The sequence below is a fragment of the Aeromonas sp. JL9 genome, assembly GCF_024436075.1.
In the GTDB taxonomy this organism is placed as follows: Bacteria; Pseudomonadota; Gammaproteobacteria; order Enterobacterales; family Aeromonadaceae; genus Aeromonas; species Aeromonas veronii.
The window spans coordinates 1-49,600 of the sequence record NZ_JANFNV010000031.1 but is presented as its reverse complement, the minus strand read 5'-3'; the positions used below and the strand labels follow the sequence as shown (position 1 = coordinate 49,600).

At 49.7% G+C, this 49,600-nt stretch carries 45 protein-coding genes; 35 read left to right on the top strand and 10 right to left on the bottom strand.

The features are described from left to right. Positions 1–7: 7 nt before the first annotated feature. The gene (locus NOM06_RS17615) at positions 8–259 is read right to left on the bottom strand and encodes a hypothetical protein (protein WP_255912572.1); all 252 of its coding nucleotides are present in this window, start codon (positions 257–259) and stop codon (positions 8–10) included. Between the two features lie 383 nt (positions 260–642). Continuing rightward, positions 643–1,158: a transposase gene (locus tag NOM06_RS17610; protein ID WP_255912570.1), complete on the bottom strand. Its 516-nt coding sequence runs from the start codon at positions 1,156–1,158 to the stop codon at positions 643–645. A gap of 589 nt (positions 1,159–1,747) precedes the next feature. On the opposite strand from NOM06_RS17610, the gene NOM06_RS17605 reads away from it, so the two are divergent. Continuing rightward, positions 1,748–2,125, top strand: coding sequence for a hypothetical protein (locus NOM06_RS17605; protein WP_255912568.1), 378 nt, complete (start codon positions 1,748–1,750; stop codon positions 2,123–2,125). 225 nt (positions 2,126–2,350) lie between these two features. Beyond that, a complete protein-coding gene (locus tag NOM06_RS17600) occupies positions 2,351–2,932 on the top strand; it encodes a DUF1349 domain-containing protein (RefSeq protein WP_204481328.1) in 582 nt (193 codons plus the stop codon). 80 nt (positions 2,933–3,012) lie between these two features. Here the strand turns inward: NOM06_RS17600 and rimO are convergent, their stop codons facing one another. Then, on the bottom strand, positions 3,013–4,440 hold the full coding sequence (rimO, locus tag NOM06_RS17595) for a 30S ribosomal protein S12 methylthiotransferase RimO (protein WP_255912566.1): 1,428 nt from the start codon (positions 4,438–4,440) through the stop codon (positions 3,013–3,015). 603 nt (positions 4,441–5,043) lie between these two features. Here rimO and kduI point away from each other — a divergent pair. Genes kduI through NOM06_RS17580 form a run of 3 tightly spaced genes read left to right on the top strand, consistent with a single transcriptional unit; the run spans position 5,044 to position 7,317 of the window. After that, complete coding sequence (kduI, locus tag NOM06_RS17590; protein WP_042020308.1) at positions 5,044–5,880, top strand: 5-dehydro-4-deoxy-D-glucuronate isomerase; 837 nt, start codon at positions 5,044–5,046, stop codon at positions 5,878–5,880. 27 nt (positions 5,881–5,907) lie between these two features. Next, the gene (gene kduD, locus NOM06_RS17585; RefSeq protein WP_255912564.1) at positions 5,908–6,726 is read left to right on the top strand and encodes a 2-dehydro-3-deoxy-D-gluconate 5-dehydrogenase KduD; all 819 of its coding nucleotides are present in this window, start codon (positions 5,908–5,910) and stop codon (positions 6,724–6,726) included. Between the two features lie 9 nt (positions 6,727–6,735). After that, positions 6,736–7,317 carry a YgjV family protein gene (locus NOM06_RS17580; protein ID WP_255912562.1) on the top strand — a complete coding sequence of 194 codons (582 nt, stop codon included), beginning with the start codon at positions 6,736–6,738 and terminating at the stop codon, positions 7,315–7,317. A 70-nt stretch (positions 7,318–7,387) separates the two neighbouring features. Here NOM06_RS17580 and kdgR read toward each other — a convergent pair whose 3' ends face one another. Then, on the bottom strand, positions 7,388–8,182 hold the full coding sequence (gene kdgR, locus NOM06_RS17575) for a DNA-binding transcriptional regulator KdgR (RefSeq protein ID WP_255912560.1): 795 nt from the start codon (positions 8,180–8,182) through the stop codon (positions 7,388–7,390). 249 nt (positions 8,183–8,431) lie between these two features. On the opposite strand from kdgR, the gene NOM06_RS17570 reads away from it, so the two are divergent. The 5 genes from NOM06_RS17570 (at position 8,432) to NOM06_RS17550 (ending at position 13,337) form a co-directional block, all read left to right on the top strand. After that, a complete protein-coding gene (locus NOM06_RS17570) occupies positions 8,432–9,391 on the top strand; it encodes a sugar kinase (protein ID WP_042657844.1) in 960 nt (319 codons plus the stop codon). Continuing rightward, entirely contained in the window at positions 9,375–9,995 is a 621-nt protein-coding gene (locus NOM06_RS17565) for a bifunctional 4-hydroxy-2-oxoglutarate aldolase/2-dehydro-3-deoxy-phosphogluconate aldolase (RefSeq protein ID WP_042056848.1), read from the top strand. The genes NOM06_RS17570 and NOM06_RS17565 overlap by 17 nt, the downstream gene beginning before the upstream one ends. Positions 9,996–10,130: 135 nt before the next feature. Further along, a complete protein-coding gene (locus NOM06_RS17560; protein WP_255912558.1) occupies positions 10,131–10,604 on the top strand; it encodes a YhcH/YjgK/YiaL family protein in 474 nt (157 codons plus the stop codon). A gap of 63 nt (positions 10,605–10,667) precedes the next feature. Further along, complete coding sequence (gene kdgT, locus NOM06_RS17555) at positions 10,668–11,663, top strand: 2-keto-3-deoxygluconate transporter (protein WP_255912557.1); 996 nt, start codon at positions 10,668–10,670, stop codon at positions 11,661–11,663. Between the two features lie 549 nt (positions 11,664–12,212). Next, a complete protein-coding gene (locus NOM06_RS17550; protein WP_216979177.1) occupies positions 12,213–13,337 on the top strand; it encodes an HD-GYP domain-containing protein in 1,125 nt (374 codons plus the stop codon). Between the two features lie 166 nt (positions 13,338–13,503). Here the strand turns inward: NOM06_RS17550 and NOM06_RS17545 are convergent, their stop codons facing one another. The 6 genes from NOM06_RS17545 to NOM06_RS17520 form a co-directional block, all read right to left on the bottom strand. Continuing rightward, on the bottom strand, positions 13,504–13,689 hold the full coding sequence (locus NOM06_RS17545; protein ID WP_128836170.1) for a hypothetical protein: 186 nt from the start codon (positions 13,687–13,689) through the stop codon (positions 13,504–13,506). Between the two features lie 42 nt (positions 13,690–13,731). Then, a complete protein-coding gene (locus NOM06_RS17540; protein WP_255912556.1) occupies positions 13,732–14,313 on the bottom strand; it encodes a NifB/NifX family molybdenum-iron cluster-binding protein in 582 nt (193 codons plus the stop codon). After that, positions 14,310–14,624 (bottom strand): DUF134 domain-containing protein, encoded by a 315-nt coding sequence (locus tag NOM06_RS17535; RefSeq protein ID WP_255912555.1) that lies wholly within the window; start codon positions 14,622–14,624, stop codon positions 14,310–14,312. The genes NOM06_RS17540 and NOM06_RS17535 overlap by 4 nt, the downstream gene beginning before the upstream one ends. A gap of 223 nt (positions 14,625–14,847) precedes the next feature. Then, positions 14,848–16,029, bottom strand: a complete 1,182-nt coding sequence (locus NOM06_RS17530; RefSeq protein ID WP_255912554.1) for a dicarboxylate/amino acid:cation symporter — start codon at positions 16,027–16,029, stop codon at positions 14,848–14,850. A gap of 286 nt (positions 16,030–16,315) precedes the next feature. Continuing rightward, a complete protein-coding gene (locus NOM06_RS17525) occupies positions 16,316–16,837 on the bottom strand; it encodes a hypothetical protein (protein ID WP_255912553.1) in 522 nt (173 codons plus the stop codon). A gap of 100 nt (positions 16,838–16,937) precedes the next feature. Further along, the gene (locus NOM06_RS17520) at positions 16,938–17,576 is read right to left on the bottom strand and encodes a TetR family transcriptional regulator (RefSeq protein WP_255912552.1); all 639 of its coding nucleotides are present in this window, start codon (positions 17,574–17,576) and stop codon (positions 16,938–16,940) included. A 140-nt stretch (positions 17,577–17,716) separates the two neighbouring features. Here NOM06_RS17520 and NOM06_RS17515 point away from each other — a divergent pair, with 140 nt between their 5' ends. The 25 genes from NOM06_RS17515 to NOM06_RS17395 all read left to right on the top strand — a co-directional run bounded on the left by NOM06_RS17515 (position 17,717) and on the right by NOM06_RS17395 (position 49,258). After that, positions 17,717–18,907 carry an efflux RND transporter periplasmic adaptor subunit gene (locus NOM06_RS17515; protein WP_255912551.1) on the top strand — a complete coding sequence of 397 codons (1,191 nt, stop codon included), beginning with the start codon at positions 17,717–17,719 and terminating at the stop codon, positions 18,905–18,907. 17 nt (positions 18,908–18,924) lie between these two features. After that, positions 18,925–22,074 (top strand): efflux RND transporter permease subunit, encoded by a 3,150-nt coding sequence (locus NOM06_RS17510; RefSeq protein WP_255912549.1) that lies wholly within the window; start codon positions 18,925–18,927, stop codon positions 22,072–22,074. Positions 22,075–22,655: 581 nt separating this feature from the next. Continuing rightward, entirely contained in the window at positions 22,656–23,741 is a 1,086-nt protein-coding gene (gene rfbB, locus NOM06_RS17505; RefSeq protein ID WP_255912547.1) for a dTDP-glucose 4,6-dehydratase, read from the top strand. Next, entirely contained in the window at positions 23,741–24,628 is an 888-nt protein-coding gene (gene rfbD, locus NOM06_RS17500; RefSeq protein WP_255912545.1) for a dTDP-4-dehydrorhamnose reductase, read from the top strand. Before rfbB ends, rfbD begins: the two co-directional genes overlap by 1 nt. A gap of 112 nt (positions 24,629–24,740) precedes the next feature. Continuing rightward, the gene (rfbA, locus tag NOM06_RS17495) at positions 24,741–25,619 is read left to right on the top strand and encodes a glucose-1-phosphate thymidylyltransferase RfbA (protein WP_139733907.1); all 879 of its coding nucleotides are present in this window, start codon (positions 24,741–24,743) and stop codon (positions 25,617–25,619) included. Positions 25,620–25,682: 63 nt separating this feature from the next. Next, positions 25,683–26,231 carry a dTDP-4-dehydrorhamnose 3,5-epimerase gene (rfbC, locus tag NOM06_RS17490; RefSeq protein ID WP_255912544.1) on the top strand — a complete coding sequence of 183 codons (549 nt, stop codon included), beginning with the start codon at positions 25,683–25,685 and terminating at the stop codon, positions 26,229–26,231. 43 nt (positions 26,232–26,274) lie between these two features. Then, positions 26,275–27,792, top strand: a complete 1,518-nt coding sequence (locus NOM06_RS17485; RefSeq protein WP_255912543.1) for a hypothetical protein — start codon at positions 26,275–26,277, stop codon at positions 27,790–27,792. Between the two features lie 2 nt (positions 27,793–27,794). Then, on the top strand, positions 27,795–28,802 hold the full coding sequence (locus NOM06_RS17480) for a glycosyltransferase family A protein (protein WP_255912542.1): 1,008 nt from the start codon (positions 27,795–27,797) through the stop codon (positions 28,800–28,802). Between the two features lie 43 nt (positions 28,803–28,845). Beyond that, positions 28,846–29,871, top strand: coding sequence for a nitroreductase family protein (locus NOM06_RS17475; RefSeq protein WP_255912541.1), 1,026 nt, complete (start codon positions 28,846–28,848; stop codon positions 29,869–29,871). A gap of 27 nt (positions 29,872–29,898) precedes the next feature. Continuing rightward, positions 29,899–31,044, top strand: a complete 1,146-nt coding sequence (locus NOM06_RS17470) for a polysaccharide pyruvyl transferase family protein (RefSeq protein WP_255912540.1) — start codon at positions 29,899–29,901, stop codon at positions 31,042–31,044. A gap of 5 nt (positions 31,045–31,049) precedes the next feature. Further along, positions 31,050–31,895, top strand: coding sequence for a glycosyltransferase family 2 protein (locus tag NOM06_RS17465; RefSeq protein ID WP_255912539.1), 846 nt, complete (start codon positions 31,050–31,052; stop codon positions 31,893–31,895). Further along, a complete protein-coding gene (locus tag NOM06_RS17460) occupies positions 31,888–33,051 on the top strand; it encodes an O-antigen polymerase (protein WP_255912537.1) in 1,164 nt (387 codons plus the stop codon). Before NOM06_RS17465 ends, NOM06_RS17460 begins: the two co-directional genes overlap by 8 nt. Continuing rightward, on the top strand, positions 33,048–33,989 hold the full coding sequence (locus NOM06_RS17455; protein WP_255912535.1) for a glycosyltransferase family 2 protein: 942 nt from the start codon (positions 33,048–33,050) through the stop codon (positions 33,987–33,989). The genes NOM06_RS17460 and NOM06_RS17455 overlap by 4 nt, the downstream gene beginning before the upstream one ends. Positions 33,990–34,108: 119 nt before the next feature. Beyond that, positions 34,109–35,002, top strand: coding sequence for a glycosyltransferase (locus tag NOM06_RS17450; protein ID WP_255912533.1), 894 nt, complete (start codon positions 34,109–34,111; stop codon positions 35,000–35,002). A gap of 16 nt (positions 35,003–35,018) precedes the next feature. After that, positions 35,019–35,990 carry an NAD-dependent epimerase/dehydratase family protein gene (locus tag NOM06_RS17445; protein WP_255912531.1) on the top strand — a complete coding sequence of 324 codons (972 nt, stop codon included), beginning with the start codon at positions 35,019–35,021 and terminating at the stop codon, positions 35,988–35,990. Next, positions 35,984–36,541: a sugar transferase gene (locus NOM06_RS17440; RefSeq protein WP_255912529.1), complete on the top strand. Its 558-nt coding sequence runs from the start codon at positions 35,984–35,986 to the stop codon at positions 36,539–36,541. The genes NOM06_RS17445 and NOM06_RS17440 overlap by 7 nt, the downstream gene beginning before the upstream one ends. A 59-nt stretch (positions 36,542–36,600) precedes the next feature. Then, a complete protein-coding gene (locus NOM06_RS17435; RefSeq protein WP_305120812.1) occupies positions 36,601–38,562 on the top strand; it encodes a nucleoside-diphosphate sugar epimerase/dehydratase in 1,962 nt (653 codons plus the stop codon). Between the two features lie 185 nt (positions 38,563–38,747). Next, positions 38,748–41,429 (top strand): SLBB domain-containing protein, encoded by a 2,682-nt coding sequence (locus NOM06_RS17430; protein WP_255912527.1) that lies wholly within the window; start codon positions 38,748–38,750, stop codon positions 41,427–41,429. 73 nt (positions 41,430–41,502) lie between these two features. Then, positions 41,503–42,465 carry a Wzz/FepE/Etk N-terminal domain-containing protein gene (locus tag NOM06_RS17425; protein ID WP_255912525.1) on the top strand — a complete coding sequence of 321 codons (963 nt, stop codon included), beginning with the start codon at positions 41,503–41,505 and terminating at the stop codon, positions 42,463–42,465. A 99-nt stretch (positions 42,466–42,564) separates the two neighbouring features. Continuing rightward, positions 42,565–42,798: an exopolysaccharide production protein YjbE gene (gene yjbE / locus NOM06_RS17420; RefSeq protein WP_236563270.1), complete on the top strand. Its 234-nt coding sequence runs from the start codon at positions 42,565–42,567 to the stop codon at positions 42,796–42,798. Between the two features lie 90 nt (positions 42,799–42,888). Continuing rightward, a complete protein-coding gene (locus NOM06_RS17415) occupies positions 42,889–43,560 on the top strand; it encodes a YjbF family lipoprotein (RefSeq protein WP_255912523.1) in 672 nt (223 codons plus the stop codon). Then, the gene (locus tag NOM06_RS17410) at positions 43,557–44,303 is read left to right on the top strand and encodes a capsule biosynthesis GfcC family protein (RefSeq protein WP_255912521.1); all 747 of its coding nucleotides are present in this window, start codon (positions 43,557–43,559) and stop codon (positions 44,301–44,303) included. The genes NOM06_RS17415 and NOM06_RS17410 overlap by 4 nt, the downstream gene beginning before the upstream one ends. Continuing rightward, positions 44,300–46,378, top strand: coding sequence for a YjbH domain-containing protein (locus NOM06_RS17405; protein ID WP_255912520.1), 2,079 nt, complete (start codon positions 44,300–44,302; stop codon positions 46,376–46,378). Before NOM06_RS17410 ends, NOM06_RS17405 begins: the two co-directional genes overlap by 4 nt. A gap of 123 nt (positions 46,379–46,501) precedes the next feature. Then, complete coding sequence (locus NOM06_RS17400) at positions 46,502–48,241, top strand: PglL family O-oligosaccharyltransferase (RefSeq protein WP_255912574.1); 1,740 nt, start codon at positions 46,502–46,504, stop codon at positions 48,239–48,241. 606 nt (positions 48,242–48,847) lie between these two features. After that, entirely contained in the window at positions 48,848–49,258 is a 411-nt protein-coding gene (locus NOM06_RS17395; protein ID WP_005344269.1) for an H-NS family nucleoid-associated regulatory protein, read from the top strand. Positions 49,259–49,600: the final 342 nt, after the last annotated feature.

The window sequence follows — 49,600 nt, the reverse complement described above, 5'->3', positions numbered from 1 at the left end:
CGTTTTGTTATCCGGTTTGAAGCCGTATGACCACTCCCTTTTGTGGGCAACTGTCAGGTGAATACCATCTCCATACAGATAGTAGGCAATTTTCAGCCTCTAAAAACCACGACAACGCTGTAACTAATTTGTCTTTCTCATCATCAATTATTTGTTTTTTCTTTTGGTTTTTAAAGGCAAATGAAGCGCCAATATAAGTTGAAAAAACAGGTACGAGAATCATCTTAGATAAATTTAATATACTTTCATAAAAGTCCATCTCAATGCCTCTTTTGAAAGTGAATAGTGATTAGAGGGAAGGTGGTACTAACACGTTATCACGTATGTTGGGCTAACCCTCGTAGGTTGGTGCTAAACGAACTGAAGCCCAACGTTTACCGTGAAAGCTAAAATTTATTTGGTTGTTGATTTTGGTATGATCAAAATTTATCTTGTTTTGGAAATAATATCTCTCATTTGTTGGGCTTCGCTACGCTCAGCACCAACCTACACGAACTGAAGCTCAACGTTTACCGAGAAAGATAAATTTGATTTTGGTTATCGATTTAATATGGTCAAAAATTGTCTTTTTTGGGAAATCATATCTCCCGTTTGTTGGGCTTCGCTGCGCTCAGCGCCAACCTACAATACATCCCTAGCCGATTATTCCCGACCCGAGTCACTATCAATTGCCCAATCCGGCCCTATCCATCCTGCGGCGATATGGCGATGGATGGAGGAGTAAGGCCAATCGACCGGTTTGTCACAATAACCATGTTTGACCGGATTGAAATGGATGTAATCGACATGGGCTTGCAGATCCTTGTCATCCCGGATCAGATGCTCCCAATAACGGCGTTGCCAGATACCGCGTTCCCGTTTTCTGAGTCGGCTCTCCCGTATCCGCTCTGTTTTGGCAATGCCCCGTGAAAAGCCTGCCTTGATCAGAGACCAGCGCATGGGATAGTCACTGTCACCCGGTGGTAGTTGCCAGATGGCATGGAGATGATCCGGCATCACCACCATGGCAATAATCTCGAAGGGGTGTTGCTGTTTGACGTGGCGGAGCACTTCGCGCAGCAGGTCGATATGATGTACCAGCAGATCTTGCTTTCGGTCAGCTAGGTTGACGGTGAAGAACCAACATGCCTCACTGGTTGTTGCTCGGCGATAGCGCATGGTTCTCCTTTCCGGAAATATCCAGTCTGTTCGATTGCACCGAATGGCCACCAACTGACCGAGGGCATACGTGTTGGGCTTCGCTGCGCTCAGCGCCAACCTACGCAATGCATCAATCACTGTGCAAAGCCCCACGCTACCGCCCGTGGATTACAGCTTCCAAATTGCTTCATTAACCAACGGGGGCCGCAGCCCATCGCAACAATAGGCACCGGATGGCTATCATAAGCCTCGCCGATCTGGATGTGCCAGTCAGAAGATGACGTAACCATCCGAAATATCTACGTTTTATGAGCTGGCTCAAGAAATTGTTGAAGCGGGCACTGGATTCCCATGGCCCTTGATTTTATTGGGGTTGGCGGGAAGGAATAAGGCTGGCTTGCCGCTGAGAAGGGGCTGGCGGGGGTTAATCCCGCGCGGCCAATCGGCGTTATAGTGCGGGCGATGGTTGCCCTCTGCTCCCTCTCCCAAGCTGGCGAGGAGGGGGATCTGCGGCAACAATCAGCTGTTGCAATCACAGCCATTTGCAACACATCGTCATGCAAATATGACTATGCAAACACATCACCAGATAGAGAGGAGATCTCCCATGAAGCGTACCATCCTGTTCGGCCTGCTCTGCGGCAGCGTGCTGCTGGCCAATCCGGTCTTTGCCAACGACGCAGCCCAGTTGCAGTGCGAGGCGCAGGCCGCGGCCAAAAAACTTAACGGCGCCGCCAAGACCAGCTTTGTCGGCAAGTGCGTGAAAGATGCCGCCGGTGCCAAGACGGGCGAATGCGAGAAGGCGGCCGCCGACAAGAAACTGGCTGGAGCGGCCAAGAACAGCTTTATCCAGAAGTGCGTGAAGACGGGCGCGGCGATCGATCCGGCGGCCAAGTGCGAGAAGGCGGCGGCCGACAAGAAGCTGGCCGGCGCGGCCAAGAACAGCTTTGTCCAGAAGTGCGTGAAGGATAGCGCCGCCAAGTAAGGCATTTTCTCATCCGGTGTGTTTGCGGGGGGCCATCAGGCCCCCCGCGCTTTTTGGGGCGCAGTGATGGCGCAACGCACAAGCCTTGTATCGGGGCGGCAATAGCGACACTATTGACTCCTTTTATGGATTCCGCAGAGGCGCAGCCATAACCTGCCGTTACCGGACGAGGCGTTGGCGAGCCCCATTTGTGCGGGATTACGCACGATAAGGGAGCAAAGCAGGATGATGGAAGGGATGGAATGGCGCTGGCTAAATGAGCCTGCCGAGTGGCATCAGACAGACGACGGTTTGCAGGTGGTGACAGACCAGCAGACCGATTTTTGGCGTAGCACCTGGTATGGCTTCGAGCGCCACAGCGGCCATGTTTATGGCTGCGAGGTGGCGGGTGAGTTTACCTTTCAGGTCTGCGTCGAGGGGGAGTTCACCACCCTCTACGATCAGGCGGGGCTGATGCTGCTGCAAGACGACGCGCACTGGCTCAAGGCGGGGATCGAGTACAACGACGATCAGCCGATGATCGGCAGCGTGCTGACCAATCCGCGCTCTGACTGGGCCACCGGCATCTTCACCGGCAATCCACGCCGTTTCTGGCTGCGGCTGACCCGGCTGGCCGATTGTCTGCGCCTGCAATACTCCACCGATGGCAAGGTGTGGCCGCTGCTGCGTCTCGCCCCGTTTCCGCCAAGCGAAAGTTGCTTTATCGGGGTGATGTGCTGCACACCGGAGCGGCAGGGGTTGGCGGTGCGTTTCTCTGACTGGCGCCTCACACCGCCTCTTGGCAAGGCGCTCCATGATTTGAGCTAGGCCAGCGGTTTTGCCTGCGACATTGAGCCAATAAAAAAGCGCCCGCAGGCGCTTTTTTCATTTGGCTGGTAAGGCCTCAATTAGCTGATCAGGCTGGCCCACAGGTCATATTCGTCGGATTCGTCGATCCGCACCTTGACCATGTCCCCCGGCTTGAGGCCGGTTTCGCCGTTGAGGTAGACCAGACCGTCGATCTCCGGCGCATCGGCGAAGGAGCGGCCAGTGGCACCCTCTTCGTCCACTTCGTCGATGATAACGGTCATCTCCTGACCCACTTTGCGGGCCAGCTTGCGGATGGAGACCTGCTGTTGCAGCTCCATAAAGCGCTGGAAGCGCTCTTCCTGAATCTCTTCCGGTACCGGATCCGGCAGCTCGTTGGCCAGCGCTCCTTCGACCGGGCTGTATTTGAAGCAGCCGACGCGATCCAGCTCCGCCTTGTCGATAAAGTCCAGCAGCATCTGGAAATCTTCCTCGGTCTCGCCCGGGAAGCCGACGATAAAGGTGGAGCGCAGGGTGATCTGCGGGCAGATCTCGCGCCACTTCTGGATCCGCTCCAGAGTACGCTCGACCGAACCCGGGCGCTTCATCAGTTTCAGGATGCGCGGGCTGGCGTGCTGCAGCGGGATGTCGAGGTAGGGCAGGATCTTGCCATCGCGCATCAGCGGGATGACGTCATCTACGTGCGGGTAGGGGTAGACGTAGTGCAGGCGCACCCAGATGTCGAGCTTGGCCAGCTCTTCGCACAGGGCGACCATGCTGGTCTTGACCGGCATGCCGTCGTAGAAACCGGTGCGGTGCTTCACATCGACGCCGTAGGCGGAGGTGTCCTGGGAGATCACCAGCAGCTCCTTCACGCCGGCCTCTTTCAGGCGCTTGGCTTCTGCCAGCACGTCGCCGATGGGGCGGCTCACCAGATCCCCGCGCATGGAGGGGATGATGCAGAAGGTGCAGCGGTGGTTGCAACCCTCGGAAATCTTCAGATAGGCGTAGTGGCGCGGGGTCAGCTTGACGCCGTGGGCCGGTACCAGACTGGTGAAGGGGTTGTGCTGCGGCTTCTCCACATATTTGTGGACGTGACCCAGCACCTCTTCATAGGCGTGGGGGCCGGTGATCTCGAGCACCTTGGGATGGATCTCGCGGATCTGGTTCTCTTTGGCACCCAAGCAGCCGGTGACGATCACCTTGCCGTTCTCGGCCAGCGCTTCGCCGATCGCTTCCAGCGACTCTTGCACCGCGCTGTCGATAAAGCCGCAGGTGTTGACGACGACCAGCTCGGCATCGTCATAGCTGGGCACCACATCGTACCCTTCGGTACGCAGCTGGGTCAGGATGCGCTCGGAATCGACCAGGTTTTTGGGGCATCCCAAGCTCACAAAACCAATCCTTGGGTGATGAGACCTAATAATGCTGGAAGTCGCTTGTTGGACAGGTTGGTTGTCCAATGGCTGAGCCTGCGTGGTTGCAGGCGTCAGGCTGTCTGAGCTGGGGTCAAAACGGTTGACAGTCATAGGGGGTCGCTGGTCACTGATGCAAAAAAAGATGGCGGATTATACCTGATGAGCAGGAAAGAGGAAGAATATGGCTGGGTGTTTTTTAATCTACTTTTCCAGAGACTCATGGGTATTTCTAATATTTTTACGGGGGCGTTGGGGAGAGGTAGGCGAGTGCCTGATGAGCCAGACTGAAAACTCACCACAATGTTGCCTTGTTCTGGCCTGCATTATATGCGTCAACCATAAACAAATGAGTCTATCCTCCAACTGCAAAGTGGGGTTTGTACAAAACTCACTCGCTATCATCTTGGTACCCAAGAATCACCCGGATGGCACGAAGAAGGGTTCACTTTACAAAGAGAACTCAGCTCAGGGATGACTCCTGTGCTCTCAGCAGCTATTTCCATCCCCATATCGCTACTACTTACCGACTTGCCTTTGTGGCCTGACAAACACCCGAAGTGTCAGTTTCCCGGAATTAGCTCAAAATCACAAAATCAAAACAACGTTTCACTTTTAAATTGATGGCGTTTCCATTTATTGGTATCGTGCGTTCCACAAAGTAAAGCGTAAGTACGCAGTCATTGATGCCGTAAAGGCCCTGAATTGAGGTTCATTATGCAAATTCGTCAAAGCATCCATAGCGACCATGCCAAGCAACTTGATACTCAGGGCCTGCGCCGTGAGTTTCTGGTTGAGGAGATCTTCACCCCGAACAAGCTGACCATGACCTACAGCCACATCGATCGCATCGTGTTCGGTGGCATGATGCCGGTCAACGGCCCGCTTGGCTTCTCAGACGAGCTAGGTAAAACCTTTGGTGTCAGCTATTTCCTCGAACGTCGCGAGCTTGGGCTTATCAACATCGGTGGCCCCGGTGTGGTTACTGTGGATGGAACCACCTTTGAAGTCGGTAATGCCGAAGCGCTTTACGTGGGACAGGGCGCCAGGGAGCTAAGTTTTGCCAGCGTCGATGCCTCGCAACCGGCCAAGTTTTACTACAACAGTGCTCCGGCCCACATGCATTTCCCGACCCGCAAAGTCACCAAGGAGCAGGCTTCCCCCAGCACCATCGGTGACGCGTCTACCAGCAACCGTCGCACCATCTACAAATACCTGGTGCCGGATGTACTGCCGACCTGTCAATTGGTAATGGGCATGACCCAGCTGGAGGAAGGTAGTTTGTGGAACACCATGCCTTGCCACACTCATGAGCGTCGTATGGAGGTCTACTTCTACTTCAACATGAAAGAGGATGCGGCTGTATTCCACATGATGGGCAAGCCTGACGAGACTCGCCATTTGCTGATCCACAACGAGCAGGCAGTGATCTCGCCAAGTTGGTCCATTCACTCCGGAGTAGGTACCCAGGCTTATACCTTTATCTGGGGCATGGTCGGCGAGAATCAGGTGTTCGGTGACATGGATCATGTTGCCATCGAGGATCTGCGTTAATTCCCTTTATGTCCGGGCCCGCTTCAGATGGCCCGCATCACCACCATCAAGACTGTCACGCTGGGTGGCAGCAGAGGAAATAAGATGATTCTCAATGCATTCGATTTGAAGGGTAAGATTGCCATCGTGACCGGTTGCGATACCGGTCTGGGTCAGGGTATGGCGTTGGGCCTGGCTCAGGCAGGCTGTGACATCGTTGGTGTCAACATTGTCGAGCCTACCGATACCATTGCCAAGGTCGAGGCCATTGGCCGCCAGTTCCTTAGTCTCAAGGCCGATGTCAGCAAGGTTGATACCTTACCAGGACTGGTGGATCAAGCCGTCTCCCGGTTTGGTCGGGTCGACATCCTGGTCAACAACGCTGGCATCATTCGCCGAGAAGACGCCATCAACTTCAGCGAGAAGGACTGGGATGATGTGATGAACATCAACATCAAGAGCGTCTTCTTCATGTCCCAAGCAGTCGCGAAGCAGTTTATCGCTCAGGGCCAGGGCGGCAAGATCATTAATATTGCCTCCATGCTCTCGTATCAGGGCGGGATCAGGGTGCCTTCCTACACAGCCTCCAAGAGCGGCGTGATGGGGATCACCCGCCTGCTGGCCAATGAATGGGCAAGCCAAGGTATCAACGTGAACGCCATTGCTCCCGGTTACATGGCCACCAACAATACGACAGCTCTGCGTGCAGATGAGGATCGCAATGCCGCCATTCTGGAACGAATCCCGGCCGGACGTTGGGGTGTACCCGATGACATGATGGGCCCGGCAGTCTTCCTTGCCTCTGCGGCTTCCGACTACATCAATGGTTACACAATCGCAGTGGATGGTGGCTGGTTGGCCCGCTGATCTCTTAAGATGCAACAAGGCGCCAATGGCGCCTTTTTTGTTCAATCCTGTTACGGAATTTACCCTATGCATCTTGATGCACCTTGGCTGGCCCAGCTCCTTGGGTTGCTGGCTTGCGCTATCGGTGCCACCGCTTTTTTGCAACACCAGGATCAGAAATTGCGGCGGCACCTGACTCTTAATGGGGTACTTTTGGCTCTGCATTTTATGATGCTCGGTGCGACGGTCGCCGCCATAAACTGCCTGCTGTGTGCAGTCCGCACGTGGGTTTCCGGGTACCACCGAACGTTAAGTGTCATGTGGAGCTTTATTGTGTTCGTTTGGGTGCTGGTGCTTCCTCAGCTGGAACACCCCATGCAATTGCTCACCCTGACGGGGACCACGTTGAGTACCTATGCCCTGTTCAGATTGGATGGACTACCACTGCGAGGGTGCATGCTGGTCAGCAGTCTCTGTTGGGTTGTACACAACCTCTGGGCTGGTTCGATTGGCGGGAGTCTGTTAGAGGGGATGTTCTTCGTCATCAATGGCTACACCATGGTTTCCCTCTACCGACACCAAGGTGTAGCGCCGCTCGGTCGGGTTCGATAACCGGGAGCATTGAGTGGATGCCTGACTGGTATCCACTCATATGATGAGGCTAAGTAAGGCGCTTACGCTCTCAGTTTGAGGTAAAGGGATAGTCGTGATAGCCAAGCTCCGCCGAAATGCGGGCAGCAGCTTCATGTAGCAAACTAACAAGTTCGGCACGTTTGCTTTCTTCAAAACGGACTATCGGTAGTGACAAAGAGAGCCCGGTGATGATGCGCCCCATCCGGTTGTAGATAGGCACACCGAAGCAACGCAGCCCGTTCTCATTTTCTTCATTGTCTTCCGCATAGCCTTGCTCGCGCACCTGGGCCAGCTCCACCAACAGGGCATCAACATTGGCCAGGGTATGTTCGGTGAAGCGCTCAAACGTTACTCCGGCCAACATGCTCCGCACCTCTTCTTCTGGTAGCCAAGCCATCATTACCTTGCCAAGCGCGGTGCTGTAGAGTGGGCAGCGGCGACCGATACGGGAGTACATACGCAGATTGTATTCGGAGTCGATCTTGTGCAGATAGACGACACTGTTTTCATCTAGTGCCCCCAGGTGCAGCGTTTCTTTGGTCAACTTACCCAAACGGTGCATCTGGACATCAGCGATTTGGATCAAATCCTGGTGCTCCAGCGCTCTTCCACCCAGTTCGAAAAGCTTCAGACTAAGGGTGTACTTGTCAGTCTCCCCTTCCTGATTGACATAACCAAGCGTCTTCATTGTCTGCAAAAAACGATAAACAGTGCTTTTTGACATCATGATCCGCTGGGACAGCTCAGTCACTCCGATATCTTTTTGTTCACTCAAGGCCTGCAAGATACCGAACACTTTCAGTACTGACGAGACCGAATCCGGTGAGTTATCTACCGCTGACATCTATATCCCCTTATAAAATCTATCGTTTCATTATATTTGAAACAAGCGCGCAATCATAGCCAAGGTCGCAGCTACCTTACCTGATTACGGTATCAAACAGAACCATTTAAAACGCTTCTCACGCCGGGCATCCTCCTCAGGCTGAAGAACCTTTGCGTTCCGTCACAATTTAATGAAATGGCGTTTCAATTCATTTGATAGTTTCGTTTCATTAAATAGAATGAACCCATCATAAAAGTGGGAGGACATATGGCTATCAAGGTTGCCGTCATTGGCGAATGCATGATCGAGCTATCGGAGAGCAAGGTGAACATCGTCCGCCATTTCGGTGGAGATACGCTCAACACGGCTGTCTATCTGGCACGAGCCAACACTGAGCTGGCCGTACACTATGTGACCGCAATGGGAACCGATGCCATCAGCAATACCATGTTGCAGCAGTGGCAACAGGAAGGTGTCCATACCGATCTGGTGCAGCGTTTTGCTCACAAATTGCCCGGCCTCTACCTCATTGAAACTGACGAGCACGGCGAGCGGACCTTCCATTACTGGCGCAGCGATGCGGCTGCCCGTTACTGGTTGCAAGGCGATGAAGCGGAGCATATCTGCCAGCAATTGCACGAGTTCGACTACATCTATTTGAGTGGTATCAGCCTAGCCATCCTGTCCCAAGCGGACAGGGAAACCCTGCTGCAACGTCTTGCCGAGTGTCGCGCTGCCGGGGTGAAGATCGCCTTTGACAACAACTACCGGCCACGCCTTTGGGAAAGCCGCGAAGCGGCACAGCAGGCCTATCACGCCATGCTGACGCTGACTGACCTTGCTTTCCTGACACTCGATGACGAGTACGCCTTGTGGGGAGATAGCCAGGTTGATCAGACGCTGGCGCGGACTCAGGCCCTTGGAGTCAGTGAAATAGTTGTCAAACGTGGTGCAGAGTCCTGCCTCATCGTGCAGGACGAACGGTGCAATGAAGTTCCTGCCGTGTCACTGGCACAGACGCAGGTGATAGACACTACGGCGGCTGGTGACTCGTTCAGCGCAGGTTACCTTGCCAAACGACTGGCCAACGCCTCGGTAAACGACTCAGCACAATATGCCCATCGACTGGCGAGCACTGTTATTCAGCATCGCGGCGCCATCATCCCTTTGCTGGCGATGCCAGCCACCACCAATGCCAGTGAGGAATCCCATGTCAGTATTGCTTGAACAACTGTCCAGCCTGAAGATCATCCCCGTCATCGCTATCAAGAATGCCGATGATGCAGTGGCCCTTGGTCAGGCTTTGATGGACAACGGCATGCCGAGCGCGGAAATCACTTTCCGCACACCCGCTGCGGCCGATGCAATCCGTCAACTGCGAGCAGCCTTCCCCAACATGACCATCGGGGCGGGGACCGTGCTCACTACAGCCCAAGTGGATCAGGCTATAGAAGCAGGGGTGGATTTCATCGTCAGTCCAGGACTCAATCCACGGATCGTTCAGTATTGCCAGGCGCGAGGTGTACCTATCATCCCTGGAGTCAATAATCCCAGCCTGGTTGAGCAAGCAATGGAGCTTGGTCTGTATACACTCAAGTTCTTCCCGGCAGAGGCTTCCGGCGGGCTGGCCATGCTCAAGGCCCTAAGCGCCGTCTATCCCGTTACTTTTATGCCTACCGGCGGTATCAGCCCGAGTAATGTGAAGGATTATCTGGCCCAAGGGACAGTGTTTGCCTGCGGCGGTACCTGGATGGTCCCGGCTGATCTCATTGAGCGGCGGGAGTGGGACAAGATTGGCTCGCTTGCACGGGATGCCATGGCGGCACTTTAACCCTCATTCGGGCCTGGTGGCCGGGCCCATACCACAGATACGTAACGATAACTCCGATCTGACTCGCTCGATGGACGGCGCTCGCCTGCCTGTACCGACGATCAAGACGGACAACGCGACAAGGAAATCCGGCTCATGATCATCGGTAATATAAATCAACTCGCAATGGCGATGTTACCCACTCCGTTATTGCAGCTTTTACAAAGAGAAGAGTGCTCCCATCAGCATTTGCTGAGCCAGCAGGATGGAAAGTTCGAGATAATCGAGAATGACGTTTTTTATCTTATTTCAAGCCCAACAACTGCTCCTGAAGATTGTTTAAAAAGTGAATTTCATGATCAGTTTATCGATATTCAGATACTGTTGTGTGGCCAAGAGGTAATCGCTACCAGTGCAGCCATTACCTCTCCACATTCATATCAGGAAACCAAGCCTGACTTGATCTTCATTGACCAAGATGAGATTACCAATCGGATACTACTTGGAACGGGTGATTTTGCCATTTTTTATCCGGGTGAAGTTCATCGTCCGACTTGCCAAGTAAATACATCGAAAAAGATAAAAAAAGCCGTTTTCAAGGTCAGCAAAACGTGGCTGGCCAATCAATAAAACTATTAAAAATACAGAGTTGAAACTTTTTACGTTATTTCTTTTGTCATTATTGAGGTCTATATGAAAATCAAACAGACGTTGGATAAAATTCCGGGGGGGATCATGCTGATCCCGCTGCTTCTGGGCGCAACTTTAAATACATTTGCTCCCGGTACCGCAGAGTATTATGGCGGCTTCACCAAAGGGATCATCACAGGTACAGTGCCAATCTTGGCGGTCTGGTTCTTCTGTATCGGCGCTTCCATTAATCTCAAAGCCACCGGTACCGTGATCCGCAAATCCGGTGTACTGGTAGTCACCAAAATAGCAGTAGCCTGGTTGGTTGCTGTACTGGCATCCCAACTGCTACCCGAGCACGGTATTGAGGCCGGTCTGCTCGCGGGATTGTCCACTCTGGCTCTCGTCTCAGCTATGGATATGACTAACGGCGGTCTTTATGCCAGCCTGATGAACCAGTACGGCACCAAGGAAGAGTCCGGTGCGTTCGTGTTAATGTCTATCGAGTCCGGTCCTCTGATGACCATGGTTATCCTTGGTGCAACAGGGCTGGCCTCCTTCCAGGGACACCATTTTGTTGGGGCGGTCCTACCTTTCCTTATCGGTTTTGCTCTTGGTAATTTGGACTCTGATCTTAAGGAGTTCTTCAGTAAAGCCACCGGTACTCTGATCCCCTTCTTCGGTTTTGCACTGGGCAATACCATCAACTTCTCAGTCATCATAGAGACTGGGTTACTCGGAATTTTGCTTGGCTTGGCAGTGATTGTTATCACCGGGATCCCACTCATCTTCGCCGACAAGTGGCTGGCTGGTGGTAATGGTACTGCCGGGGTAGCGGCCTCTTCCACCGCCGGGGCTGCCGTTGCCAACCCGATGATAATCGCCCAGATGAACCCGGCGTTTGCACCGGTGGCTCAATCTGCAACCGCGCTGGTCGCAACCTGTGTGATCGTAACGGCTGTGCTAGTACCTATCCTTACTGCTATTTACAGTAAGAGGTTCTCGATTAAGGAAAATGTTATGGTCGACTCGATTCAAGCTACATCACGCAGTGCCTGACATGACCATTTAACTGTACCAAGTTTATTTTGTATATAATAAAGCCTCTGACATACCTCATGTCAGAGGCTTTATTTATTTTCACTACGTAGTGAAAAATTGCTGATGATAACGTTGATCTGCGAACCCTAAACTTAATTGTAAGTGCCAATGTGGAAAGTTTATTTCCCCCCTAGTGGTGGCTATTAATAACCAAGCGCTTTTGGGCAACCCAAGGAGACGAATCCTACTTTGGGGGCCTGTTTTGTGTTGGACATCGCTCAATCACTCTTAGGTGGCTCTTCTTTAAGGGCGCGGATTTTACCGGAATGGTTAACCAAAAACTATACAGCCAGCATGGCAGAACCGAACAATATCTCCGACCAGGCAAGATTGGGCCGCACCAACAGTCGCTGATGGCGTGCACTTGGTGGGGCTATTGCCTCTGCCGTGCAGGCTTGTTGTGGGGAAGCCGCTTTGTTGATTTTTCTGTCAATTTTGACGCTGTGGCGGGGAGAGCGTCAAAGGGAGTCACTATACTTCCATCACGGGGTCCCGTTGGAGAAGGCGATGGAAAGTTCATTTGGCGAAAAAATGCAGAGCGTACATGCCACGCTCAGGCAGCGCTTTGACAAGCTGAGTCGGGTAGCCATCGCGATTTACGATCCCCATACCGATCAGCTCAAGACCTTTGCTCACAGCACCGAGGGGCCCTCGCCACTGGTGCAGTATGAGGTGAAGCTGAGCGATGTTCCCTCCCTGAGTTATCTGGCGGAGCACAAGCAGCCCCGGGTGCTCGGCAATCTCGATGCCCTGCGTGGCTCTGCGTCGGAGCACAGCCGCAAGGTGCTGGAGGCGGGCTATGCCTCCAGCTATACCGAGCCGCTGCTGTTCAACAGCAAGCTGTTTGGTTTTCTGTTTTGCGATGCCATGGAGCCGGGATACTTCGAGGAGCCGATCCGCAGCGAGCTGTCGGCCTATGCCCAGGCGCTCTCGGCCATCATTGCGGTGGAGTTTTTCTCCATCCAGACCCTTGGCGGCGCGTTGACCACGGCGCGGGAGTTCAGCCGCTATCGGGATGAGGAGACCGCCAACCATCTGCACCGGATGTCGGCCTACTCTCGGCTGATTGCCAAGACGCTGGCCCCGACTTGCGGGCTGAGCGATGAGGAGGTGGAGTTTATCTACCTCTTCTCCGAGCTGCACGACATCGGCAAGATCGCGGTGCCGGATGCCATTTTGCTCAAGCCGGGCAAGCTGACGCCGGAAGAGTTCGAGATCATGAAGATCCACCCCGGCAAGGGGCGGGAGATGATCAGTCTGATGATCAACGAGTTTGGTCTCGATGGCATTCACCACACCGATATGCTGACCAATATCATCGCCAGCCATCACGAACGCTTTGACGGCACTGGCTATCCGCTGGGGCTGGCGGGGGAGGCGATCCCGCTGGCGGCGCGCATCGTGACGGTGGCTGATGTGTTTGATGCCCTGACCAGCGAGCGCCCCTACAAGAAGGCATGGCCGTTCGAGACGGCATTTGCCTATCTGGAGGAGCATGCCGGCAGTCAGTTTGATCCCGCCTGTGTCGCCGCAGCCCTGCACAACAAGGCCGAGTTTTATGCCATCTATCAGCAGTATCAGGATCCGGCCTGCACTCCGAGTGTGCCGGCCAGCGGCGCAGAGCCGGGTTGAGCGTGTGTGATAAGCTTAAGGGGCAATACGGAGGATCATGCATGAATGGAAAGCGTAACAAGAGAGGGGGCACCAGCAGGTGCCCCCTCTCTTTTATGCGCCTCTCGATTCCACGCGCCCTTATTTTGCCGACCTTCTATCTGCGGCTATGGCGGCTGCGCTCAGGTTACTGTTTGGGCGTCGGCTCGCTGATTTGGTAGAGGTGATCCGCGCAGGCACTGGAGCAGCCACAGGGACGTACCTCTTTATCTTCCCGTTTCTGGGCAAGCTGGTATTGGCGCCACCAGATGATGGTGCCCATGGCCAGGATCAGCACGAACGAGGCGAGCAGGCTCAACAACCAGATGGACATGATCTCTTCTCCTTGATGGTGATGACATGCACGGCGATGGCATCAGTGATGATGGCAGCAACCGCCCTGCTGGTTGGCGCCTTCACTGCCGTGGCAACAAGTATGGCCTTGTCGTGAGCTCTCTGCCTGATTGCCACTACTGGTGCAACAGTGATCGGAGCCACTGTTGCAACCACCATGACAATGGCTATGACTCTGGCCTGCGCCGACGGGCTGGATGGCACGGATCGCAGACTTGCTCTGATGACGGCGAGACGGACGCCCCTGACTGGCCTCGGTTAGAGGTTGCAGATTAGCGGGGGCCAGCAGCGCGGGCAGCGGCAGGCGGGCAGAGCGGCACTGCAGAACCCGGATATTGACCGCCAGCAGGCGACCCAGCATCCGCTCGCCGATATTGCGCACCACCACCTGACCCACCTGATGATGGGTGAGGGCGTCGAGCAGCGCTTGCTTGCCGTGGCAGCCTTCGGCGGCGGCCGGGTTAGCCAGGGTGGCGATAACGTTCCCTTCGGGGTTAAGAATTTGCAGCTGCTCGGCACGGGTAAAGTGGCCAGCCAGCAGCCCCTGACTCAGCATCAGGGCGCTGTTGCAGGGGTTGGTGGTCATGGTTGTGACAGCATTCATGTCGGCTCTTCTCCACTGGTTGGGTGGTCGGGCTCGGCGGGGTGCATCATCAATGCCTTGCCCAGACTCAGACATTCCACCACCTTGTAGCGCCCTTTTTTCAGGATATTGGCCAGGGTCTGGCGGGAAACCCCCATCACCAGGGCGGCCTCCTGCTGCTGCATTCCTTGAAGGTCGACGAGGCGCAGTGCCTCGAACTCGTCAGGGGCCAGCGTGACCTGTTCCAGCTGATGCATGGGGCGGCCGTTGGGTTTGAAGCAGCTGTTGGTGGGGCGGCCACAGATCTGGCGGGCAATCTTGGGTCTTGGCATGGTGGCTCCTAATTGGCATAAGCCATTTATACGCTCATATGTGGCATATGCCAATAATTTTGTCGGGTGTAGAGAGCTGCGCCAGTGCTATTCATGGTAGAGGGGGGCAAAGAGAGGGAGGAGGAACACGTACAAAAGCAGTGACGGTGGCAGAAACGACGCAGGCCCGAACATGGTTCGGGCCTGCGGTTTTGCAGAGGATGGTCGATCTATCCCGGCGAGCTTACGCCTGTTCGGCCTCGGCCACTGGAGCTGCGCTCTCGCTACCGTTGGCGAAGCGATCCGCCCACAGGGCAATCACGCCGTCACCGGTGACGTTGCAGGCGGTGCCGAAGCTGTCCTGCGCCAGATAGAGGGCGATCATCAGGGCGATGGAGGCTTCACCGAAACCGAGCATGGAGGTGAGCAGGCCCAGCGCCGACATCACGCCACCACCCGGCGCGCCCGGTGCGGCGATCATGATCACCCCCAGCATCATGATGAAGGGGAGCATGGTCTCGATGCCCGGAATGGCCAGATGCTCGGAGAGGAACATCACCGCGGTGGCGCAGGTGACCAGGGTAATGGTGGAGCCACAGAGGTGAATGGTGGCGCACAGCGGCACGGTAAAGTTGGCGATGCCGTCGCTCACCCCGTTGTTCTTGCTCGATTGCAGGGCAACCGGAATGGTGGCGGCGCTCGACATGGTACCCAGCGCGGTGAAGTAGGCCGGCAGCATGTTCTTGATGAGCTGGGCCGGTGAGCGGCCAAGGGCCAGACCGGTACCCACGAACAGCACGGAGAGCCAGATCCAGTGCATCAGGATGGCCATCACCAGTACCACGCCGAAGGTTTTCAGGGTGGCGAATACGGTGCCTTCTACCGTCATCTCGACAAAGACCCCGGCGATGTAGAACGGCAGCAGCGGGATGATCACCTTGGCCAGCAGGCGGTCGATGATGTCACGACCCTGATCGGCGACCCGGCGCAGATCGGTGGCCTGGGTGGCGCTGATGCCGATGCCGAACACAAAGGCGGCGGCCAGTGCCGACATCACGCCAAACAGCGGCGGGATCTCCAGATTGACGTAGGAGGCGAGCTTGACCGCCTCGGCGGTAGTGGGCTCGGCGGCTGTGGTCAGCTGCGGGATCAGGTGGCTCGCCACGGTAAAGGCGAACAGGCCCGCCAGAATGGTGGAGCAGTAGGAGAGGGCCACGGTTTTGCCCAGCAGCTTGCCGGAGTTCTTCGGCAGGCTGGCGATGCCGCTCATGATGAAGAAGAGGATGATGAGCGGAATGGTGAAGGTAATGAGCTGACCTATGACTGTCTTGGCCGTAAACAGCACGCGCGCCACCCACTCAGGGGCGTAGAGACCGAGCAAGAGACCGGCAAGGATGCCAGCAATGAGTTTGAGGACAAGTTTCATAAGGAAATCCGGTGTTGGTTGTATTGTCTGATTTGTTATTAAATTTCGATATTAATCACACTTTCTAACACAGAATCCGCATTATGTCTGTCTTGAATGGGTTAACGCCGAGTTAAATATTGTTAATGACTGTTTTTTCCGACCGGAAAACGCCCATATTTAAACGCGCAAGATACGGCATGGTGTGCTGTACATGGTGGGCTGACAGAGGGCGTACAGGGCCTCGGGGTTAGGACCTGCGCGGGGTAAAAGCGAGCGTCGTTAAGGGTTTAACCGGCGCAGCCAATCAAGCGATCGTGCGGGTCAGCAGCAGATAACTCAACGCTGCTGCGGATTGGGCAGGCTGCTCCGCGCAGATTGTCAGGGGGATCTCATCCTCTGTGAGTCGCTCGGCCAGCTGAGTCATGGCTGCCGCGAGATCGGTTGCAACCGGCAACGCCAGTAGCGCACCCGGTTTGAGCAGGGTGGCGAGATGGCGCAGGGTGTCAGTTGCTTTCTGCCCGGCAAGGTTGGTAGGGCGACTGAGCCAGATGCCGTCATAGGGGAGCACGCTGCGCATCCCCGCGATGGGGCAGACCCGCACGGCCTGACCCGAGCGGCGCGATGCGCTGCGGGCCAGCGCCAGCTCGGGTTCGCAGGCGGTGGCCCGAAAACCGCCATCACGCAGCCAGCAGAGATCCACCCCGTCGCCGCAGTCAAGGTTGAGCAGGTGGGCGCCAGCGGCCAGCCGGGCCGTAAAGGCGCTGTGCGCCGGAGTCAGGCTGGCGGAATGGGCGGTATCTGGGGTGATGGCGTCAGTGGATGTCACAGCAATGGTCTCGGGCCGAAGCGGCTACAGGGGGCGCTACCTTAGCAAATCGGGGGCTGCGCTGGCAAAGTGGCCTGCAAGTTGGCGCAGAGGGTGAACACTAGGAACGAACCGCCGGATTGCGAGGCTGGGTCAGCATGGTGAACATGCAGTCGAGCAGGTACTCCGACTCGGCCGCCAAATCGATCCGCTCCGGAAAGTGGAGCCAGTTGATGATGTAGCCATCGAGGGTACAGTGGAGCAGGGTGGAGGCTCGCCGCAGATCCAGATTGGCGGGCAGCTGTCCGCGCCGGATGGCGTTGGTGAGGGTGGTCTCCAGATCCCGGAAGAAGTTGCTGGACTGGCTGCGGATATGTTCGCGCAGGGAGATGGCTTCCCCCTCCAGCGATTCCAGATTGAAGAGGATGGTGAACATCTGCTGGTGGGCCTGATCCCGGGTGATGCGGGTCAGCACCTCTTTGAGGAAGTCGCGCAGCTTGCCGAGGGGGTCGGGCTCCTCTTCATTGACGCAGGCGTCGAGCTGATGGGCGAGGGGTTGGCAGAGCTCCTCCCAGAGGGAGAAGAAGAGCTCCTCCTTGTTTTTGAAGTGCCAGTAGATGGCCCCGCGGGTCAGGTCTGCCGCCCTGGCGATGTCGGTCAGGCTGGTCTTGGCCAGGCCCTGAGAGCAGAACAGATCCAGCGCCGTGCTCATGATGTGGCAGCGGGTTTGCTGCGCCTCTTCTTTGGTTCGTCTGGCCATCGAAATTTGTGCCTCATGCAAGCAAAAAGTCACTTACATACATTTATGAATGTATGTATATTGCCTCATCTTTCCGATTTTTACCAACAGGGCCCACGTGGCCCTGATTGTTCATTGACTGGCAAAGGCTCAGGTGTTTCATGCATAAACATATTCTTGCTCGTTCGGTAGGTCTTGCCCTGCTGGCAACAGGCTTGCTGGCAGGTTGTGGCGACAAGGGCGCGCCGCAGGGACAGGGGGGGATGCCTCCCGCGGCGGTTGACGTGGTGACCCTGCAGAGTGCTCCGCTGATGTTGACCACTGAATTGACCGGCCGCAGCGCCCCGCTGCGGGTGGCCGAAGTGCGCCCGCAGGTGGGTGGCATCATCCTCAAGCGCCTCTTTACCGAGGGAAGCGATGTGAAGGCTGGCGATCTGCTCTATCAGATCGATCCGGCTGTCTATCAGGCTGCCGTCGCCAGCGCCAAGGCCAATCTGGCCAAGGCGCAGGCCAACGAGCAGAGCGCCCGCCTCAAGGCCAAGCGCTATCAGGAGCTGCTCAAGGTCAACTCTATCAGCCGTCAGGACTATGACGATGCCGACGCCAGCTGGAAGCAGGCGCAGGCGGAGATCATGGCGAGCAAGGCGGCCCTGCGCACTGCCGAGATCAATCTGGGTTACACCCGCATCACGGCGCCTATCAGCGGCCGTATCGGTAAATCCGCTGTGACAGAGGGGGCGTTGGTGACCGCCCAGCAGGCTGACAGCCTGACAGCCATCCAGCAGCTCGACCCCATGTATGTCGATGTGCGTCAGTCCACGGCTGATCTGTTGCGCCTCAAACGACTGGTTGCCGAGGGCAAGCTGACTAAGGACGAGCAGAAAGGGGCCAAGGTAAGCTTCCAGCTGGAAGATGGCACCACTTATGGCGAAGAGGGCTCGCTGCAGTTCTCCGACGTCACCGTGGATGAGACCTCCGGCATGGTGACCCTGCGGGTGATTGTGCCCAACCCTCATCAGCTGCTGCTGCCCGGCATGTTTATGCGCGCCACCCTGCAAGAGGGGGAGCGGGCCAAAGGGCTGCTGGTGCCGCAAACTGCGGTGACCCGTACTCCCAACGGCGGTGCCACCGTGCTGGTAGTGACCGCTGACAACAAGGTGGAACTGCGCAACGTGCAGCTGAGCCGTGTCATCGGCAGCAACTGGGTGGTGGAGTCAGGGCTCACCACCGGCGAGCGGGTTATTGTGGCCGGGTTGCAGAAAGTGCGTCCGGGCGCCGTGGTCAATCCCGCTGAGCAAGGTGTCGATGCACCATCTGCTAAAGCTGCGTCCAACACCCCGGCCAACAAGTAGGATGGAGTAGTCGCTTCATGGCTCGATTTTTCATAGACAGACCCATTTTTGCCTGGGTGATCGCACTGGTGATCATGCTGGCGGGCAGCCTGGCCATCATCAAATTGCCGGTCGCCCAGTATCCGAGCATTGCGCCACCCGCTGTTGGTATTTCTGCCAGCTATCCGGGCGCATCCGCCAAAACGGTGGAGGACTCGGTAACCCAGATCATCGAACAGAACATGACGGGGCTGGATCACCTGCTCTACATGTCCTCCCAGTCCGACTCTGCCGGTCGGGTGTCGGTGACCCTGACCTTCCAGCCGGGGACCGATCCCGATATAGCCCAGGTGCAGGTGCAGAACAAGCTGCAGCAGGCGATGTCGCTGCTGCCGCAAGAGGTTCAGCAGCAGGGCATTCGGGTGCAGAAGACCTCCAGCAGCTTCCTGATGGTAGCCGCCTTCATCTCCAGCGATGGCTCGATGAACAACGACGATCTGGCGGACTATGTGGTCTCCAACATCAAGGAGCCACTGAGTCGTCTGGATGGGGTCGGGGATATCACCCTGTTCGGCAGCCAGTACTCCATGCGGATCTGGCTCGATCCCAACAAGCTCAACCGGGTGCAGATGACCCCGGGGGATGTGCAGGCGGCCATCAAGGCGCAAAACGCCCAGGTGGCGTTCGGCAAGCTGGGTGGCACCCCGTCGGTGGAAGATCAGCAGTTCACCGCCACCATCATGGGGCAGACCCGTCTCTCTACCGTGGAGCAGTTCAACGACATCCTGCTGCGGGTGAATCAGGATGGCTCCAAGGTGCGGCTGAAAGATGTGGCCCGGGTCGAGCTGGCGGGTGAAAGCTATGACGCCGATGCGCTCTACAACGGTCAGTCTACCGCCGCGGTCGCCATCAAGCTGGCGACCGGCGCCAACGCGCTGGATACCGCCGAGAAGGTGCGTGCCAAGCTCAATGAGCTGTCGGATTACTTCCCGGCCAATATGGAGATCGTCTACCCCTACGACACCACGCCGTTTGTGAAGATCTCCATTGAGGAGGTGGTGCAGACCCTGATCGAGGCGATCTTCCTGGTGTTCTGCGTCATGTATCTGTTCCTGCAGAACTTCCGTGCCACTCTGATCCCGACCATTGCGGTGCCTGTGGTGCTGCTCGGTACCTTCGGGGTGATGGCGGCGTTCGGCTTCTCCATCAACACCCTCACCATGTTCGGTATGGTGCTGGCCATCGGCCTGCTGGTGGATGACGCCATCGTGGTGGTGGAGAACGTGGAGCGGCTGATGAGCGAGGAGGATCTCTCCCCGCTGGAAGCGACCCGCAAGTCGATGACCCAGATCACCGGCGCGCTGGTGGGGATCGCCCTGGTGCTCTCCGCCGTGTTTGTGCCGATGGCTTTCTTCGGCGGCTCGACCGGTGCCATCTATCGCCAGTTCTCATTGACCATCGTCTCGGCCATGGTGCTGTCGGTGCTGGTGGCGTTGATCCTGACTCCGGCGCTCTGTGCCACCCTGCTCAAGCCGATGAAACATGGCGAGTTTGGGGCCAAGCGCGGCTTCTTTGGTTGGTTCAACCGCGCCTTTGATGCGGGTACCAACCGCTATCAGAGCGGTGTGCGCAAGGTGATCAAGCAGGGTGTGCGCTACAGCCTGATCTACGGCGCCATGCTGGCGGTACTGGCAGTGCTCTTTATGCGGATGCCCACCTCCTTCCTGCCGGAAGAGGATCAGGGGGTCATCATGTCCATGGTGCAACTGCCGGTGGGGGCGACCAAGCAGCGCACCGAGGTGGTGCTGGCGGATATGCGCGACTACTTCCTGAAAAACGAGAAGGATAACGTTGACTCCGTACTGACCGTATCGGGCTTCAGCTTCGCCGGTAGTGGCCAGAACGCGGGGATGGCCTTTATCAAGCTCAAGGACTGGAGCGAGCGCAAGAGCCCTGATCGCAGCGCCAATGCCATCATCGGCCGCGCCATGGGCTATCTGTTCAGCATCAAGGAGGCGCAAGTGTTCGCCTTCAACCTGCCTCCGATCCCGGAGCTGGGGACGGCGACCGGTTTTGACTTCTTCCTGCAGGATCGCGGCGGTATCGGTCACGACAAGCTGATGGCGGCGCGTAACCAGCTGCTCGGCATGGCGGCGCAGGATCCCACCCTGGTGCGAGTGCGCCCGAACGGGATGGAAGATACGCCGCAGCTTGATATCAAGATCGACTACGAGAAGGCGCTGGCGCAGGGGCTATCCATCGCGGATATCAACAACACCCTGGCTACCGCTTGGGGCTCTTCCTACGTCAATGACTTCGTTGACCGTGGCCGGATCAAGAAGGTCTACATGCAGGCGGATGCCCCCTTCCGGATGAACCCGGAAGATCTGAAACTCTGGTATGTGCGCAACAGTGCCGGTCAGATGGTGCCCTTCTCTGCCTTTGCCAGCACCGAGTGGAGCTTCGGCTCACCGCGTCTGGAGCGTTACAACGGCGTGCCGGCGATGGAGATCGTCGGTGAGGCGGCGCCCGGCAAGAGTACCGGTGATGCAATGGCTGCGATCGAGCAGATGGTGAAACAGCTGCCGGAAGGGGTGGGCATCGAGTGGACCGGGCTCTCCTTCCAGGAGCGTCAGGCCGGTTCGCAGGCACCTGCGCTCTACGCCATCTCCTTGTTGGTGGTGTTCCTCTGTCTGGCAGCCCTCTACGAGAGCTGGAGCATTCCGTTCTCGGTTATGCTGGTAGTACCGCTCGGGGTTCTGGGGGCCATTGTGGCTGCCACCTTGCGCGGGTTGGAGAACGACGTCTACTTCCAGGTGGGCTTGCTCACCACCATCGGCTTGTCGGCGAAGAACGCGATTTTGATCGTGGAATTTGCCAAAGAGCTCTATGACAAAGGGATGGGCTTGGGTGAGGCGGTGGTGGAGGCGGCACGCCTGCGTCTGCGTCCGATCCTGATGACCTCGCTCGCCTTTATCCTCGGTGTGTTGCCGCTGGTTATCAGCTCCGGTGCGGGCGCCAGCAGCCGTAACGCCATCGGGACCGGCGTGATGGGGGGGATGATCAGCGCCACCGTGCTGGCCATCTTCTTCGTGCCGCTCTTCTTTGTGTTGGTGATGCGCTACTTCACTAGCCACAAGAGTAAAGAGTCGCGCATGGCTGCAGCAGTTGAGTCAAAAGGTGACTGATGGCATGCAGGTTGAGCTAATTTGAACAGAGTCCAATAAATCGCCAGTCAGCTTTGGTTTGGCTGACAATCAAGCAGGGCAACCTCATGGGTTGCCCTGTTTTTTGTTCCAATCAGCAACCTTAGGTTGATTGTTAATCGCATGTTTGGTGGGGTCATACAGCTCTTCAGGTTTTCTATCGAATCTTGGTTAAAAACGAGATGCTGAAACATTTTTTGGTGTGCAGTCTTGTTGGAATCAAGATAGAATCTGCCGTTCTATCGGGCTGGTACTGTGAGCTTTTTTGCCATGCAAAGTTCTGTTTCGTAGTTTTACACGAAATGAAAACATGGTGATGCGCCATTAAAACATAACAATGCTGGAGGACATCATGACCAACAGCAAGCACAATCAGGTTAAAAGCAGCAAGCTGGGGGCTGTAACCCAGGGGCGGTAGCCATAGCATTTTTCGCTAATTTGATTGAATTGCACGCATCAATACACATTCTGGTGATGTTAAAAGACTCCTATGCGCGGTCTTGTATTTCTGGCTCAGCCCGTAACCGCATCCATATCAACTCCTCGCAAGAGAACACATATCTATGAAAATTCTCGTTACCGGTGGCGCAGGTTTTATCGGTTCTGCCGTGGTGCGCCATATCATCCGTGATACCCAAGATTCCGTTATCAATCTCGATAAGCTCACCTATGCTGGCAATCTCGAGTCCTTAGCCAGCGTATCGACAAGCGATCGTTATGCGTTTGAGCAAGTGGATATCTGCAATCGCGCCGAACTGGATCGGGTGTTTGCCCTGCACCAGCCGGATGCCGTGATGCATCTGGCCGCCGAGAGCCATGTTGACCGCTCCATTACAGGGCCGGCTGACTTTATCGAGACCAATATCGTCGGCACCTATATGTTGCTGGAAGCGGCTCGCGCCTACTGGAATAGTCTGGACGAGGCGCGCAAGGTGGCCTTCCGCTTCCACCATATCTCCACAGATGAGGTATATGGTGATCTGCCTCATCCCGATGAAGTCTCCGTCGGTGAACCATTGCCACTCTTTACCGAGACCACCCCCTACGCCCCCAGCAGCCCCTATTCTGCCTCCAAGGCTTCCAGCGACCATCTGGTGCGCGCCTGGCGCCGCACCTACGGTCTGCCGACCATTGTCACCAACTGCTCCAACAACTACGGCCCGTACCACTTCCCCGAGAAGCTGATCCCGCTGGTCATTCTTAACGCGCTGGATGGCAAGCCTTTACCTGTCTATGGCAAGGGCGACCAGATCCGTGACTGGCTCTATGTGGAAGATCACGCGCGTGCGCTCTACAAGGTGGTGACCACGGGCTTGGTGGGGGAGACCTACAACATCGGCGGTCATAACGAGAAGCAGAATCTGGAGGTGGTACACACCATCTGCGATCTGCTGGATGAAATGGTGCCGAAAGCGGGCTCTTACCGCGATCAAATCACCTATGTGGCGGATCGCCCCGGTCACGATCGCCGCTATGCCATCGATGCCAGCAAGATGAGCAGTGAGCTTGCTTGGCAACCGCAAGAAACGTTCGAGTCGGGCATTCGCAAAACCGTACAGTGGTATCTGGATAACCAGCAGTGGGTCAGCAACGTCAAGAGCGGTGCCTACCAATCCTGGATTGAGCAGAATTACGGGGAGCGTGCCTGATGCATATTCTGCTGTTTGGCAAAAACGGCCAAGTAGGCTGGGAGCTGCAACGCGCACTGGCGCCGCTCGGGCGCATCACTGCCGTTGATTTTGACTCCACCGACTATTGCGGTGATTTCAGCAATCCGGCAGGGGTGGCCGAAACGGTACGTCTGGTCAAGCCGGACGTGATTGTCAACGCCGCAGCCCACACCGCCGTCGACAAGGCCGAAAGCGAGCGGGAGTTTGCCGAGCTGCTCAATGCTACCAGTGTGGCAGCGATAGCCAAAGAAGCGGAAGCCTTGGGTGCCTGGTTGGTGCATTACTCCACCGACTATGTGTTCGATGGCAGCGGTGAGCGCCCCTGGGTGGAAACTGATGCGACCGCCCCGCTCAACGTCTACGGCGAAACCAAGCTTGCCGGGGAACAGGGGGCTGCTCTCTGCGCTCGTCACCTGATCTTCCGCACCAGCTGGGTTTACGCCGCTCGGGGTGCCAACTTTGCCAAGACCATGCTGCGCTTTGGCAAAGAGCGTAGCGAGATGTCAGTGATCAATGACCAGTTCGGCGCTCCGACCGGGGCCGAGTTGCTGGCCGATTGCACTGCCCATGCTCTCCGCGTGGCGCAGCGCAAACCCGAGGTCGCCGGGCTGTACCATCTGATTGCCTCCGGTACCACCACCTGGTTTGACTACGCCCAGCTGGTGTTTGCCAAAGCCAGAGAGGCTGGCGTTGAACTGGCGGTGACACAACTCAATGCAGTGCCGACCAGCGCCTTCCCGACTCCGGCAAAACGCCCCCATAATTCCCGCCTTGATACCGGCAAATTCCAGCGTACCTTCGAACTGGTGCTGCCGGAGTGGACCGTCGGTGTGGAGCGGATGTTGACCGAGATCCTCGGTAAGTAAAATACTGGCCTGGGATGTAGTGACTGCCTCCCTGGCTGGCAGGGATAAAACAGGAAGGTGTGGCCGCAAGCCACCTTTTTCTTTTACAATTTAAAAATAAGAAACAAGCATCATGACCAAACGTAAAGGCATTATTCTGGCCGGTGGCTCGGGCACCCGTCTCTATCCAGTCACCATGGCGGTGAGCAAGCAGCTGCTGCCCATCTATGACAAGCCGATGATCTACTACCCGCTCAGCACCCTGATGCTGGCGGGGATTCGCGATATTTTGATCATCAGCACGCCGCAAGATACTCCCCGCTTTGAGCAACTACTGGGTGACGGTAGCCAGTGGGGCCTGAATTTGCAGTACAAGGTGCAGCCAAGTCCGGACGGGTTGGCACAAGCCTTTATTCTGGGTGAAGAGTTTATCGGGTCAGACCCCTGTGCGCTGGTGCTGGGGGACAACATCTTCTACGGCCACGACCTGCAGAAGCAGTTGGCGGCGGCAGCGGCCAAAGAGAGTGGCGCTACCGTCTTTGCCTACCATGTGCATGACCCCGAGCGTTATGGGGTGGTGGAATTTGATAAAGAGGGTACCGCTATCTCTCTGGAAGAGAAGCCACTGGAGCCCAAGAGCAACTATGCGGTGACCGGCCTCTATTTCTACGACAACAGCGTGGTGGAGATCGCCAAGAGCCTGAAGCCATCGCCCCGTGGTGAGCTGGAAATTACCGATGTGAACCGTATCTACCTCGAGCAAGGCAATCTGTCGGTGGCCATGATGGGCCGTGGTTATGCCTGGCTGGATACCGGTACCCATGAAAGCCTGATTGAAGCGAGCAACTTTATTCAGACCATCGAGACCCGTCAGGGGTTGAAAGTGGCTTGTCCGGAAGAGATCGCCTATCGCCAGAAGTTTATCAGTGCCGACCAGATACGTGAGCTTGCTGCGCCATTGGCGAAGAATGCCTATGGACAATATTTGTTAAGAATGGTTGCCAAAGCCTGATGTGATATAGGGGGGAGGGAAGATGCTCCCCCCATAAAAATTGAATCAAATGTGGATAGATAGATGAATGTAATCAAGACAGCGATTCCTGACGTGCTTATTTTTGAACCAAAAGTATTTGGTGATGAGCGTGGTTTTTTCTTTGAGAGTTTCAACCACAAGTTGTTTGAAGAGGCGGTAGGATATCCGGTTAACTTTGTGCAGGATAATCATTCCAAATCCTCGAAAGGGGTGTTGCGTGGTTTGCACTATCAACTGCCTCCCCATGCCCAGGGCAAGCTGGTGCGTTGTGTTGCAGGTGAAGTGTTTGATGTGGCGGTAGATATCCGCAAAAGCTCACCGACCTTCGGCCAGTGGGTTGGCGTTCACTTGTCAGGTGAAAACAAGCGACAGTTATGGATCCCGGAAGGATTTGCACATGGCTTTGTTACCTTGAGCGACACTGCAGAGTTTTTGTACAAGACAACTAATTACTATGCACCACAATCTGAAGGCTCTATTTGTTGGGATGATCCGCAAGTAGGGATTGAGTGGCCGATTGAAAGTGAAGTTAGTCTATCGAAGAAAGATCAAGAAGCTGTTAGTCTGCGATTAGCTAGCGTGTTCGATTAATTTTAAAGCTAAAATTACCTCACCACAAAATAAAGGTTGACCATTGAGTGTTGAAAATAATAAAAAAATTCTTAGGAATACACTTTTTATGTATTTCAGAATGTTTTTTAGTCTTTTTGTTTCTCTCTACACGTCACGCGTAGTATTGCAAGAATTGGGGGTTGAAGATTTTGGCATCTATAGCGTGGTGGGCGGTGTTATTGCTTTGTTCTCATTCTTAAATGTATCGATGGGTACAGCTACCTCACGGTTCTTTAATTTTGAGATAGGCCAGAAGGGGGATATACAGACAGTTTTCACATCTGCTTTGATTATTCATTTATTTATTGCAATCTTAATTTTGTTAATCGGAGCGGGTTTAGGCTATAGTGTGATATTTGAATGCTTGAATATTGATGCCACACGCCTAGAGGCGGCAAAGTGGGTATATGGCCTTTCATTATTAACGGCATGCATGGCAGTGTTGCAAGTCCCATATTCGGCAATGATTGTCTCATATGAACACTTTAAAGCCTTCGCCTATTTAGATATATTTGCAGTTTTACTAAAACTAGGTATTGTTTATTGCCTAAGTATCTTAGATACAGACCGATTAATTACCTATGCAGCGTTAGTCTTTGGGGTGTCATGTATTATTTTTATTAGCAATATATGTTACGCAATGAAAAACTTTGACGTGAGTCATTTTAACCCCACTGTAAATAATAACCTGATCAAAAAAATGTTAAGTTTTTCTGGTTGGGATCTCTATGGTAACGCCAGCGTGTTAGCTCGCACACAAGGGGTTAATATACTGCTCAATATATTTTTTGGCGCGTTGCTCAATGCGGCCAGTGGCATTGCCATGCAGGTGCAAGGGGCTGTTATGTCGTTTGCAGCTAGTGCATTAGCTGCTGTTAGGCCACAAATAGTTAAAAGCTATGCGAGCGGTGATTACCAACGAACAACTTTTTTGGTAGTAAATGCAGCAAAGTTTACCTATTTTATTCTGTTAATGGTGTCATTACCATTGATATTAGAAATGAAATATATTCTAGCACTGTGGTTGGGAATTGTACCTACTTTTGCTGTGTTGTTTTGCCAATACATATTGGTTTTTAATTTTATAGCAAACTTATCTTCGGTTATCGTGAGCGCTATTCATGCAACAGGGCATATTAAAAGACCCAGCTTAATTAATGGTTCACTCTACTTGCTTGTGGTACCCATCACTTACGTGGCGTATCTGTACGATTACTCAGCACAAATAGCCTACCAAGTTAATATTGCTATGGCTATTATTGGTATGTTGTCTAACGCTTGGACGCTGAGTTTATTGCTGCCAAGCTTTTCATTTTTCAGCTTCATCAACAAAGTCGTATTGCCCTGTGCTGGTTGCACACTTTTAGTTGTCGCTGTGGTTTGGCTTGGCATGCAGCAATTTGAGCCAGGTTTTTACCGATTGTGTTTGGTTTCTCTTGCGTCAGTTCTAACAACGATTATTACTGGCTATTATTTTGCAATAGACTGCACACTGCGAAAAAATATCAATGATTTCATTTTAAATAAGATAAAGCGTTAGCCATGAATTTAAATAAAAAAGTCAGTGTAATTACTCCTTGCTTTAATGGCGAAAAATTTATCCATCGGCTATTAGATTCTGTGCTGATGCAAGATTACCCATGCATTGAAATGTGTGTGATAGATGATGGCTCAGTTGATAACTCCGCTCAAATTATTAAATCTTATATTCCACGTTTTTCAGCTAAAGGTTATCAATTAACCTATATTCATCAAAAAAATGCTGGTCAATCTGTTGCAATAAATAAAGGTTTGCAATGGATGACCGGCGATTACATTGTTTGGCCTGACAGTGATGATTTTTATGCTGTAGCGTCAGCCATTACTGAGTTGGTGCAGATTCTGGAAGCAAGTGATGAGCAAACCAGCATGGCTCGTTGCCATTGCACTTTGCTCGATGAAGAAACATTAAAACAAGTCGGGCAGTTTGCTGTTAACAAACACAACGATGACAAAACAGATCTTTTTGAAGATTGCTTATTTGCCAAAAATGGTTTTTGGTTTGTCCCAGGTAACTATATGGCAAAGGTTGCTTATTTGCGGAAAGTATTGCCGAATTTAACTATTTATACCGAAAAAAATGCAGGGCAAAATTGGCAATTAATGCTGCCATTATTGTATAACCGAAAATGTATAACAATTAAGCGCAATCTATATTCTGTTCTGGTTCGTGCTAATTCACATTCACGTGGCCAGTATTCAACTTATGAGCAAGTTGTTGAAAAGTATCAAGCTTATGAAAGAACCATTTTAAATGTACTTGATGGAATGAAATTAACGCAAGCAGAAAGGCAGTCTTATATTGATAAAATAAAGCAAAAGTATAATGTAGTTAGGTTGCAGGTGATGATTGATTTTGAAAAATTAAAAGAAGCAAAATTACTTTTTGATGAATTAACTGCATTAAATATGAAAGTACCAGCAAAAACATATATTAAATGTCAATTAATTAAATCCCCAAGCTTATATCACTTATTGAAGTGGATAGCTCGATGGGTAAGAAATGCGTAATGCTATTTATTAATGTTTTTAAAAAATGCTTATGGGGTGTAGTTTGAAAAGTAAAGTCAAGGCTATTGTAAAAAAAATACTGGGTGCCAGTGGCCTGAAAAAAATTAATTATGCACGAAATTATCGATTGTTAGTTGCTAATTCAATTATGGATTTTAGGCTTTATTTAAAACACTCTACCGTTTTTAATCAAGATGGATTGCATAAAATCGAATGCCAATTAATTCTTGATTATCATTCGGTAGAAAAAGGCTTGCTGTTTAAAAAAACCAAGCCAAGATTTGCTCAGCAACGCATTTTAAATTTGCACCCAATGCTTGCTTTAGCGCTGATTAAAAATAATATCAACCGCTCGCAAATTCGAGTCGCCTATCAGGTAATGTGTGAGTATTATGAATTGCATCAAAAGTTAGGTGTCGATATTAGCGATTATTACACACATGCTCAGTATGAAGATTATAAATTAATTTTAGGTAATGCATACACAAGCAAATTTAAAGGGGCAATTGATCACCAAAAAGAGTGCTTTTATGCGCATGTCAATGCCGATTTTGCAACCTTTTCTAACTCACGAAAAAGTGTGCGTGAATATACCGGGGAGTTGGTATCAAGCTCACTTATTGAACAAGCCGTTACTTTGGCACTGAACACCCCTTCAGTTTGTAACCGCCAAGCATGCAAAGTGTATTTGCTAGAAGATAAAGCTCGCATTGACAAGCTGTTAACTATTCAGGGAGGGTTAACAGGCTACACTCAAAATATCAATCAGGTTTTGCTTTTAACTGTTGATCGTAATTATTTCTATACCGTTGGTGAACGCAATCAGTTTTATATTGATGGTGGTATGTTCTTGATGAACATGTTGTATGCCTTACATTTTTATAAAATTGCTAATTGCCCTGCCAACTGGGGCAAGCTTATTCAAGAAGAAAAAAAACTTGCTGGTATTGTCGATTTGCCTGAGTCTGAAAAAATAATCTGTATTGTACCAATCGGCGTTGCTAAAGATGAATTTAGAGTGACGCTTTCGCAGCGCCGTGAATTAGATGAAGTGCTGATCAAGTTGTGATTGAGTTTTACAGGGGGGGGTATTCAAATGGGTAAAAAAATTGGTTTATTAAACTTTCACTACTCTGATCACAACTATGGTGCTGTATTGCAAGCCGCAGCATTGGCCGATGTCGTGACGCAACTTGGTTACAATGCAGAGCATATTGATTTCATACCGGCAAAAATTGAGCAGAAAAAGACACTACGTCAGGGATTGGTCGCTGTATTGGCGGCGTTAGGGATTAAGTCGATTCTCAAACGTCTATTGGGTAAAAAGGTCTACATAAAGGCCCAAGTCACCGGAAGTGAAGTATTTGAACAATTTCGCACAACCTGGATTGCTCGTAGCACCCAAACGTACACAGCCGCAACCGAGTTAAATGCGATTGACACAACTTACTCAGCGGTAGTGGTGGGTAGTGATCAAGTTTGGCGGCCTGGCATGTTTGTTAACAAACAACAGGATGTAGCAGCATACTTTTTATCTTTTTTGCCAGACTCAGTTAAGCGTGTCTCTTATGCCGCAAGTTTTGGTGTGGATAAGTGGGAAGAAACTCAAGATCGTGTATTAACTGAGCGAGTGCATGACGCAATCAAAGAATTTAACGCTGTTTCAGTACGTGAAAAAACTGGAGTAGCTATTTGCCGTGATCATTTTGGCGTAATAGCCCAACACGTGCTTGACCCAACTTTATTAAACGGCGTTACTTTTTTCCAGCGTGTGATAACGCAGGCGCAGGTAGCACCACAGAATGAACATGTGGTTTACTATAAGCTGGATGTTGATACCGCATTCATTAGCGCCATTAAACATATCGGGGATATTTTGCAAGCACCAATAGAAGATATCTACTACCAAAATAGTGAGGCGGGTTATCGTTATATTCCTGTCGCCGACTGGTTAGCTAAAATTCGTGACAGTAAGTTTGTGGTCACAGATTCGTTTCACTGTGTATGCTTGGCTATTTTATTCAATAAAGAGTTTATCTGCTTTGCAAATAAAGGGCGTGGTCTAGCTCGTTTGCAAAGTCTACTGGCAAGTTTGGGGATTGAAGGTCGTCTGTGTGATGAGCAACAATCACTATCATCATTCTTTTCTGAGTGTAAACCCATCGATTATAACAACGTTAATGCCAAACTAGCCGACCTGCGTACTGGTTCACTGACGTTTTTGCAAGATGCACTTGAGTAATACTAATGAAAACTAATGTTGATAGGGAATTTATACTCTCGGTAATTATTCCAACCTGTAATCGTAATAATACTTTGCCTAGAGCAATATATTCGGTATTGAGTCAAAATGTGACTGGGCTAGAAGTTATCGTGGTTAATGATACTGACAATCCAATCAGTGATGAAATTCTTAATGTTGCCATAACAAATCAGGTTACTTTTACTTGTAATCCAGGTAATCACGGAGCGGCAAGCGCTCGTAACTATGGTGTGAGCCTTGCGAAAGGAAAATACATAACTTTTCTTGATGATGATGATATGTATTTGCCAGGCAGACTTAACAATATGTTGAAGGTTGCTCAAAGTGGTAACTATGTTATAGTTTCTTCAGGGAGGATCATTGAATATGATGATTTCAAAACAATAAGTATACCGAGAAATCAACTGTTTGGCGAAATTAGTTTTAGGGACGTATTGTTTGGTAACGATATAGATATTGGGTTTATGATCTCAAGAGATACTTTTTGTTCTTTGGGGGGGTTTGATACCAAATTAAATTCATTAGAGGATTGGGATTTTATTTTACGAGCACTCAGCGATAGGAAAGGGTATAAGCTTCAAAAATTTGATTATATTGTCAATAGGACAACGGGTTTTACTAGAGTTTCTGAACGTGAGTCAGAAGGTTATGTTGAGCTATCGAAAAAATGGAGAGATAAAACAGGTTTAAGCTGGTTAGCCTTTATGATGTCGACCTCTTTGAGGCTTTCGAAGAAACTAACATTTATTAATGCTTTAAAACTATCATTAAAGTTTGCTAGTATAATACCTTTAAAGCAATATTTAAGTGTGAAAATAAAAAATGATTAACTATCTGGTGTTAAATCCATTCTTTATTATTTCTTTTTCCTTTAGTTTGTCTTACTTACTTTATCTGTTGCCATTTTCAGATAAATATTACGAGCTTGATTGGACCGGTTTATACCCTGGCTTATATTTTATTGTTTTGAACTTTATATTTGGTTATTTATGGTCTAAAGTTAAAATAAGTACTTTAGCTAAGATTGATATGTCAAGTATTTCTGTTTTTTCAAAAAAAACTAATAATCTAGGCTATATAGTTTCATTCTTAATTTTGATAGAGTTGTTATTATATGGAGTCCCTATTTTAGGGCAGATTGATTATACTGAATTTGGGGCGCCTATCATTCATGTTGCATTGGTTTCCTCCATGCTTGTTTTATCAATTGCTTCAAGTTTTCTTTATTCTCATAATAAAAAGTTAAAGTGGTGGGTTTTTATATCCTTAGTTATTTCTTTTTTTATTCTAAATAGATTTTTAATTTTATTTGTATGTGTTTCAACGGTGTTTGTTTATTTGAGTTTGTCTAAAGTTAGAACAAAAAATATAATTCTAGTATTTTTATCTCTTATCTTTTTTGTTTATATTTTTGGCTTGTTGGGTACATGGAGAATGTCCAACATTATGGATATACCTTATTCGCAAGCACAAGACTATATCTTGAATGCTGGTCATGCTTCAGAACAGTTTAAAAATACAGGTTTGCCTGTTAGTGTTTTCTGGTTTTGGATATATATAACATCACCAATATCTAACTTCATATTGAATATATATGAAAATCAAACAGGGGACATTGCAAATATATTTAATGTTATATCTTTTGAACTTTTACCCCAGACGATTTCAAAACACCTAGGCGATTATCCGATAAACGTCTTATTATTATCTGAAAATTTAAATGTATCCTCCGCAATAACTCCAGTTTATGTCTCTATGGGTTATCTTGGTATAACCATTTATACATTGTACTACGCGAGCATTTATTTTGTTGTTGCAATTTCATTGCGTGGAGTTTTCAGAAACATTACGGTGATATTGTTATCTACACTTTCTTTGTTCATGATCTTTTTTAATATTATTATTATGCCAATTTTTATTTTTTCATTAGCAGTTGTTATTTTAATTTCGTTAAAATACTCTGATTTATTGCGTGGTACTAGATGAATATCGCTATATTACTTGCTACATACAACGGTTCAAAATTTATTGAGGCACAAATAGAATCGATTATCGCAAATGATAATTACAATCTTATAAGTAAGATTGTTATTACGGACGATGGCTCTACTGATAACACAGTTGAGTTAGTTAAAAAGTACAAAAATGTACTTTTTATAGAGAATACGTCAACAGAACATGGACCATCAGCAAACTTTTTTAATGGACTTAAGTATTGCAAAGGTATGGACTACGTTTTTTTTTGTGACCAAGACGATATTTGGTTTAACAAAAAAATATCTATTTTTGTTGAGAACATCCCAAAGTTGAACAAGGATTTTCCTGGAGTAATTTATTCTAATTTGGAATTAATCGATTCAGCGGGAAGGTATATGGGGAAGACGTTTTTTGAGAACGAGTCAATTCCTTATAATTGGAGTTGCAAGATTAATCATCTATATCTGCAAAATTGCGCACCAGGCTGCTCGATGTTAATTAATAGTAATGCTGTTAATAGGATCGTTGATACGTACTCAAATCAGATCGTGATGCACGATTGGTGGGTTTTATTGTTTGCCTCATTATATAAAAATGTAGTTGTTATTCCTGAGTGTACAGCAGGATATAGGCAACATGATGGCAATGCTGTAGGGGCGACTAAAAAGCTGTCACTATTGTCAATTCCAAGCATATTTACAAGAAGTAGAAATAATCTGAAGAAAGTGGTTCTTCAATTAAATCTATTTGAAAGGTCTTTATCGATTGATGAAATTAATATGCTTACAAAAAAAGAAATGAAAATTATGAGGTATATAGTTTCGCTCAATAAGCTCAATAAGACAGCCACCTTTATGTCTAGGATGAAATTGATTTTTTGTTTTGCTAGATATAAATCATCTATTGTTAGAGATGTCGTTACTCGCCTTTTTTTTATTAATATCTGATATCCATGATTGTTGAGGGAGGTAGAAGCCTTAAGAATCCATAAGTGTTATCATACTTACAGAAAGTTGGGTGTTAAGTTATATATTTAAAATGTAAAAATCAGAGCAGTCAATACGTGATGAATAATAAAGTACTAATTTTGCTTGCTGCATATAATGGCTTTAGTTCGATAGAAGAACAACTAGACACCATTATTAAGCAAGCTAATGTAACCGTCGATGTAGTGATTAGCATAGATTTAAGTGATGATGATACCTTTGCTATTTGTAGTGCTTATGCAAGGGAAAATAATAATGTTAGGTTGCTGCCTTATGGCGAACGTTTTGGTGGCGCTGGAAAAAACTTTTATCGCCTCCTCAAAGATGCAGATCTAATTGACTATGATTATATCGCCTTTAGTGACCAGGATGATATTTGGCCAGAGAGTAAACTAACCAAGGCTATCGCAACACTTCAACTATATGATTGTTATTCTGCGAATGTTACTGCTTTTTGGGAAGATGGTCGTGAAGTATTGATTAATAAATCGCAACCGCAGAGAGAATGGGATTTTTTATTTGAAGCAGCCGGCCCAGGTTGCACTTATGTTTTCAAACGTGAAGTGGCTATTAAATTTAAAACTTGGCTGCTAGAGCGCTATGAACAAGTTAGCAAAAATATTGAGTTGCATGATTGGTTGCTTTATGCCTTTGCTCGTAGCCAAGGCTATAGCTGGTTTATCGACCCCGAGCCAATGATGTCTTATCGACAACATGCCAATAATCAGGTCGGAACAAATAACAGCTTTGGAGCAGCTAAAAAACGGCTGCATATGATAAAAAGTAAGTGGTACCGTAATCAATGCACCAATATTGCTGTGCATCTGGCGTTGAATCATTTGCCTGTTGTTAAGTATGGTTTAAATAAAGGGTATATTGGTAACTTATATTTGTTTTTTCATATAAATCAACTAAGACGTAGGCTGCGCGATCGAGTTGCACTGTCTATTGCCTTATTGTTTAATCTGTTTTGAATTGCAGAGATCACTAATGATTCTACTAACAGGTGCCACCGGGTTTGTGGGTAATGCAGTGTTAAAGCAGCTAATGCAAAAACCAGAAGTGGCAATCCGTACTTATGGTCGCCGCGCACCGGTTGGGGTGAATGCTGGCCGTGCTGCCGATGCCCGTCCTCAAATGATGAGCCATGTCACGGGTGAGATTAGTGTTGCGGCTGATTATGCCACGGCCTTGGTTGATATTGATGTGGTCGTTCATTGTGCTGCGCAGGCACACATCAATAAAAATGCGACCGACCGCCAAGCAGAGTTTAACCATGTGAATTGTGATGGCACGTTGAAACTGGCGCGTCAAGCAATAGCGGCTGGTGTTAAGCGGTTTGTGTTTATTAGCTCAATCGGTGTTAACGGTGGCCATAATCAACAAGGTCCATTCAAGTATGATGATGTTGCCGTACCTTGGGATGAATATACCCAGTCAAAATATGCAGCTGAGTTGGGGTTACGTCAGTTAGCTAAAGAGACGAGTCTTGAAGTCGTCATCATTCGTCCACCATTGGTTTATGGTGCCAATGCTCCAGGAAATTTTGGTAAGTTGACTCAAGCTGTAAGGCATGGTCGATGGTTACCACTTGGGGCAATTCATAATCAGCGAAGTTTTGTTGCACTAGAGAATTTAGTTGATCTAATCATTAACTGTATTGATCACCCTAACGCTGGCAATCAGATATTTTTGGTCAGCGATGATGAGGATATCTCTACCACACAACTGCTTGCGATGATGACGCGGGCTGCGGCTAAATCGCCTCGTTTATTGCCGGTGCCAATGGGTTTGTTACGACTGGCTGGTAAGCTAATGGGCAAGCAGGCCGTGATTGAGCGATTGTGTGGTAATCTACTGGTCGATATCAGCCACACTAAGGCAACATTGGGCTGGCAGCCACCGATATCTGTGGAGGAAGGGATTAAACGCTGTTTTATTGAGGATAAAGAAGAATGTTAATTCGAATACTTGATTTTTGTGCAGCATTTTTTGGGTTGTTATTTCTTTGGCCTATTTTGCTGGTTGTTACTCTGATAGGCCTGTTTGATACTGGTTCGCCCATTTTTGTGCAAGAGCGGGTTGGGCGTTATAAGAAGCCATTCAAATTAATTAAGTTTCGTACCATGTCGATGGATACCCAGTCGGTGGCGAGCCACTTAGCTAGCACGAGTTCCATTACCAAGCTTGGGGCATTTTTACGCAAAACGAAAATTGATGAACTACCACAGCTTATCAATGTGCTCAAAGGCGAGATGAGCTTGGTTGGGCCGCGTCCTAATCTCTTCAATCAAGAGGAGCTGATCAAAGAGCGTGATGCATTGGGTGTGTATGAGGTACTACCTGGTATTACCGGTTTGGCACAGGTTCAAAACATCGATATGTCAACTCCGGGATTGCTTGCCAAAACAGATCGGCAGATGATAGATACCCTGACATTAGCACGCTACTTCCGTTACATCATTATGACGGCAACCGGTAGCGGTGCTGGTGATGCTGTTGGGTCTAAGTAGTGTTACCATGAATTATTCTGTTTGATCTTTTTCACCGTTGTTAACTAAATGGTGCCATTATGTTGGATTACTTCTTGGCTATTCCCCGAGTTTATAAGCAGGCTGTTAGTATTTTTGTAGATTTATTGTTACTCTGCTTGGCGTTTTGGGGAGGTTATTGGGTAAGGCTGGATGCCAATATTCCATTGCAAAGCTTATCACATTGGCAAATACTTACATGCTTGCTGCCAATTACCATCCTCGTATTTATGCGGTTAGGGCTTTATCGCGCGGTATTACGATATGTTGGTTTCAAGGTATTGTGGACGGTATCACTCGGCGTTCTTCTGTCTACCATGTCTCTAGTCATGCTGGCATTCTTTATGGAAGTTCCACTTCCTAGAACGGTATCGGTTATCTATTTTGCGTTTTCAGTGTTGCTGATCGGTGGTGTGCGGCTGTTTTTTCGGGCGCTGGTTCAGCGCACTGGTCAGCAACGGGTCGCGGTGCTGATTTATGGTGCTGGATCTTCCGGGCGACAGTTGCAACTTGCGTTGAATCAAGGGCAGGAGTTTTTGCCGGTGGCGTTTGTCGACGATGATCCTGCTTTGGTTAAAACCGTGATCCAAGGGGTGAACGTTTACAGCATCGATGCTATTGAGGGGTTGATTGAGCGCTTTGATATTAAAAAAATCTTGCTGGCTATGCCTAGTGCCTCGCGTAGTGTCAGGCAAGCGGTGATCAATCGACTAGAACAGTGCCCATGTGAGGTGCTCTCCATCCCTGGTATGGCAGATCTGGTTGAGGGGAAGGCCCATATCGATGAGCTTAAAGAGGTCAGTATTGAGGACCTGTTGGGGCGTGATTCGGTTGTCCCGATCCCAGAGTTGCTCAATGCCAATATCTCTGGAAAGCGGGTGATGGTGACGGGGGCGGGCGGTTCTATCGGCTCTGAATTGTGTCGCCAGATCATCCGTTGTAAACCCGCGCAATTAGTGTTGTTTGAGCTGTCTGAATATGGCTTGTATGCCATTGATAAAGAATTGCAAGAAATCAGCCGGCAAGAAGGATTGCAAGTTGAGATAGTGCCACTGCTGGGGTCGGTACAGCGACAACATCGTTTGCAAGCAGTGATGAGCACTTTCCAGGTCCAGACGGTTTACCATGCTGCGGCTTACAAGCATGTCCCTCTGGTTGAATACAACGTAGTTGAAGGGGTGCGTAATAACGTCTTTGGTACCCTTTACTGCGCCCAGGCAGCCATCAGAGCAAAGGTGGAAACTTTTGTATTGATTTCGACTGATAAGGCGGTACGCCCTACTAACACCATGGGGACCACCAAGCGATTGGCCGAACTGGTGTTGCAATCGTTGGCTGCTGAACAGCGGAAAACCCGTTTTTGCATGGTGCGTTTTGGTAATGTTCTGGGTTCGTCTGGTTCTGTTGTGCCACTCTTTCGTAAACAGATCCGGGATGGTGGTCCTTTGACATTGACCCACCCAGACATCATTCGTTATTTCATGACCATTCCTGAGGCATCACAATTGGTGATCCAAGCAGGGGCAATGGGGCAAGGTGGGGATGTATTTGTGTTGGACATGGGCGAGCCAGTCAAAATCATTGATTTGGCCCACCGGATGATCCGTTTGAGTGGCCTGAAGCTCAAGAGCGACAAATACCCCACTGGTGATATCGAGGTTAAGATCACCGGCTTGCGCCCCGGTGAGAAGCTGTTTGAGGAGCTACTAATTGGTGAGCAGGTTGAGGGTACTGCCCATCCCCGGATCATGAAAGCATCTGAGTTAATGCTGCCATGGCCACAACTGCGGGAGTTTTTGGCCGAGCTTGATAGCGCTTGTTTCCGCTTTGATCATGAACAGATTCGCCACTTGTTGTTGAGTATGCCGACCGGTTTTAACCCCACAGATGGTATCTGCGATCTGGTGTGGCAGGCCAAAAAAACTTTGACGCATGAACCCTGTCTGAGTGTGGTCGAGGACATTGATTTTCTTAATTCAGAGAGCCCTCAACCCATTCATTAAGCAGCAGGCTTGACGGTATTCAGTATGATTTGCTCGATTTTTAGGTGACAAAAGATGTAGTTGGACTTGTAGGTGCCTAGCTCACCACATCAAATATTATTGTGCGTTCACTATGTTATGATGAAGGACATTTTGAATGTCAGTTGCATTACTTTCTTTAGTTACATTTGGTGGATTTGATAAAAATGATAGAAAAGGGATTGATGCTCTCACTGGCGTTGGTCGGCGGCTCAGTGTTGGCCGCACCGCAAGTGACGCCTGAGATGATGGCAAAATTTAAACAGTTGTCCCCTGCCCAGCAGCAGGCGCTGGCAGCACAATATGGTATTGACCCATCTCAGTTGGGGGCCTCATCGGCAAAAGCTAATGTTACCCCTGTCAATACAGCACCTGTTGCTGCGCCGCGTGAAGTCGATTATAGCCAGGCATCCCAGCGTCCTCTCTTGGCGGGTGTAGCACAAGAGGGGGAGTTACAACCCTTTGGCTATAACGTGTTTGCCGGTGAACCTTTAACTGATGCTCCAGTTGTTGATATGCCTGTTGCTGATGACTATGTGATGGGGCCGGGTGACGAGATCCGGGTGCAACTCTATGGCAAAGAGAATGCAAATTATACGCTGGCGATTGGCCGTGAAGGTTTTATCGATTTCCCTTCCCTTGGCCCTATTGCTGCCAGCGGTCAAACCTTTCAGCAACTGCGCACTGAACTGGAAAACCGGATTAAAGAGCAGAAGATTGGTGTTGAAGCGTTTATCAGTTTTGGCGCTTTGCGCACCATGCAGGTCTTTGTGATGGGGGATGCCTATCGCCCCGGTGCTTACAACGTCAATGGTATGGCTACCGTAACCCAGGCTTTGCAGGCCGCGGGTGGTATCGATACCGTTGGGTCACTGCGAAAGATCCAGGTCAAGCGTGCAGGTCAGAAAGTTATCGATGTTGATCTCTATAAGATGTTGGTATGGGGTGATACCAGCCAAGATATCCGCCTGCGCTCTGGTGATACGGTGTTTATCCCAGCCAAAGGGAGTGAGGTGAGTATCGATGGTCTGGTTAAACGCCCTGCTATTTACGAGCTGAGTGGTCCTGCCGCCTTGTCCAATGTTCTGGGACTTGCGGGTGGGATGAAAGCCGCTGCGCTGAAAGAGATTTCGGTGACTCGCTATGGTGAAACCGGAATGCGGGTATTTAATCTGAACTTGTCAAATCATCATGATCGTCAGTTTGTCGTACGTGATGGCGACAAAATAACAGTCAAGCCCAGCACTACTGAGTACAGTCAGGCTGTAATGGTGAAAGGTGCTGTGGTTCGTGATGGTGCGTTTAGCTATCAGCCAGGTATGCGCATTAGCCGCATTTTGCAAAGTGCTTCACGAGACTTGACATCAGCTGCAGATCTGAATTATGCCCTCGTGGTTCGTGAAGTGGATGCATTACGCAATATCGAAGTATTGCAATTTAATTTGGGGCGTGCACTTCAACTCCCTGGGAGTGAAGATGATCTGCGGTTACAGCCTCGTGATCAGGTTCTGATATTTAGTAATTCTGCGCTTGATGGTATAAATAACTCTACTTTTCATGGTGCTAATTCCGGGCGTGACAACCATCGTCAACTGGCATCTACATCTGATAACTCGGTCGTTACCCCGTCTGCTGATCAGCAACAATTGGCGATGCAATTGCAGCAAGAGCAGCGATCTGTTGTCGACTCGAGTACCGGTGCCATGGTTCGTCAAGGAGAATTGACATCAGAAAAAATGACCCTTGCAAAACTGGGGACTGATAGCAGCACAGTTGTGCAAGCCGCTGCCAGTCGCCAAGCGTTACTTGCTCCTGTAATTGAAAAACTGAAAGCTCAGGCTGCTCAAGGAAAACCGGTGCAGATTGCTGAAGTACGGGGTGAAGTGAAGTTTCCGGGAGTGTATCCAATCAGTCGGGTTACCACCACACATGATCTATTGGTCGCAGCAGGTGGGCTGAATGAGCAGGCTAGTATCATCGAGCTCTCACGTATTAATGAAGTGGGAGATAATATATCAATTGAAAATTCGCGCTTGGATCTACCAACAGCCAATCGAGTTTTGGGAGCGCCTCAGGTACAGTCCAAAGACAGTCTGAATGTTTTGCCTCATCCGCAATGGCGTGAAGAGGCAACAGTACAAGTATTTGGTGAGGTGAAGTATCCGGGTACTTACACGGTCCGTCGGGGTGAAAGTCTGCAGGATTTGATCCAGAGAGTGGGCGGTATTACCGCCTATGCTAACCCGAATGGTGCTGTTTTTGCGCGTGAAGCGCTGCGTAAACAGGAAGCAGAACGCATCGCGTTGCTGCGTGATGAACTCAAGCAAGAGATTGCGACCATGACACTGCGTCGTCAATCCAGTATTGCAAACTATACCAGCTCACCTGCCGAAGCGATGACAGTAGTTAATCAGCTGGAAAACAGCAAGGCGGTTGGTCGTATGACTATCGATATGCCAGCGATCTTGTCTGGCGACAAGCAAGCTGATGTGATGCTGCAAGATGGCGACAAACTCTATGTGCCCGCATTGCAAAATGTGGTATCTATTCAGGGTATGGTGCAGTTCCCCTCTTCCCATGTTTACGATGGTAACTTGAGTGTTAATGATTACTTGAGCCGTGCTGGAGGGACCAAGAAACAGGCTGATACCGACCGTATCTACGTTATCAAGGCCAATGGTAGTGTGATGCTGCCAGGTGATAGCTGGTTTGGTGGTCGCAAGAGCTTAGAGCCGGGTGATACGATCGTGGTGCCTGTTGATTCTGACTATCTGGATAACCTGAGCATCATGACTTCTGCAACCCAGATCCTCTATCAACTGGGTGTCGCATGGAATGCAATCAAGTAATGGCAAAGTTTATTTGATAACCCATTCAGTCAGGTGGTGAAGGCCACCTGACTCTTCTGAGATCTGGTTTGTTATGACACAAGTAAAAGAACACCCTCCCTTGCCAGTAGCAATGAATGGGGCGGGGGAAGATGAAATAGATTTGCGTGAACTGCTCGTGGCGCTTTGGCGTGGTAAGTGGTGGATAGTTGTCAGTACCTTGGTTGGTGCGGTAATAGCCGTCATTTTTGCAATATCACTGCCAAATATCTATCGTTCAGAGGCCTTGCTTGCGCCATCTGCTGAGCAGCAGGGGGGGGGACTTGCCGCCATTGCTGCCCAGTTTGGTGGTCTTGCTAGCTTGGCTGGCGTAAATCTCAGTGGTGGCGGTGGTCCGGACAAGACGGCCATAGCGGTCGAAATTGGAAAATCCCGCCAATTCCTAAGTCGCTTTATCCGCCAACATCAGTTGGAAGTGCCGTTGATGGCTGTTACCAAAGCAGATAAGGCGACCGGCGAATTGGTGATTGATGAAAATGCCTACGATGTCACGAGCAACAAGTGGGTGCGTGAGGTTCCTCCAGGAAAGTCTGTTGAACCAACGGATTGGGAGCTGGTTAAGAAATTTCACGATATTGCCAGCATTAGTAAGGATGCCAAATCAGGGTTAGTTACGGTGGCAGTGGAGTACTACTCCCCCGAATCTGCTAAGCAATGGGTTGACTGGTTGGTAGCTGATCTCAATGAGGCTATGAAGTTGCGGGATCAAACTGATGCGACACGCAACATCAGCTATCTCAAGGCGCAACTTGAAAAAACACCGGTCGCAGATATGCAAAAAGTGTTCTATCAGCTGATCGAGGATCAGACCAAGACCTTGATGTTGACGGAAGTAAATCAAGAGTATGTGTTTAAAACCCTTGATCCTGCTGTGGTAGCTGAAGAGAAAGCGAAACCTAAGCGAGCGTTGATAGCCGTATTGGGGACTTTGCTTGGTGGCATGTTAGGCGTTATGATCGTGCTGGTACGGCATGCAATGGGACGTACACTATCGTAATTGATTAAGGGCTCATCTGAGCGACTTACTCTGGCTTATTGGTTTGTTTCACGATATCCTGTTAGTACTTTAAATAATGTTTACACAAGGAAACTAGTAATGAAAAAATCAGCGTTGACTCTGGCTGCTCTGTTGGTTCTTTCTTCAAATGCTTTTGCTGCTGAAGAAACCACAGGGACTGCAGCGGGTTCCACAGCGGGCACTGCGGCTGTTGGTACCACCTCTTTGGTTGCTGTCGGTGTTGGTGCTGCCGTACTGGCAGCGGTTGTTATTTCAGAGGCAAACGACGACTCGACCAGTACCAGCACTAACACAACTACTGCTACCAAGTAAGTTGTTTGGTATTGTAATAAGGCTGCCATATTGGCAGCCTTATTTTTGTCACTTTGCAATCATTTTCCAATTCCACTGAGTGACCCGTCTATGTTTTATCTTCGTTTGTTTGTACCTTTGGGATTGTTACTCTTGAGTGGTTGTTCTGCCACCAGTTCTGATACCTATGCAACGCTCCGTTATGCCCTTTTGGGGGTGGATGATGTGCAGGTAACTGCTGAAAAGGTGCGAGAATTACCTTATGCCAGTGCTTATCTGCGAGTTGGTGATAACCCGCAGGCATTGGTAGTACTTGCGTTTGCAGATCCTGATGGTTCATTGAGCTGGGTGAGTTCTGATAATAAGCTTTTTGTTACCAAATCAGGTCGACTATACAAGACGGTGGGTTTGGAAAATGATCTCTATTTAGTGGCATCGACTTGGCCTGATCCATTACAAAAAATGGTAAATGTACCCGATATATCTTTGAACCTAGATTCCATGTCTTGGCAGTATACTGCTGAATGGGAAAAGGATTATGTGAGTGGATATAACATGCGGGCTAAGTTTATATCTGCTGTTCCAGAAATGTTGTTAATCCTTGATAAATCACATGATGTTATGTTGATTGACGAGTTGGTCAGTCTCGGACATGACCAGAACTCCTGGCATAATTACTATTGGTTTGAACCTAGTACAGGCAGAGTATTAAAAAGCCAGCAGCAATTGGGGCCGGACTTGCCGGTGATTGAAATGACAATATTAAAGCCGTACGCATTATGAAAAGATACCTGACGATCGGTCTCATACCATTTTTTGCTTTGGCTCAAGCTGATGTAAACGTGATTTTTGAACGTCATGCTACAGCGAAGATTGAGTTGCATGATGGAGCCAGACTTGCAGACCTGTTATTTAATGTTCAATTGCCAGATGATATATATTGGCGTACTGCACAAATAGCGAATGAAAAAACCATAGCGGAATTTCAGGCGACTAAAGAACAATTGCTCAAAGATCTTAAATCTCTTCAGGTATTTTGGATGCAAGAGGGTGACAAAGGTGCATTGATCCAGTCAACTCAGCAGTTACTACAAGAGCTGGACAAAGTTCCTGTCAGTGGTCGTTTGTCAATCGCATTAGACCCTGCTAAATCCAGAGTTGACCCGCATGGTAATCCACTGTTGAAAGGGCAGTACACACTTTTTCTTGCTTCAAGGCCCGATTTTATCTACTTCGTCGGACTGATTAACGGTCGCAGTAAGCAGCTGCTTCAGCCTGGTGCCAGTTTGGCAACCTATTGGCAGGATTACCGCTTGTTGGCTGGCGCTGCGCAGCATGAAGCATTCCTGATCCAGCCTGACGGTTTTATCAGCCGCGTTCCTGTCGCTAATTGGAACAAACTGCATCGTGAACCTATGGCGGGAGCTACGCTGTTTGTCGGTTTTGATTCCCAAATCCTTCCAGAGCAATATAAGGATATCAATATTCGTATTGCCAATCTGATTGCTAATCGAGTGCCAGAATGATGCTGCCTAAATTGAAATATATTGCAATCTTTGTTTCAGGGGCGGTTTGTGCTGCAGAGTCTGTTATTGATCCTTATGGTCCCTCACAAGGTGACTTCGGTGGGGTGGGGCTGCTTCAAATGCCTACTGCACGAATGGCCAAAACAGGTGAATTCAGTGCCAACTATGTTGATAATGACCAGTATCGTCGATGGTCCATTTCTGCACAGCCATTTGATTGGTTTGAGGCGACACTAAGATACACTGATGTAAGAACAAGAAAATATAGTCCGAACGAAGATTTTAGTGGTGATCAAACCTATAAAGACAAAGCGATGGATTTCAAGTTCCGTCTCTGGAAAGAATCTAACTATCTGCCACAGGTTTCCGTGGGCTTTAGAGATTTAATGGGGACCGGTCTCTTTGATAGTGAGTTTATGACGGCTAGCAAACGCTATGGTCCATTTGATTTTACGATCGGTATCGGCTGGGGAAATATGGCCGAAAGTGGTAATATTAAAAACCCGTTTTGTGAGTATAAGGATAGCTGGTGTCAAAGAAATAATAGCTTCACCGGTAGTGGTGGTAAGTTTGAGTTTGATAGTTTGTTTCATGGGCCAGCAGCACTCTTCGGTGGTATTGAATATCAAACACCATGGCAGCCACTTAGGTTGAAGCTGGAATATGATGGCAATGATTATAGCAAAGAGTTCGCTGGCCATATATCTCAAGACTCACCTTGGAATATAGGGGCTGTGTACCGAGTCTTCGAGAATATGGATAGCCATCTAAGCTGGCAGAGAGGAAACACCTTGATGTGGGGGGTGACTTTTCGGACTAACTTTAATGATATGAAACCCGCTCATATTGATCAGCCGAGATCCATTTATCAGCCTGACCAAGTTCCTGCCACCTTGACTGATGTTAAGTGGAAGGCACTAACCGCCGATTTGAAAGAGAATGCTGGTTGGCAGGATACAGAGTTTTACACAACCACCAATTCTGTGACTGTCATCGGTAAGCAGAGCAAGTATCGTAATAAGAGTGAGGCGATAAAGAGAACCTCTTTGTTAGCCGCAAGTTATCTGCCTAGTACAGTTGATGAGCTGAATGTTGTTGAACGTAAGGCGAACTTCCAGTTGCAAGAGACCCGCATCGATCTCCCATCTGTTCGTCGTGCCAATGTGGTACAGGTGTTGGGAGAAGAACAGCATGAAAAATCGACGGTTCAGGCTGCAGGAAAAATTCAGGGAGAATCCATCTATGCATCTGAGCGCAAAGCTTTTTCATACTCTTTTGACCCAGATCTAACGCAATCATTTGGTGGTGCTGAATCTTTCTATATGTATCAGTTAGGCATTAACGCAAATGCCGATTGGCGTATAAATGCAAACAACAGTTTGCAAGGTACGCTGTTTGTCAATCTTGTGAATAACTACGATGAGTTCAATTATAAAGCCCCTCCTCCAGATGGCGCAGCCTTACCACGAGTTCGGACGTGGATTCGTGAGTATGTCGATTCTTCTAATGTATTACTCAACAACTTGCAGTTAACCCATATGCAACCACTTGCTCAAGATTGGTACGGGCAAGCTTATGGTGGTTATTTGGAGATGATGTATGCCGGCGTTGGGAGTGAGGTGCTCTATCGCCCATACGGTAAGACTTGGGCCATTGGTGTTGATGCAAACTGGGTGAAACAGCGAGACTGGAACAACACCCTGAAAATGGCTGATTATGATGTAATGACCGGACATGTTACTGCGTATTGGCAGTTACCATTCATGAATAATGTTACTGCCAAAGTTTCCGTGGGTCAGTATTTAGCTGGTGACAAAGGCGCTACATTCGACTTTTCCAAGCGGTTTGATTCGGGGGTTATCTTGGGGGGGTATGCAACATTTACAGATGTTTCTGCGGACGAGTATGGTGAAGGTAGCTTTACCAAAGGAATTTATGTGACGATACCGTTTGATTTGATGCTACTCAAGCCAACAACCGCGAAAGGAAGCATTGGATGGGTTCCTTTGACTCGGGATGGAGGCCAAATGTTGAGTCGCAAGAATGGTCTTTACGGCTTGACTGAGCTGCAGTAATCGAAAGTTGCCATAGGACTGATCTTTCTTCATCAAACAGGGCGAGCAGTTGTACACTGCTCGCCCTTTTATTACCAGCCTAAGATATATGGCAATGTGAGGGAATTATGCTAGGAATGCATGATGATTAAATACTTAGGTGTTTTGTTTGGCGTACTTTTTATCGCTTATTGGTTGTTGGGCATGCACTTTTTTATGCACAACCCCGGAGGCGCCGGGCTGTATTTGCCCTTTAACGCGTGGGGATGGGTGTTTGCCTCGCTGGCTATTGGATTGGGATTGTGGCAGGTGACGTTACGTCAACGTCTTGTCTTTTCTCCATTACAAGCGGGTTTATGGATAGGAGCTCTCTTGCTACTGCTCCCGATGCTCTATCCTGATTTTGCATTCAAGGATTATGCCATTCCCCGATTGCTGGGACTTTTTGCTGGTCTGCTGTTTTTGTTTGGACTCTATCAATGGCGCTTTGATAAGGTGCAGCGTGATCGCTTGCTCTATCTCATTCTGATCGCGATCGCGATGGAGGCATTGCTGGGTCTGGTGCAATTCTATCTGTTGACGCCGGGGAACTGGATTGGCTATGACACCAAAGCCAATCGCCCATACGGGATCTTTCAACAGCCAAACGTGATGGCGACGTTTATGGCAACTGGCCTTGCCCTTGCTATCTGGCTGGAATTACGCCGAGAGGGGAGGCGATTGCTGATGGCGTTGCACTCTGCCGTCATTCTATCTGCAGTACTGCTGCTCGTTGTTTTGCAATCCCGAGTGGGACAGTTAGGCGGTCTGCTAACACTGTTTTTACTGATGCCTCAGCTTTATCGACAGCGGCTGCTATGGCGGATATTGGGTCTGGTTATTTTGGCTGTAGCGATTGGCCTGTTATCACAATATTGGCAGGCTGGAGCAAAACGCGGATTAGAGATCTATCAGTCCGGTGGTATGCGCTCTATTTACTGGCCTTATGCGGTAAAACTGATTGCACAGGCTCCCTGGAGTGGATGGGGATACGGCAGTTTTGAATCTGTTTTTCTCCATCACTACATGGCTGATAAAGCACTGAATCCGTCTATGGTGCAGATTGAGTACAATCTTGACCACCCCCACAACGAGTTTCTCTATTGGGCTGTTGAGGGCGGTATTGCACCCATGGTCGGCATGGTGATCATGGGCGGTGCATTATTATGGCGTCTGGGCAGTGCACATTGGGTAAATGCTATGGGGCTGCTTGCCCTGGTTATACCGATATTGCTACATACCCAGACGGAATACCCTCTCTACCATGCGATCGTGTTGTGGTGGTTGTTGCTGACGCTGATTTATATCATCGATACCGAAATTGAAGAGATCAACCTGGCGAGTCAGGAGTTCTCATCATGGTGGGATATGGAATGCCGCCCATGGCTGTTACTGCGATTTATGGCGATCGCTATCCCGCTGCTGGTTGTTCCCTTTATGCTCACAGCAATTCACACCGCATGGGTAGTCACCAAGTACGAAAGAGGTGGGTATAAAGAGCCGACTTTGCTACTTGATATCATCAATCCCATTGCTTGGTTGACCCGAGTGGAATTTGATGTGAACTCAGTTCGTCTGATGGTGGGTTTGCAGACAAATAACAAGACCGAACTGGAAGCTTATCTGGAGTGGGGGCAGGCATTCGTACGCCATACACCGCGTGCCAACATATACGCTAATATGGTGATCGCGCTTAATGCATTGGGTCGTACAGAGGAGGCCAATGCGATGCGAGCTGAAGCACTTAAGCTCTATCCAACCGAGCCCCTTTTAACTGGATCTGCTTCACAGGCTGTGATTACCGGTGTTGACCAATCAGGCAAGAATATAACCAAAAATAAATAGTGCTATTTGGATACATAGAAAGCCAGCCGTTAAAAACACCTGGCTTTTATTTTTTACCTTCTGGACTACCAGTATCTGAACAGTCTGTTTTCGGACGCATGCGTCTGTCAAACGGGCTATGAACGACATATTTGAAATGTCATGTGATGATTACAACTAATTGATTGATATATGATTTTGTTGAGGGTGTTGAATGGGTTGATAGTCAATTGGGATATCACCCTCATCATCGGGTAAAGGGACAGGGTCTAGATGTGTTCATTGCTAAACAGATAGGCGTAGTTTTGTCACATGATGTTGAACGTATGGTAGAAATGTGCGCTCAGGCTTATAAAGCAGGTTACCGAGTTAGTTTTGTTGGATGTTGAACTGGAAATTAATGAGTCTTGAAATACCTATGTTTCTTGAACACAAGATGGTAATCACCTCTCTACCCAGAAGATCTGCATTCCAGCCAGTTTGTTATTGATAGTGGCAAGCATTCGATCTTGATGGTGAAATTTAAGAAAAAAAGAACGTTAATATAGAAAAACTGTATGTTCTCGCGAATTGTCCATGCTATTCTGAAACAGTTATCCCTGTAACCGACTTTTTTGTGAGGAAATAATGAACGAGTTTCTGAAAGTTCTGCTGAACATTCGCAGTCTGCGTGCGGCTATTCGTGAGCTGCCGTTTGAGCAACTGCTGGAAGCTAAAGAGAAGTTTGACCTGGTTTACCAAGAGCGCGCCGATTCTGTTGAACAGGAGCGTGCTGAACAGGAAGAGCGTCAGCGCAAGCTGAATGAATTCACCGAAATGCTGCAGCAGGCGGGTATTGATCCTCGCGAGCTGCTGGCGACTGCCGCAGCTCCGGCTGCTGCGACTGGTGCTGCCAAGAGCAAGCGTGCTCCGCGTCCGGCTAAATACAAGTACGAAGAAGATGGCCAGGAAAAAACCTGGACCGGTCAAGGCCGTATGCCGAAAGCCATTGCTGCTCAAGTAGCACTGGGTAAAGACCTGAACGATTTCCTGATCTAATTCGTCAGGTTCAGAGATTGAATAATGCCGCCTTTGAGCGGCATTATTTTTGCCGTTTTACTCGTGGTTATCCAATCTGCCCCTTCGCCCCATTGTTATCTACATCCTCGCTTGTATCCTTTTTACCGTCGTTTCACTTCACTGTTACTTTGCTCAATATCAATCGTTGTTTGCGATTAATTTTGTCGTGCAGGATTAACTGCGTGATATCGCTATTTGTATGCGTCGTGCAGATATGCGCTTCGGATATGTCTCTCACGATTCACGGTGCGTATTCCGGCGAAGTTGAACAGCCATTCCGGCCAACGTGAACACCCTGATCCTTAACGCGCTCACGTCATC

Excerpts from the sequence above, each read along its gene's own strand:
- NOM06_RS17615 (WP_255912572.1), bottom strand. The coding sequence starts at position 259 with ATGGACTTTTATGAAAGTATATTAAATTTATCTAAGATGATTCTCGTA.
- NOM06_RS17610 (WP_255912570.1), bottom strand. The coding sequence starts at position 1,158 with ATGCGCTATCGCCGAGCAACAACCAGTGAGGCATGTTGGTTCTTCACC.
- NOM06_RS17605 (WP_255912568.1), top strand. The coding sequence starts at position 1,748 with ATGAAGCGTACCATCCTGTTCGGCCTGCTCTGCGGCAGCGTGCTGCTG.
- NOM06_RS17600 (WP_204481328.1), top strand. The coding sequence starts at position 2,351 with ATGATGGAAGGGATGGAATGGCGCTGGCTAAATGAGCCTGCCGAGTGG.
- rimO (WP_255912566.1), bottom strand. The coding sequence starts at position 4,440 with ATGACTGTCAACCGTTTTGACCCCAGCTCAGACAGCCTGACGCCTGCA.
- kduI (WP_042020308.1), top strand. The coding sequence starts at position 5,044 with ATGCAAATTCGTCAAAGCATCCATAGCGACCATGCCAAGCAACTTGAT.
- kduD (WP_255912564.1), top strand. The coding sequence starts at position 5,908 with ATGGCCCGCATCACCACCATCAAGACTGTCACGCTGGGTGGCAGCAGA.
- NOM06_RS17580 (WP_255912562.1), top strand. The coding sequence starts at position 6,736 with ATGCAACAAGGCGCCAATGGCGCCTTTTTTGTTCAATCCTGTTACGGA.
- kdgR (WP_255912560.1), bottom strand. The coding sequence starts at position 8,182 with ATGTCAGCGGTAGATAACTCACCGGATTCGGTCTCGTCAGTACTGAAA.
- NOM06_RS17570 (WP_042657844.1), top strand. The coding sequence starts at position 8,432 with ATGGCTATCAAGGTTGCCGTCATTGGCGAATGCATGATCGAGCTATCG.
- NOM06_RS17565 (WP_042056848.1), top strand. The coding sequence starts at position 9,375 with ATGTCAGTATTGCTTGAACAACTGTCCAGCCTGAAGATCATCCCCGTC.
- NOM06_RS17560 (WP_255912558.1), top strand. The coding sequence starts at position 10,131 with ATGATCATCGGTAATATAAATCAACTCGCAATGGCGATGTTACCCACT.
- kdgT (WP_255912557.1), top strand. The coding sequence starts at position 10,668 with ATGAAAATCAAACAGACGTTGGATAAAATTCCGGGGGGGATCATGCTG.
- NOM06_RS17550 (WP_216979177.1), top strand. The coding sequence starts at position 12,213 with ATGGAAAGTTCATTTGGCGAAAAAATGCAGAGCGTACATGCCACGCTC.
- NOM06_RS17545 (WP_128836170.1), bottom strand. The coding sequence starts at position 13,689 with ATGTCCATCTGGTTGTTGAGCCTGCTCGCCTCGTTCGTGCTGATCCTG.
- NOM06_RS17540 (WP_255912556.1), bottom strand. The coding sequence starts at position 14,313 with ATGAATGCTGTCACAACCATGACCACCAACCCCTGCAACAGCGCCCTG.
- NOM06_RS17535 (WP_255912555.1), bottom strand. The coding sequence starts at position 14,624 with ATGCCAAGACCCAAGATTGCCCGCCAGATCTGTGGCCGCCCCACCAAC.
- NOM06_RS17530 (WP_255912554.1), bottom strand. The coding sequence starts at position 16,029 with ATGAAACTTGTCCTCAAACTCATTGCTGGCATCCTTGCCGGTCTCTTG.
- NOM06_RS17520 (WP_255912552.1), bottom strand. The coding sequence starts at position 17,576 with ATGGCCAGACGAACCAAAGAAGAGGCGCAGCAAACCCGCTGCCACATC.
- NOM06_RS17515 (WP_255912551.1), top strand. The coding sequence starts at position 17,717 with ATGCATAAACATATTCTTGCTCGTTCGGTAGGTCTTGCCCTGCTGGCA.
- NOM06_RS17510 (WP_255912549.1), top strand. The coding sequence starts at position 18,925 with ATGGCTCGATTTTTCATAGACAGACCCATTTTTGCCTGGGTGATCGCA.
- rfbB (WP_255912547.1), top strand. The coding sequence starts at position 22,656 with ATGAAAATTCTCGTTACCGGTGGCGCAGGTTTTATCGGTTCTGCCGTG.
- rfbD (WP_255912545.1), top strand. The coding sequence starts at position 23,741 with ATGCATATTCTGCTGTTTGGCAAAAACGGCCAAGTAGGCTGGGAGCTG.
- rfbA (WP_139733907.1), top strand. The coding sequence starts at position 24,741 with ATGACCAAACGTAAAGGCATTATTCTGGCCGGTGGCTCGGGCACCCGT.
- rfbC (WP_255912544.1), top strand. The coding sequence starts at position 25,683 with ATGAATGTAATCAAGACAGCGATTCCTGACGTGCTTATTTTTGAACCA.
- NOM06_RS17480 (WP_255912542.1), top strand. The coding sequence starts at position 27,795 with ATGAATTTAAATAAAAAAGTCAGTGTAATTACTCCTTGCTTTAATGGC.
- NOM06_RS17470 (WP_255912540.1), top strand. The coding sequence starts at position 29,899 with ATGGGTAAAAAAATTGGTTTATTAAACTTTCACTACTCTGATCACAAC.
- NOM06_RS17465 (WP_255912539.1), top strand. The coding sequence starts at position 31,050 with ATGAAAACTAATGTTGATAGGGAATTTATACTCTCGGTAATTATTCCA.
- NOM06_RS17460 (WP_255912537.1), top strand. The coding sequence starts at position 31,888 with ATGATTAACTATCTGGTGTTAAATCCATTCTTTATTATTTCTTTTTCC.
- NOM06_RS17455 (WP_255912535.1), top strand. The coding sequence starts at position 33,048 with ATGAATATCGCTATATTACTTGCTACATACAACGGTTCAAAATTTATT.
- NOM06_RS17450 (WP_255912533.1), top strand. The coding sequence starts at position 34,109 with ATGAATAATAAAGTACTAATTTTGCTTGCTGCATATAATGGCTTTAGT.
- NOM06_RS17445 (WP_255912531.1), top strand. The coding sequence starts at position 35,019 with ATGATTCTACTAACAGGTGCCACCGGGTTTGTGGGTAATGCAGTGTTA.
- NOM06_RS17440 (WP_255912529.1), top strand. The coding sequence starts at position 35,984 with ATGTTAATTCGAATACTTGATTTTTGTGCAGCATTTTTTGGGTTGTTA.
- NOM06_RS17435 (WP_305120812.1), top strand. The coding sequence starts at position 36,601 with ATGTTGGATTACTTCTTGGCTATTCCCCGAGTTTATAAGCAGGCTGTT.
- NOM06_RS17430 (WP_255912527.1), top strand. The coding sequence starts at position 38,748 with ATGATAGAAAAGGGATTGATGCTCTCACTGGCGTTGGTCGGCGGCTCA.
- NOM06_RS17425 (WP_255912525.1), top strand. The coding sequence starts at position 41,503 with ATGACACAAGTAAAAGAACACCCTCCCTTGCCAGTAGCAATGAATGGG.
- yjbE (WP_236563270.1), top strand. The coding sequence starts at position 42,565 with ATGAAAAAATCAGCGTTGACTCTGGCTGCTCTGTTGGTTCTTTCTTCA.
- NOM06_RS17415 (WP_255912523.1), top strand. The coding sequence starts at position 42,889 with ATGTTTTATCTTCGTTTGTTTGTACCTTTGGGATTGTTACTCTTGAGT.
- NOM06_RS17410 (WP_255912521.1), top strand. The coding sequence starts at position 43,557 with ATGAAAAGATACCTGACGATCGGTCTCATACCATTTTTTGCTTTGGCT.
- NOM06_RS17405 (WP_255912520.1), top strand. The coding sequence starts at position 44,300 with ATGATGCTGCCTAAATTGAAATATATTGCAATCTTTGTTTCAGGGGCG.
- NOM06_RS17400 (WP_255912574.1), top strand. The coding sequence starts at position 46,502 with ATGATTAAATACTTAGGTGTTTTGTTTGGCGTACTTTTTATCGCTTAT.
- NOM06_RS17395 (WP_005344269.1), top strand. The coding sequence starts at position 48,848 with ATGAACGAGTTTCTGAAAGTTCTGCTGAACATTCGCAGTCTGCGTGCG.